Below are 56,508 nucleotides of genomic sequence, written 5' to 3' on the forward strand. Positions count from 1 at the left end.
GGATGGCCGGACGGACGTAGCGCTTCTGCCGGCGCCGCTCGTGCGGTTCGGGCGGGCGGGGTGGGGCGGCGTCCTCGGCGGTCAGGCCGGAGCCCTCCAGCTTCGCCCCGCTCAGCGTCGCCGAGCGCACGACCGCCCGCTTGAAGTCGGTGTCGCGCAGGTCGGCGCCCGAGAGGTCGGCGCCGTCGAGGTTCGCCGGCCACTCGCGCCCGCCGGCCAGCGGCAGGGGCTGTGCCAGCGCGCCGGTCAGCACCGCACCCTTCAGCACGGCGCGGCGCAGGGTGACGCCGCGCAGGTCGGCGCGCCGGAGGTCGGCGCCCTCCAGCTCGGCGTAGGACAGGTCGGCCATCTGCAGATCGGCCCCGGCGAGCCGGACCCCCGGCAGCCGGCAGCGCCGCAGCCGTGCTGCCGCCAGCACCCGGCCGCCCAGGTCGAGCCCCGGCGGCACCTCCACGAGGTCGAGGTCGAGGCGGGCTCCGCTGCGGCCCTGCTGCTCGACCCAGTCCTCGTGTGCGCCGAGCGCGGCGAGGAAGGCGTCCGTCGCCATCGGCGCGTAGCTCGGCTCGACGACGGCGTCGGGCGGCAGGACGAAGGGGATGTAGGTGCGGCTCAGCGTGGCGTGGTCGATCACCGTACCGCCGAAATTGGTGCCCTCCAGCGTGGCCCCCGTCAGGTCGGTGCCGAGCAGCACCGCCGAACTCAGCTCGGCTCCGCTCAGGTCGGCGTCGTTGAGGTCGGCGCCGGACAGGTCGCAGCCGGTGAAGTTGGCGCCGGTGAGGATGGAGCGGTCCATCCGCGCCTCGGTCAGCCTGGTGGTGCCGCCGGTGCGCGCCTCGGTCGCACGGGAGTCGGGGGCACGGTTGCCGTCGTCCACCAGCTCGCCGGCGCGGAAATCGGCGCCGCGCATCACCGCGTCGGTCAGCACCGCCCGGTGCAGGTTGGCGCCGCGCAGGTCGGCGCCCGACAGGTTGGCGCCGGTGAGGTCGGCGCGCTCCAGGTCGGCGCCGAACAGGTCGGCCTGGCTGAGGTCGGCGGTCGCCAGCTTCGCCCCGGAGAGGTTGGCGCCGGCCAGTTTCGCCCCGGTCAGCGTGACGCGGGTCAGATCGACGTCGGCGAGGTCGCGGAAACTCAGGTCGGCGCGCTTGCCGCCACGCCGCCGCAGCCAGTTCTGATGGGCGACCAGGATGGCTCTGATCTCGGCGATCTCGACGGCGGAGGGAGGCATGCGTGGCTGTGCGGTCTGTGGCGTGGGTGGCCGAGTATGCGCGCGCAACAATGCCGCGTCACCTGCGGCGGCGGCCGGTGCAGTGCTTTTTCCTTCCGAATCCTGCCCTTAGACGTATGCCCGTCCGGGGGTGGCCTCGGTCGTTGGTGAGGGGCGCCTGACCTTGACCGGGAGGGAGCGAGTCGCCACTGTTCCATCGCCGGTCGCGCCGCGGCAGCGGGAGAGTTTGAGGATGATGGACCTGGACGAACTGGAGCGCGACGCGCTGACCGAGTTGCTGAACATGGGGGTGAGCCGTGCGGCCACCTTCCTCAGCAAGATGGTTTCCGACCAGGTCGCGCTGTCGGTGCCGTTGGTGTCCATCGTCGAGCGCGAGACGGCGATCGAAGCCTTCTCGCGCGGCGGGCCGACGCAGTTCGTGGCGGTCGGGCAGAGCTTCCAGGGGCGTTTCTCCGGCCGGGCGCTGCTGATCTTTCCCGAAGTCAATTCGCTGGAGCTGGTGCGCGCCGCCGTCGGCGACGGCTACAGCCTGGAGGAGATCGTCGACCTGGAGCAGGAGGCGCTGACCGAGATGGGCAACGTCATCCTCAACGGCTGCCTGTCGATGATCGCCAACGCGCTGCGCGAGAGCCTCAGCATCTCGCTGCCCAGCCTGCTGCGCGGCGACGGACGCACGATCCTGTACAGCCATGGCGACGCCGAGGTGCCGAGCGACCATGTTCTGCTGCTCTACATCGACTTCTCGATTCGCAGCCGTGCCATCCGCGGCTATATCGCTCTCTTGATGGACCTGCCGTCGCTGACGGCACTGCGCGAGCTGATCCACAGATTCATCGCGGGCATGGTGCCGGAGGCCGGGCATGACAAATCGCCCCGCTGACGCTGTGCCGCCGGAGTTGTCGTCCGGCATCCTGGGCGCGCTCGACGTGGGCGTGATGGTGCTCGATTCGCGGCGGTGCGTGCGGCTGTGGAGCGCCTGGATGGCGCGCGCCACCGGCCGTCCGGTGGACGAGGCGGTGGGGCGCAACTTCCTGGACCTGTTCCCCGAGGCGCGCGATTCGCGCATCGACCTCGCCGTCGGCGACGCGCTGGCGACCGGCGCGCCGGCCGTGCTGTCGCACACGCTGAACCGCCACCTGCTGGGGCTGACCCGGCCGAACGGCCAACCCATGGTGCACAGCACCACCGTGCGCCGGCTGGACCCCGGCGCCCCGGAGGAGGGGCCGCTCTGCCTCGTGCAGGTCGTCGACGTGACCCCGGCGGCCGAGCGCGACCGCCAGCTGCGCGAGCGGCGCGAGGCGCGCTACCGGGCGGTGGTCGATACGGCGCGCGACGCCATCGTCACCACCGACGTCGCCGGCACCATCCAGTGGCTGAACCGCGCCGCCGAGCGCGGCTTCGGCTACACCACGGACGAGGCGGTCGGCCAACCGATATCGCTGATCCTCGGCGAGGACGCGGGGCGCTGGTTGACGCCGCCCGGCCCGGCGGATGAGGGATCCTGCGAGGTGACCGGCCGGCGCCGGAGCGGCGACGCGGTGGCGCTGGAGCTGTCGCTGGCGCGCTGGATGGTGGAGGGCAGCGGCTCGATCACCGGCATCCTGCGCGACATCACCGAGCGCCGCCGCGTGCAGCACGAGCTGCAGCGCGCGCTGGAGCAGAAGAGCCTGCTGCTGCGCGAGGTCAACCACCGCGTCAAGAACAGCCTGCACCTGGTGTCCAGCCTGCTGCAGCTGCAACTGCGCGGGCTGTCCGACCCCGAGCTGCGCCACCAGGTGCAGGATGCCATCGGCCGCATCCAGGCCATCGCCCAGGTGCACTCCCGCCTGTACCAGACCGAGCGGTTCGAAACGGTCGAACTGGCGACCTACCTGGAGGCGCTGTGCGACGATCTGGTCAGCGCGTCCGGCGATTCGGCGGCGTTCCGGCTGCGCGTCGAGGCGGATCCGGTCGAACTGCCGATCGACACCGCGGTGCCGCTCGGCCTCATCGCCAACGAGCTGATCACCAACGCCATCAAGCACGGCGGCGACCGCCCGCTGGAGGTGGTGCTGTCGCTGAAGCGCGACGCGGGCCGCCTGCTGTTCACGGTGTCCGACACCGGTCCCGGCCTGCCGCCGGACTTCACCCTGGAGGCGACGCGCAGCCTGGGCATGCGCATTGTCACCACGCTCAGCCGGCAGATCGGCGGCGCCCTGGAGGTGCTGCCGGCGGCCCGCGGCGCCAGCTTCCGCGTGGCGATCCCGCTGGCCGAGGCGGGCGTGCCGGAGCCGGCGGGGGCGTAGAGGGTGGGATCCTCGCCAGCGATCCGTATCCGCGGCAACATTCACACGGATTGCACGGATTTGGGCACGGATTACACGGACATTTTGATGCTTGCAGCGCGCGAGCTTATCCGTAAGCCGTTGCCAAGCAAGAAGAAAAGATCCGTGTAATCCGTGCCTCGATCCGTGCAATCCGTGTGAATGTTGCCCGCCGTCACGGTGCCCCGGCAGGAATCAGGTCGTTGTCCAACAAAAAAAGGCCGCCCCGAAGGACGGCCCTTTTCCCGATGAACGGCCCCGGTCAGCCCGGCTGCTGCGCCGTCTTCTGGCGCAGGGCCTGGATCAGGCCGTCGATCTTGCCGCCGTTCGACTGGATCACCGAGGCGAACTCCTGGCGCTGGGTCACGCCCATGCTCACGCCCTCGACCACCACGTCGATGATCTTGTAGCTGGCGTCGCGCTTGCGCACGCGCCAGTCCACCGCCACCGGCGGGCCGGCCGGGCGGATGATCTGCGTGGTGACCATGGTGTCGGACTCGCCCTCGGGGCGGGTGCCGGTGATCTTGAACGTCTCGCCGGAGTACTCGACGAAGCGGTCGGCATAGGTCTTGACGATCAGCTGCTCGAACAGCTTCTGGTATTCCTGCTGCTGCTGCGGGCTGGCCTGGTTCCAGTAGCGGCCGAGCACCCAGCGGCCGATGTACGGCACGTCGAAGCCCTCGCTCAGCAGCTGCCTGAACTTGGCGAGCGCCGCGGGCTTCGGCTGGCCCTTGTTGGCGAACGAATTGATCGCCTCGGTGCCGAGCTTCTGGATGAACGCGCCGGCGCCGGGATCGGCGGACTGCGCGAAGGCGGGGTTCAGGGAGGCCCAACCGCTGAACGCGAGCAGGGCCGCACCGGTGAGGAGATGGCGACGGGTCAGCATGGCAAAGTCAAAGTGGCGGTGCCCAGGCGATTGTCAACAGTGGCGGAAGACGCACTCGCTTCGGATCAGCGCAGCGGCGAGATGTTCGGCTTGGCGTCCTCCGGGAACTCCGGGAACTCCGGCGTGCCGGCGCTCGTGCTGTTGCTGATCGACGCGTTGCGCTGCTGGTGGTAGAGGCTGCGCGCGGCGGCGTAGAAGTCCACCGAGCTGCGGCGCATGTCATCCACCTCGCGCAGGAGGCGGGAGCGGGTGTCGATCGCGGCCGCGGCGGAGCGGCTGTAGAGGACGCCGTTGGCGTTGGCGGCCGACGTCGCGATCCGGAACGGGTCGGCCACCGTATCGACGCCGTAGCCCACCGCATCGCGTGCGTTCGAGCGGCCGATCAGCGGCAGCACCAGATACGGCCCTTCGCCCACGCCCCACACGCCCAGCGTCTGGCCGAAGTCCTCGGTGCGGTAGGCGGGGATGCCGGCCGTGGAGGCCACGTCGAAGACGCCGCCCAGGCCCAGGATGGCGTTGGTCATGAAGCGGCCGGTGGCGTCGCTGGCGTTCTGTCCGTCGCCCTGCAGCAGCGAGTTGCCGATGACCAGCGGCGCCAGCAGGGTCTCCAGGATGTTCTGCACCGCGTTGCGCACGGGATCCGGCACCGTGCCGGCATAGATCTCGGCCGCCGGACGGATCACCAGGATGTCGGCCGCATCGTTCATCGCGAACACGAAGCGATTCGGCACCTCCAGGGGGTCGTAGACCTCGTCCTGGCCCGTTCCGTTGCGGCCGGACGCGCACCCGGCCAGAGCCAGGGCGACGGTGGCGGCGAGCGCCGTGCGGAAAAGGCTGCGGATAGCGGTGGCCGGCATCATGGAGGCTTCGTTTCTTGTTGCGACGAGGGCGGAAACGGACGGGCGGCGGACGCCGCCAGCCTGACGCCGGACAACACCCGCCCATTCCGTCCACTAACACAGGCGTAGCCTTTTGACCAGTCTAGGACATTCGAGAGGCAAGGAACCGGGCGCGGGTGTGGTAAGCGCGTCCACATCCGTGCTGCGGACGCCCATTTGGTGGGCGAAAACCGGCGCCGCGCCGAATTCGGTTTACGCTGCATAAAGATATCTTTATATCTGTATCAGTGAGAGCGCATGGCGCTTCCGAATCGGGGGATGGACGGCTGGCGATGGACGATCTGCTGGCGACATTGAAGGCAGCGGCGGAGCCGACGCGGTTGCGGCTGCTGGCGCTGTGCGCCCACGGCGAGCTGACCGTGAGCGAGCTGACCCACATCCTGGGCCAGAGCCAGCCGCGAGTCTCGCGCCATCTGAAACTGCTGTGCGACGCCCGCCTGCTCGACCGCTTCCGCGAGGGCACCTTCGCCTTCTTCCGGCTGGCTGAGCGCGGCCCCTCGGCCGAACTGGCCCGCGTCCTGGTGGACGCCATCCCCGCCGACGATCCGACGCTGGCGCTCGACCTGGAGCGGCTGGAGGCGATCAAGCGCGGCCGGTCCGAGGCGGCGTCCGCGTATTTCCGCGACAACGCCCAGCGCTGGCACGAGATCCGCTCGCTGCACGTGCCCGAGCGCGAGGTGGAGGAGGCGCTGCTGCGCCTGCTGCCCGACTCCGGCCCCGGCGAGTTGCTGGACATCGGCACCGGCACCGGCCGCATGCTGGAGGTGCTGGGGCCGAAGAGCCCGCGCGCGGTCGGCGTCGACCAGTCGCGCGAGATGCTGGCGGTCGCCCGCTCCAATCTGGAGGCCGCCGGCCTGCGCCACTGCCACGTGCGGCAGGCCGACATGTACCAGCTGCCGTTCCCCTCGGCCTCCTTCGACACCGCGGTGGTGCACCAGGTGCTGCACTTCTCCGAGGACCCGGCCGACGTGCTGGGGGAGGCGGCGCGCGTGCTGCGCCCCGGTGGGCGGCTGCTGATCGTCGATTTCGCGCCGCACGGGCTGGAGGCTCTCCGCGCCGAGCACGCCCACCGCCGCCTCGGCTTCGCCGACGACGAGGTCGCGGCGTGGTGCCGTCAGGCCGGGCTGGAGTGCGGCCCGGTGGTGCACCTGCCGGGCGACCCGCTCACCGTTTCCATCTGGCCCGCCGTCCGGCTCGCCGGGCGCGCGGCCGTTTCGTCCACTCCCTCTCTCTCCATGACCGGAGCCCACTCATGACGTCCTCTGCCCCGGCGGTCAGCTTCGAGTTCTTCCCGCCCAAGACGGAGAAGATGGAACAGAGCCTGTGGCAGGCCATCCAGCGCCTCGCCCCGCTGGCGCCGGCCTTCGTGTCGGTGACCTATGGTGCCGGCGGCTCGACGCGCGAGCGCACGCACAACACGGTGACCCGGATTCAAAAGGAAACCGGCATCCCGGCGGCGGCGCACTTCACCTGCGTCGGCGCCACGCGCGAGGAGATCGACGCCATCGCCCGGACCTACTGGGACGCCGGGATCCGCCACCTCGTGGCGCTGCGCGGCGACCCGCCCGAGGCGGCGGGCGGCCTGGGCGGCCGGTACGAGCCGTACCCCGGCGGCTACGCCTACGCTGCCGATCTGGTGGCCGGCATGAGGACGGTCGCCGACTTCGAGATTTCGGTGGCGGCGTACCCGGAGACGCACCCGGAGGCGCCGAACGCCCAGTTCGACCTCGACAACCTGAAGCGCAAGGTGGACGCCGGGGCGACCCGCGCCATCACGCAGTTCTTCTTCGACAACGAGAAGTACTTCCGCTTCCGCGACCGCTGCGCGGCGGCCGGCATCCACGTGCCGATCGTGCCGGGCATCCTGCCGATCACCAACTACGCCCGCGCGGTGGAGTTTGCCGGCAAGTGCAACGCCACCATCCCCGCGCGGATGGCCGAGACCTTCGAGGGCCTGGACGACGACCCGGAGACCCGCCAGCTGGTCGCCGCCACCGTGGCGGCCGAGCAGTGCCAGGACCTCCAGGCGCAGGGGGTGGAGCACTTCCACTTCTACACCCTCAACCGCGCCGACCTGACCGTCGCCATCTGCCGGATGCTGGGCATCAAGGCGAAGGCGGCGGTTCCGGCGGCTGGGTAGGACGGCCGATGGCGCCCATGTTAGGGTGGCGGGGCATCGGATGAGCGGAGGCCGGCCATGAGCGGCAAGTTCGCCTACGACGAGGATTTCTACGCCTGGACCCAGGAGCAGGCCGACCTGCTGCGTCAGGTCGCGCGCGAGCGGATCAGCACGCCCATCGATTGGGAACTGGTGGCAGAGGAGATCGAAAGCGTGGGCCGTTCGGACGCCAGGGCACTGAACAGCGCCCTCATGCGGGTCATCGAGCACCTTCTGAAGCTCGAGTATTCGCCGGCTCGCGATCCCCGTCCCAACTGGCGGACCTCGGTGACCAATCATCGCATCGAAGCGGAAGAGGAAATCGAGACCAGCCCCAGCCTGCGCGGGCGGATCGACCTCGTCCGCATTCATCGCAATGCGCTCCGGCTGGCCGCCGATGGTTTGGCCCAGGACGGCGTTCCCGCAAGAGTGCTGCCCGTCGAGTGCCCGTACACCCTCGATCAGATCCTCGATCACGGCTGGTGGCCGGCGAACCGCCACGGCCTCGACTGACCCGAACCACACCGAAGCAAAGAAAACAGAGTCCCATGCCCCACATCCTCGACACCCTGCGTGACCGCGTTCTCCTGTGCGACGGCGGGTTCGGCAGCCGCATCCAGGCAATCGACCTCGACGTCGAGAAGGACTTCTGGGGGCACGAGAACTGCACCGACATCCTGCCGCTGTCGCGCCCGGACATCGTCCGCGAGATCCACCGCGGCTATTACGAGGCCGGCGCCGACATGGTGGAGACCGACACCTTCGGCGCTTCGCCGGTGACGCTGGGCGAGTTCGGGATCGCGGAAAAGGCGTTCGAGATCAACCAGCGCGCCGTCGAGTTGGCGCGCGAGGCGGCGGAGACCTTCAAGGACGGCCGCGCGCGCTTCGTCCTCGGCTCGATCGGGCCGGGCACCAAGCTGCCGAGCCTCGGGCACATGCCCTACGCGGATCTTGAGGAGAGCTTCTTCGTGCAGGCGGCCGGGCAGATCGCCGGCGGCTGCGACGCCATCCTCATCGAGACCTGCCAGGATCCCCTGCAGATCAAGGCGGCGGTAAACGGCGTCAAGCGCGCCCGCCGGGACGCCGGCACCGACACGCCGATCTTCGTGCAGGTGACGGTGGAGACCACCGGCACGCTGCTGGTCGGCACCGACATCGCGGCGGCGGCCACCATCATCGAGGCGCTCGACGTGCCGCTGATGGGCCTGAACTGCGCCACCGGCCCGCTGGAGATGGGCGAGCACGTGCGCTGGCTGTCGCAGAACTGGCCGGGCCTGATCTCCGTGCAGCCGAACGCCGGGCTGCCGGAGCTGGTGGACGGCAAGACGCACTACCCGCTGGCCGCCGCCGACTTCGGCCACTGGCTGGAGCGCTTCATCGCCGAGGACGGCGTCAACCTGGTGGGCGGCTGCTGCGGCACCAACGTGCCGCACATCGCCGCGGCCGACGCCGTGCTGCGCAAGCTGGCCCCCGCCGGCCAGCACCGCCCGGCGCCGAAGGGCCGCACCGTGCACTGGGTGCCGGCGGTGGCCTCGCTGTACGGTCAGGTGACGCTACGCCAGGAGAACGCCTTCTTCGCCATCGGCGAGCGCTGCAACGCCAACGGCTCCAAGAAGTGGCGCGAGCTGCAGGAGAAGGGCGACTGGGACGGCTGCGTCGAGATGGCGCGCGAGCAGGTGAAGGAGGGCAGCCACTCCCTCGACGTCTGCACCGCCTTCGTCGGCCGCAACGAAGTGGCCGAGATGAATGAGGTGGTGAAGCGCTTCGTCGGCTCGGTCACCGCCCCGCTGGTGATCGATTCCACCGAGCTGAATGTGCTGGACAGCGCGCTGCAGCTCTACGGCGGCAAGGCGATCATCAACTCCATCAACTTCGAGGATGGCGAGGACCCCGCCCGCAAGCGCCTGGAGCTGGCCAAGAAGTTCGGCGCCGCGGTGATCGCCCTGACCATCGACGAGGAGGGCATGGCGAAGACGCCCGAGCGCAAGCTCGCCGTCGCCAAGCGCCTCTATGATCTGGCGGTGGGGGAGTATGGGCTGAACCCGGCCGACCTGCTGTTCGACCCGCTGACCTTCACCATCGCCACCGGCAACGAGGACGACCGCAAGCTGGCGATCTGGACGCTGGACGGCATCGAGGCGATCAGCCGCGAGCTGCCGGGCTGCCAGATCATCCTCGGCCTGTCGAACGTGTCGTTCGGCCTGAACGCGGCGGCGCGGCACGTGCTGAACTCGGTGTTCCTGGATCACGCCGTCAAGCGCGGCATGACCGGCGCCATCGTGCACGTCTCCAAGATCATGCCGCTGCACCAGATCCCCGAACAGGAGGTGAAGACCGCCGAGGACCTGATCTTCGACCGCCGAGCGGACGGCTATGACCCGCTCCAGGCCTTCATCGCCCTGTTCGAGGGCCGCAAGGCGGCCGACGCCAAGAAGAAGGCGCGCCCCGAGACCATCGAGGAGTGCCTGAAGCAGCGCATCGTCGACGGCGACCGCACCGGGCTGGAGGACGACCTCAAGAAGGCGCTGGAGACGTACAGCCCGCTGGAGATCATCAACACCTTCCTGCTCGACGGCATGAAGGTGGTGGGCGAGCTGTTCGGCTCGGGCAAGATGCAGCTGCCGTTCGTGCTGCAGTCGGCCGAGACCATGAAGGCGGCGGTGGCCTACCTGGAACCCCTGATGGAGAAGGTCGAGGGCCAGCAGAAGGGCACCATGGTGCTCGCCACCGTGAAGGGCGACGTGCACGACATCGGCAAGAACCTCGTGGACATCATCCTCACCAACAACGGCTACAAGGTGGTGAACCTCGGCATCAAGCAGCCGGTCGGCGCCATCATCCAGGCGGCGAAGGAGCACGGGGCGGACGCCATCGGCATGTCCGGCCTGCTGGTGAAGTCCACCGTGGTGATGCGCGAGAACCTGGAGGAGATGACCCGTGAGGGGCTGGAGGTCCCGGTTCTGCTCGGCGGCGCGGCGCTCACCCGCGCCTACGTCGAGGAGGATTGCGTCCGCTCCTACGGCCCCGGCCGCGTGGCGTACGCGGGCGACGCCTTCGATGGCCTGACGCTGATGGATCAGGTGGTGACCGGCGGCTTCGACAACCTGCTCGCCGTCCAGCAGGCCAAGCGCGCCGGCAAGGCGACGAACCGCCGCCGCGTGCTGGGGCAGGCGACCAGCGCCGCCACCGGCCCGGTCGACACGGCGGCCGTGCAAGCCCGCCGCAACCGCCTGGCCGAGGGCGTCGCGGTGCCGCCCCCGCCGTTCTGGGGGGCCAAGGTCATCGAGTACGTGCCGCTGAAGACGCTGGTGACCTACCTGAACGAGCGCATGCTCTACCAGCTGCAGTGGGGCTACCGGAAGGACGGCAAGTCCTTCGAGGAGTTCATGGCGTGGTCGAAGAAGGAGCTGCGCCCGGTGCTCGACCGCATGCTGCAGCTCTGCGCCAAGGAGGAGATCCTCCAGCCGCAGGCGGCCTACGGCTACTGGAAGGCGGCGGCCGAGGGCAACGACGTCATCCTCTTCGATGAGGGCGGGAAGACCGAGGTCGCCCGCTTCACCCTGCCGCGCCAGGGCAAGGAGGACGGCGAGTGCATCGCCGACTTCTTCCGCGACGTGGACTCGCCCGAGCGCGACGTCATCGGCCTGCAGGTCGTCACCATGGGCCAGAAGGCCTCCGACGTGGCGCGGCAGTGGTTCGCCGAGAACCGCTACCAGGACTACCTGTACCTGCACGGCCTCTCGGTGGAGATGGCCGAGGCGATGGCCGAGTACGTGCACGCCCGCATCCGCGCGGAACTGGGCTTCGGCGCCGAAGACGCGCGCGACAAAGAGAAGCTGCTGCAGCAGGGCTACCACGGCTCCCGCTACAGCTTCGGCTACCCGGCCTGCCCGAACCTGGAGGACCAGAAGCACCTGATGGCGCTGCTGGGGGCGGAGCGCATCGGCGTCGAGCTGTCCGACGAGTTCCAACTGCATCCGGAGCAGAGCACCTCGGCCATCGTGGTGCACCACCCCAGGGCCAGGTACTTCAGCGTGTAGCCGGGAGGCCGTTCATCGGTCCCATCCCCGCCAGTGTTCTTCGAGGCGGGCGAGTTCAGTGGTTGCCGGGTCGCCTTCGACGCCCGGCAACCGCCCCATGGGCCAATCTCCGAGCGGTCTGATACCGTGGTCAGCCAGGAAGCGCACGAATTTCAGCCGATATTCAGCGGTACTGAAATCATTAAAGCATTCGGCCAGTTGCGTTCGCCAAATTTCACCCCCTTGGCACAGCCAGGATCCGGCTGCGATCTTCAATTTCTTCCTATCTTGTAATAAAATATAAGTTCCTTTGAGAATTAAGGAGAGCCAAATAATGGCAGCGATACCAAACATGACAAATGTCACAATGGTTGCATAATTTTCAATGGCGCTCCATACAAATTTAATGGCATAATACAAAAAACTCTCGGTTAATTTATTTTGTGTCATAAGTATGAATGACAATGCAATAATCTGAATTGCTATTTTTGACGTTATGCTCCATTGAAGCTTTGGAGCATTTTTAATAGCGCCAATTGTATAAAAGCATAGATCGCGTCGATTGACGGTTGACGCACTGCAAACAACGCTAAATACAAGGAGTGAAACCCAAATATTCCACCATCCCCATTCAATTATTTCGCTCATACCAATATCCCTCCAAATATAATAAAAAACCAATGCTGAAAAAGCATAACTAAAAAAGTAAATTTCATAAAATTCAACAATCTCAGTGCGAGATTTATTAAGAGATTGGCGATATTCCATCGCGTCAATTATATCATCCGTGCTTTTTTCATCGTATATATATTCGTTATAATCTTCATGTAAGTGAAATTCTTGCGTTAATTGATTTTTATCAGCTGTTATGACGGGGCCTAAATATTTTGAGAACAGATGATTTGCCACACTGTTTGCGGTGGCAAATAGTGCTGGTATAACATTGTAAAACGAAATGCCCATGGCTAACAAAAATGAAAAGCGAAATGCAAGCAGATATTTTATGTCGCGACCAAATTGGCGAAGTGATATGGAGGATTCTGCATCCTGGAGCATGCTCATGTATTCTTTTATCAATTCGGTGGTGGGCATGGACATGGCCTGCTCGGTAATCGCCATGCGCAGATTATCCCCTGCGGAGGTGACGTAGCGGCAGGACCGGAACGCAGTCTCGCGAATCCAGGAGTCGGATGTGTCCAACGCGGCAAGAAGTACTTGCCCCAGGTGTTCGCGCTCGGTGACGCCCGCCGCTTCGACGAGCAGCTTTTTCGTGAGTATGTCGAATGGCCCGGCTATCCCCCAGATAAGGAAGAGGTGAAATTGGCTGACTTCGGCATTGAATGCGTCTCTCCTCGTTCGGAAAGCTTCCGCGATAAATCGCAGGCAGTGAATCCCGCGGATCCTCCGTTGTGGGTCGGATGAGATGATCGTGTCTTTGACCGTGTCAAAGCAGAAGCGAGCAATGGCGCGCGCCTGGTTTTCTCTTGCAACTTCAGCATAGAGGATAAGAGAATCTCTAAGCTTTCCGTTTCTTGCGATTTCTTCGAGTTCAACGGTGTGATCGGTTTTGATGATTTTTTGGACAAAAAAGAATTCGTTAAACCTCCTATGGGAAAATGTGAAATGCGATGATCCGAATTCCCCGCCTTTTGCAACCAGGCTGTGTGTCAAAACATGAAGCAGGCCGTCAACATCATGCGTGCTTCCATATTTCCTCCGTATATCTCCGATGGAAATTTCCAACGCAGGCAAATTCTTGCTGAACATGATCCACGCAAGTTCCGTGCAGAAAGAGATTATTTCTTCCACGGTCAGTCGGTATTGCGTAAGCGTCTTCAGCGACGTCTCGATCGACGTTCGGACATAGTGTTCGTACAGCGCGGACTGCGAGGGAGGCAGTTTTCTCTCTGCCGATGCATAGGTTGCCAGCAGCATCAGGGTGAACGGATTGCGGACGACGCCACTCAGGTCGTCTCTCCTGGTGCGCAATTCGGAGAGAAGCTGATCGGAGCGGTTGCTGAAGCTGGTGAGCAGCTTTTTTATACGCTCGTCGGTAAAGGGCCGGACTTCGAGCTTGACGTAGGTTTGAGCGTGTATGCGCGGACGTCGAAAGTAGCGGGAGGCGATGATCGCCCGTGATGGCCCGACGTTGATGGCGAACCGGACGATCAGGCTGGCGAGTTCCTGCACGATCCAGGACGTTTCGTCCTGGTCAAGGATGGCGGGGATCTCATCGAACGAATCGAAAACGAACAGCAGGTGCCCGGTTTCCCTCATCCTGTCGAAGTAATCCTCGATGAAACGTGCCCCAGGGCCGCCAGTGCGGCTCCGGAGCCGTTGCGTGATGAAACTGTTCAGGTCGTCCTCGGTCGGGGGGGCCGATGCGCTCCACGTCTTGTCCGTCAGCCATTCGCGAAGATTGATGTAGATCGGGATGCGGCGGGTCTGCTCGACGTCATTCAGCATGACCCGGCACAGCTTTCGCAGGGCAACGCTCTTGCCGGCGCCCGGATCTCCAAGCACCAGAAACAGCGGCACGTCGCGGCTCTCCCGCAGCAAGGCGATGAGGTCGCCAAAGCGGCGCCGGCGGCGGTTGTCCGCGAACAGCTCGAACTCAGCCTCGAGTGGTATGAAGTTATGGTGGACCCAGTTCGTCCTGCCGTCGATGTCGTTGATGTCGAGTTCCAAGCTCTTGCAGAATCGATTCAGACGGTCGCGGAAGTCCGGTTCCGGGAATTCGCGCTCGAATGGCGTCGGATGCGGCCTGACCGCATGCCCGCCCGTTCGCAGGGAGAGGATGAGGTAGAAACCGCCGATGGTAATCAAAAGAATGACGATGTTCGTGATGCGGTCCGGCAGGGCGTCGCTGCCGGGCACGACGTGAGCCAGTTCCGGGTAATAGAGAGCCAGAAGCCGCTGTGCAGTGCCCAGGGCTACCGGCGTAAGAACATCCGATGCGCCCAGGACCACGAAGGCAATGCCGCCAATGCTGATCAATGCCACTCTGGTCAGGGACTGATCGCCGTAGTGCCGCGGCAGCCACGCCCAGCGTGTAATATAAAGAATGGCAAACCAAGTCATGCCGACCAAAAGCCGGGATGGCAGATCGAACGCCGGGATCGCCATGATTCCGACGACCAGCATTGAAAAGAGGAGCGCAGCGCAGAAGACTTTCTGGGCACCTGTCATGCCTGCGACATACCCCTGTATGTTCCTGGTGAGGTGCTGCATGTCCATCTCCGCACTGGCTGTTGTTCAGATTAAGCTGCGCTGGCGTGGAGGGAAATGGCTAAGTGGTGTTGTCCGGCCGGGTGGCGAATGCGGCGGCCGAGCCGGCTCCATAGCGTTCGGTCGCTTATGTTCACGTCGGTGCAATGCTATGCTCTCCCCATGACCATCCCCGCCCCCTTCGCCCTCCACGCCGAGACCGTCCGCCCGGAGTGGATCGACTACAACGGCCACATGAACGTGGCGTACTATCTGCTGGCGTTCGACCACGCGACCGACGCGGTGCTCGACCACTTCGGCATCGGCAAGGACTACGCCGAGTCCCAGGGGCGCTCGATGTTCGTGGTCGAGGCGCACCTGACCTACGCGCGCGAAGTGACGCAGGGCGACGGGCTGCGCTTCGCCTCCACCATCCTCGCCGCCGACGCCAAGCGGCTGCACCTGTTCCACGAGATGCGCCACGCCGGCGAGGGGTTCCTAGCGGCCACCGCGGAATTCCTGCTGCTGCACGTGGACCTCGCCGACCGCCGCGCCGCCCCCTTCACCGGGGAGATGCAGGCCCGTCTCGCCGCCGCCGCGCAGGCGCACGCGGATCTTCCGCGCCCGCCGCAGGCCGGGCGGGCGGTGGGGCAGCCCCGATAGGGTTTGGTTTTGCCGGCGCCCTCCCTTATCTCTTGCGGGATGAAACGGACAATTTTCGCCGCCTTTGCGCTGTTGCTGGCCGCCGCTCCCGCGGAGGCCGCCTGCACCGATCCCGCGCAGCCCAAGGTGATCTGGCGGCGCTGCTACTTCGATGGCGGCGAGCTGCACGGCGCCGACCTGACGGGGGCCGAGCTGCGCGACGCCACCTTCGCGCGCGCCACGCTCAAGGACGCGGCGCTGGTCGACGCCGACGCCTACCGCGCCAAGTTCGTCAGCGCCGTGATGATTGGTGCGAAGCTCGATCGCGCCCGGCTGATCGAGGCGGACTTCACCCGCGCGGAACTGGACGGCGCGTCCTTGCGCGAGGCCGACCTGCGCAACGCCAAGCTGGTGGGGGCGTCGCTGAAGCGCTCCGACTTCACCGGCGCCAAGCTCGGCGGCGCCGACTTCCGCAACGCCGACCTCACCGGCGCCACCTGGGTCGACGGCAAGAAAATATGCGCGGAGAACTCCGTCGGTCAGTGCAACTGATTTCGGCTGCCCAAGTCTGCCCCTGCTTTTGATCTTTACCATGAAAGACGCTTGCCGTGCAGGGAAATACCAATATACGGTGTGGATAGGTCTAGAGTTGGAGTGATCGGCGGGGGTGGCGGCTGTGGCGTATTCGGACGATTTCGAACGGGCGGGGGAGCTGGCGGCGCGCGCGATGAGCCGCATGTTAACCGATCGGCTGCCGCCCAATCCGGAAAACTTCACGCTCTGGTACGCCTATCACAGCGGCCAACTGCCCGACCTGACGCGTGCCGTCGACATGGCGCAGCGCGAGGGTGGTCCCCTGACCCAGTCGCACTGCGACGAGCTGTTCAAGCGCTTCTTCACCCTGGACTCCGAGGCGCAGGCGATCCGCGAGACCAGCGAGCGGGCGCGTTCGGCGCTCGGCAAGCTGCTGGACCTGCTGAACGCCGCGGGGGCGGAGACCAACCGCTATGGCCATGCGCTGGCCGGTTTCCAGGGCGATCTGGACGAGCCGATGTCGATGGAGGACCTGCGCGCCATGGTCGCCGCCATCGCCGCCGAGACCACCGCCATCGCGGACCAGCAGACCCGGCTGCAGTCGCAGCTCCTCGATTCCAGCCAGCAGCTGGCCGAGATGCGCGTCAACCTCGACACCGCCCGGCGCGAGGCGATGACCGATGGCCTGACCGGCATCGCCAACCGCAAGGCGTTCGACGTCACGCTGAACGAGGCGGCGCGCGAGGCGGAGCAGGAGGGCATCCCGCTCTCGCTGCTGATGGTCGATATCGACCATTTCAAGGTCTTCAACGACACGCACGGCCATCTGGTCGGCGACCACGTGCTGCGCCTCGTCGCCAAGGTGCTGACCGAGTGCATCAAGGGTCGCGACACCGCGGCGCGCTACGGCGGCGAGGAGTTCTCGATCATCCTGCCGCGCACCGCGCTCGACAATGCGCTGAAGGTAGCGGAGCAGGTCCGCGCCACCGTCGGGTCCCGGCAGATCGTCAACAAGTCGCGCGGCGCCTCCTACGGCACGGTGACGCTGTCCATCGGCGTGGCGCAATACCGGCCGGGCGAGCCGCTCGCCGACCTCGTCCGCCGCGCTGACGCCGCGCTCTACGCCGCCAAGCGCGCCGGGCGGAACCGGGTGGGCGGCGAGGCAGGCTGACTATCCTTAATGTTCAATACGTTGTTCCCTTTTAAGGGAAACCTCCCTGCCTCATTAATTAGTTGGCAATACTAATACATTTTGACAGCCATACCCACGTATGCTCAGGATGTCTTATGCCGTCGGAGCTACTCCGGACGGACGAGCAGCGATCGCCGTCGCGGAGCGTCGGCAGGGAAGGGGCTGGTGATGCTGGAAAACCAGAAGGTGGGAACGCGCGTCGCGCTGGGCTTCGGCGTGGTCGTGGTGATGCTGGCGGCGCTCGGCGGCGTGTCGTGGCACGAGGCCGCCGAATCCAGGGATGCCGTGGGAGAGCTCGCCGATCAGGCGATCGTTGCCGAACTGGTGTCGCGCGCCGACGGATCGGTGCTGCGGGCGCGGCTCGGCAGCGTGCGCTACATCTATGCGGGCGGCGAGGCGAACGCCAAGACTATCCCCGCCGAGTTGGCCACCGCGCGCGGCGAGCTGACCCAGGCGCGGGCGCTGATGAAGCAGGAGGCGAACCGCACGCGTGTCGACCAGATCCTGGCGATGCTCGACGACTATGAGCGCACCTCCGCGGAGATCGCGATTGCCCGCGAACAGCGCGAAGCCACCAACAAGGACGTGATCTACGAACTCGGCTCCAAGTTGCGCGGCCTGATGGTCGAGATGCGCGACGCCGAAGTGGCCGCCGGCCACCTCGCCGCCGCCACCGCGGTGACGCGGCTGGCCGAGGATGTCTGGACCGCGCGCATCCTGGTCTTCCGCATCCTGGACGGCGACACCGCCTTCGACTTCGCCGCGGTGCGCAAGCGGGTGGACGGCGCGGCGGCCACCTTCAAGGATCTCGCCGACCTGACGCTGGCCGAGGGCCAGACCGAGCGCATCGCCGCCGCCGGCGCGATGCTGCGCGACTTCTCCAACGGGCTGTCGGTGCTGGAGAAGGCCATCGCGACGGTCGATCAGATCCGCGACAAGCGCCTGGCCCCCATCGGCCGTGCGACCGCCGACAAGCTGAAGGAGGCGCGCGAGGCCGCCACGGCGCGGCAGGGCGAGATGCGCGCGGCGGCGATCGCCACCTCGGGGTTCGCCGAGACGGTGGCGAAGACGCTGACGCCGGTCGCGGTGCTGCTGGCCTGCCTGCTCGCCTGGGCCATCGGGCGCGGCGTGTCGCGCCCGGTGGTGGCGATGACCGGCGCCATGGAGCGGCTCGCCCAGGGCGACACCGCGGTCGAGGTGCCGGCGGCGGGCCGCCGCGACGAGATCGGCCAGATGGCGGTGGCGGTCCAGGTGTTCAAGGACAACCTGATCCGCAACCGTGCCATGGAGGAGGAGGTCAAGCGCGCCCAGCGGGCCGCCGAGGAGGAGAAGCGCGCCGCCATGCGCCGGCTCGCCGACAGCTTCGAGGCCAGCATCAAGGGGGTGGTCGCCCAGGTGTCGTCCGCCGCCAGCCAGATGCAGGCCAACTCCCGCCGCCTCACCGAGATGGCGGAGGACGGACGCGAGCGCGCCGGCACGGTGATGCAGGCGGCCGAACTGGCCTCGGCCAACGTGCAGACGGTCGCCGCCTCGGCCGAGGAGATGACCAGCTCGATCAGCGAGATCTCGCGTCAGGTCAACCAGTCCAGCGAGGTGGCGCGCCGCGCCTCGCAGCGCGCCGACGACACCACCCGCAGCGTCCAGGCGCTGGCCGAGCAGGCGCGCAGCATCGGTGACGTGGTCGAACTCATCAACTCCATCGCGGCGCAGACCAACCTGCTGGCCTTGAACGCCACCATCGAGGCGGCGCGCGCCGGCGAGGCGGGAAAGGGCTTCGCGGTGGTCGCCTCCGAGGTGAAGAGCCTCGCCACCCAGACCGCCAAGGCCACCGAGGAGATCGCCGGCCAGATCACCGGCATGCAGGACGCCACCCGCGGCGCCGTCGGCGCCATCGGCGAGATCGCCGCGGTGATCGCGCAGATCAACGAGATCGCCACCACCATCGCCGCGGCGGTGGAGGAGCAGGACGCCGCGACCCGCGAGATCGCCCGCAGCGTGCAGCAGGCCGCCCAGGGCACGGAGGAGATCTCGCGCAACATCGGCGGCGTCCAGCAGATCGCCGACGGCACCGGTTCCGCGGCGCATGAGGCGCTCGGCGCCGCGGACACGCTGTTCCGCGATTCCGAACGCCTGTCGCAGGACGTCGACCGCTTCATCGCCGAGGTGCGGGCGAGTTGACGGGAACATGGCCCTCCCCCAGCTCCGCTGGGGGAGGGTTGGGTGGGGGCTGCGGCGAAGGTGGCAGCCGCGGATTCTCGTGCGCGCCGCTGCCCCCTCCTAACCTCCCCCAGCGGGGCTGGGGGAGGGATTGCTTTTACGCTGTCCGCACCCACACGGCGTTGTCGTGGAACGCCGCACCACCGGCCGGCGGGATCGACTGCGGCGAGGTCAGGGCGTTGATGCCGACGCCCTCGACGAAGGCGCTGCCGGGCCAGATGCCCTCCACCGCCAGCACGCCGCGCCGGATGCCGTCGAACAGCCCGGCGTGCAGCGCCACCGACGCCTGGCGGTTGCCCAGCCGCACCAGATCGCCGTCGCTGATGCCCAGGCCCGCCGCGTCGTCCGGGTGGATCAGCACGGTCGGGCGCTTCTCGCGAGCGAGCGAGGTCTCCGTGTCGGTGAAGCTGGTGTTGAGGAACTGCCGGGCCGGCGGGGTGAACAGGCGGAAGGGGTGCTCAGCGTCGGTGCCGCGGCCGGGCGGCATGTGGTCGGGCAACTCCGGGCAGCCGCCGTAGGGCCCCAGCGCCGCCCAGTCCGGCGCAAAGCGGAAGCGGCCGTCCGGCCAGGCGAAGCCCTTCAGGAAGTGCGAGGTCTCGAAGTCCGGCTGGGCGTCGTGCCAGCGGTCGGCCGCCAGCGTCGCGGCGTCCGGCAGGTCGGACGCCGTGAGCATGGCGTCGATGATCTCCCACGCCGTCATGCCGAAGCCGGGGTGCTCGGCGCCGACGCGGCGGGCGATCTCGCCGTTCACCCAGTGGTTCTCGCGGGCCTCGCCCTGCGGCTCGACCACCTTGCGGCCGATCAGGATATGGCTCTGGCCGCCGCCGCGGTAGAGGTCGTCGTGCTCCAGGAACATGGTGGCCGGCAGCACGAGGTCGGCCAGCGCCGCGGTGTCGGTCATCACCTGCTCGTGCACGGCGACGAACAGGTCGTCGCGCTTCAGGCCGGCGATCACCCGGGTCAGGTCCGGGCAGACGGCGGCCGGGTTGGTGTTCTGCACCAGCATGGCGGTCACCGGCGGGCCGGACGTGATGTCCGCGCCGGTCAGCACCGCGCCGATGCGCGACTGGTCGAAGCCGCGCACCGCGGTGTCCAGCCGGTCCAGCCCCTCGGACAGCGTGCGGTCGATCCGGTAGATCCCCGACGAGCAGTACAACCCGCCGCCGCCGCGGTGCTGCCACGCCCCGGTGACCACCGGCAGGCAGGACGCCGCGTGCATCTGCGCCGCCCCGTTGTGCGCCCGCGTCAGACCGTAACCCATGCGCAGATAGCTGCGCTTGGTCTGGCCGTACAGGCGGGCGAAGCCGACGATCTCCTCCACGCTCAGCCCGGTGATCGCCGCCGCCCAGTCCGGCGTGCGGGCGGCCAGATGCTCCTCCAGCCGCTCGACGCCCGCGGCGTAGCGGGCGAGGTAGGCACGGTCGGCGAAGCCCTCCCGGAACAGCACGTGCATCACCGCGCAGGCCAGCGCGCCGTCGGTGCCCGGGCGGAGCATGAGGTGCAGGTCGGAGACCTCGGCGGTGCCGTTGCGGTACGGGTCGATGGTGACCAGCTTCGCCCCGCGCGCCTTGCGGGCGCGGGCGACGTGCGTCATCACGTTGACCTGGGTGGCCACCGGGTTGCCGCCCCAGTTGACGATCAGGTCGCTCTCGGCCATCTCGCGCGGGTCGCTGCCGCGGATGTCGCCGTAGCCGGCCATCCAGCCCATGTTGGCCGGCGTGTCGCAGATCGTGCTGATCTGCCGCGAATAGCCCTTGGCGTGGCGCAGCCGCTGGATCGAGCCGCGCTGCACGAGGCCCATGGTGCCGGCGTAGAAGTACGGCCACACCGCCTCCGGCCCGTGCGTCCGTTCGGCCTCCAGGAACTTCTCGGCGACGCGGTCCAGCGCCTCCTCCCAGCCGATCTCCCGCCACTGGCCGGCGCCCTTGGGGCCGGTGCGCAGCAGCGGCTTCAGGATGCGGTTCGGGTTGTGCACGCGCTCGGCGTAGCGGCTGACCTTGGCGCAGATGACGCCGGCCGTGTAGGTGTTCGCCGCGGCGCCCCGCACCTTGCCGATGCGATCCGGGGCAAGGCGCTCCACCTCGAGCGCGCAGGTGCTCGGGCAGTCGTGCGGGCAGGCGGAGGGGACGAATTCGGACACGGGATCTTCTGCCTCGGAATGTCAGACCGGGGCGCTAGGGTACGGCGGCGGGCCGGCCGTGACAATTGCCTCGTCGGTTAGCATTTCGACATCGCGATTCAACATTCCGGAGGTATGGTTGCCCGCGACGTGAGCGGTATGAGATAATTCGCACCGCAATATCTCGAATTGAACGCAATGGGGATGCGTATGGGTGCTTCTACGTTCGGGCGGATGTTCAAGGCGCTGGCGCTGGTGGGAGCGGTGACGGCGGGCATGGCCGGCGTGGCGCAGGCCGATCCGATCAAGGTCGGCTACGTCGAGTTCCCGCCCTACAGCTACACGGACAACGGCAAGCCGGCGGGGTCGCTGATCGAGACGCTGCAGAAGGTCGCCGCCGACCAAGGCATCGAGTTGGCCATCGAGTCCGTCCCGGCGCGCCGCCTGATGGCCGCGCTGCCGCTGGGCGAGCTCGACCTGTTCCTCGGCGTGAAGACGGCCAAGGAGTTCGAGGGCACGACGCTGGCCAGCGCCAACCCCATCGACACCGTCGAGATGAACGCCTACGCGCTGAACGAGGCGCCGGCGGTGAAGGTGAAGGAGGACCTGGCCGGCAAGGCGGTGATCGCGCTGAACGGCTTCTCGCTGGGCGGCTGGCGCGCCTGGATGGAGGATCCGGCCAACAAGGTGACGCTGGTCGATGCCCGCACCACCGAGCAGGCCCTGGCCCTGCTGGAGGCCGGCCGCGCCCCCGTGTTCATCCAGTGGTCGAAGCCGGTGCAGACCGCGCTCGCGGCCAAGCCGATGCCGGCGCTGAAGACCACCTCGATCTCCAGCACCCCGGTGTACTTCGTGGTGTCGAAGAAGGCCCCGGGCGCCGAGGCGCTGATGGCCAAGCTCGAGGCGGGCTTCCAGAAGCTCAAGGCCTCGGGCGCCCTGAAGTAGGAAAACGGGCGCCGGCCGCCGCGGAGCGGACCGGCGCCGCCGCATGCAAAGGGAAGAGACGATGTCGAACGGCGGGACGGGTGGTCTTCTCGGCGGGCTCAGCCTGCGGATGCGGGCGCTGGTGCTGATCGGCGGGGTGTTCCTCGCCTATCAGGCCGCCGCCATCGTGTTGAACGTGCACGGCGCCACCGGCGAGGCGCACGAGGGGCTGTCGTCGCGGGCGCGGATGATCGCGTCGCTGCAGGCGCGCGCCGCCAGCATCCCGCTCAATGATCTCGACTACGAGCAGGTCAAGCAGGTCGCCAAGGCGCCGTCGTCCGACCCGGACTACCGCGGCGCCATCGTGCGCGACGACAAGGGCAAGGTGCTGGCGGAGGACGGCGACGTCCGCCCCGGCAAGGGCTACACCGAGGTGACGGTGCCGATCGTCGCCGGGCAGAAGACGCTGGGCGAGTACGTGCTGCGCCTGCGCACCGACCGCGTCGAGGCCCGCATCGCCGAGGACGCGTGGCTGGCCGTGTTCGGCGGCACCGCGGCCTTTCTGGCGATCATGGGCGTGCTTTATCTGGTGGTGTCGACGATCACCCGGCCGCTGTCGCAGATCACCGGCATCGTCGGCCAGCTGGCCGAGGGCGACTACGGCATCACCGTGCCGGCGCTGGACCGCCGCGACGAGGTCGGCGCCATGGCGCGCGCCATCGACGTGCTGCGCGGCAACGCCGAGCACCGCCAGCAGCTGGAGGCCGAGAAGCGGGCCCGCCAGGAGGAGGACGTGAGGCGCGCCAACCGGCTGGCCGAGCTGGCCGGCACCTTCGACAGCCGCATGCAGTCGATGGTGCACGAGGCCTCGGCCTCGGCCTCGCAGATGCAGGGCAGCGCCGGCACCATGCTGGACAGCGCGCTGCGCGCCGACCACTGCAACGCCACCGTGGCCGGCGCCGCCGACGGCGCCGCGCGCAGCGTGCAGGCGGCCAGCGCCGCGGCCGAACAGCTGACCCGCTCGATCCGCGCCATCGCCGAGAGCGTCAACCAGTCCGTCGCCATCTCCGGCCAGGCCATCGAGCGCGCCCGCGCCAGCCGCGAGACGGTGGAGGCGCTGGCCACCTCGGCCGCCAAGATCGGCGAGATCACCAGCCTCATCCAGGACATCGCCGGGCAGACCAACCTGCTGGCGCTGAACGCCACCATCGAGGCGGCGCGGGCGGGGGAGGCCGGCAAGGGTTTCGCCGTGGTGGCGCAGGAGGTGAAGAACCTCGCCAACCAGACCGCCAAGGCCACCGAGGACATCTCCAGCCAGATCGGCGCCATCCAGGCGGTGACGCACGACGCGGTCAGCGCCATCGGCGCCATCACCGACACCATCGGCACGCTCAGCCAGCGCTCCTCCGACATCGCCGTGGCGGTGGAGGAGCAGCTCGGCGCCACCGGCGAGATCGCCAACCAGGTGCGCTCGGTGGCGCAGGAGGCGCAGACGGTGACGCAGAGCATCGGCGTCGCCTCCGACGCTTCGTCCGAGGTGGCGGGGGCCGCGCGCCAGTCGGTGGACGTGGCGAAGATGCTGCAGGAGCGCTTCGTGACGCTGCGCGACGAGGTTCAGCGCTTTCTGGTGTCGATCAAGGCGGCGTGACGGGCGCCGCGCCGAGCGGGGTGAACGGCTTCGCCTCGCGGTGGGCGTGCTCGATCATGCGGCGGGCCACCTCGCGCTCGCCCATGAACACCGCATCGACGCCGTGCTGCTCCAGGTGCGCCACCGCGTCGTCGCTGTGTGCCCGCGCGACGACGCGGATGCCGGGGTTGAGCTGACGGGCGCGCTCGACGATGGTGCCGGCCTCGAAGCCGTCGGGCACCGCGACCAACAGCAGGTCCGCCCGCGCGAGGCCGGCGCGTTCCAGCACGCCCGGCGCCGTGGCGTTGCCGTACACCGCGTCGATGCCGCGGCCGCGCAGCGCCTTCGCGCGCTCGCGCTGAAGCTCCACGACCACGCAGGGCAGGCCGCGCCGCGTCAGCTCCTCGGTGACCAGGGCGCCGACGCGGCCGTGGCCGACGATGACAGCGTGGTGTTCCAGGTCGTAGCTCGGCTCGGCGTCTTCGGCCGGCGCAACGGTGGGGGCGGTTTCGCGGCGCGCCTCGAGCCGGCCCAGCAGGGCGAAGAGGAACGGGTTCGCCGTGATCGACAGCAGCGCGCCGGCCAGGATCAGCGCCTGCCCTTCCTCCGGCAGTACGCCGAGCCCGACGCCGAGGCCGGCCAGGATGAAGGAGAACTCGCCGATCTGCGCCAGGCTGACCGCCACCGTCAGCGCCGTGTTCATCGGGTAGCGGAAGGCGAGCACCAGGGCGAAGGCGGCCAGCGACTTGCCGACCATGATGATTGCCACCACCGCCGCCACCGCGCCGGGCGAACGCACCAGCACGCCCGGGTCGAACAGCATGCCCACCGACACGAAGAACAGCACGGCGAAGGCGTCCTTGAGCGGCAGCAGTTCCTCCGCCGCGCGGTGGCTGAGGTCGGACTTGTTGAGGACCATGCCGGCGAAGAAGGCGCCCAGCGCGAAGGAGACGTGGAACAGCAGCGCTGAGCCGTAGGCGATGCCGAGCGCGATGGCCAGCACGCCCAGCGTGAACAGCTCACGCGAGCCGGTGCGGGCGATGCGCGCCAGCAGCCAGGGCACCACGCGGCTGCCGCCGATCAGCATCAGCGCGACGAACAGCGCCACCTTGCCCAGCGTGGCGGCCAGCGACAGCCACAGCTCCGCGCCGGCCGTGCCGCCCCCATCCAGCATCCGGGCGACCGAGGGCAGCAGCACCAGGACCAGCACCATCGCCAGATCCTCGACGATCAGCCAGCCGATGGCGATGCGCCCGCGCTCGGTCTTGAACAGGTCGAGCTGCTCCAGCGCGCGCAGCAGCACCACGGTGCTGGCCACCGACAGCGCCAGCCCGAGCACCAGCCCGGCCCCCAGGCTCCAGCCGAGCAGCCGCGCCAACCCCCAGCCGAGCACCGTCGCGATGCCGATCTGCACCACGGCGCCGGGCACCGCGATGCGCCGCACCTTGAGCAGGTCGTCCAGCGAGAAGTGCAGCCCGACGCCGAACATCAGCAGGATGACGCCGATCTCGGCGAGCTGCGGCGCCAGCTGAAGGTCGGCGACGTAGCCCGGCGTGAACGGCCCGATCACCACCCCGGCCAGCAGGTAGCCGACCAGCGGCGACAGCCGCAGCCGGTTGGCGAGCGCCCCCAGCGCGAAGGCCAGGACGAGCGCGGCCACCATGGTGGCGATCAAGGAGGTGTGATGCGGCATCGCACGGACGCTCCCTGCATGTGGTTGGGGCGGATGGACGGTGTGTGGCGGGCTCGCCCTTTTATTTTTGACCAAAAAGGCTATTTTCAACCCATATGGCCGACTTTTTCCGGAGATCGGGATGCAGCTCAGAAGCGGTTTGACGGCCGGTCAGTGCCGGGCCGCCCGCGGCTTCCTGGAGTGGACGCAGGAGGAACTTGCCGAGCGCGCGGCGGTGTCGCGCGGCACGGTCCGCGACTTCGAGAAGGGGCACCACGCCCTGCACCGCGGGACGGAACGCCTGCTGGTCGAGGCGTTCGAGGCGGCCGGCGTGGTCTTCGTGCCGGCGGAGGAGGGCGGTCCGGGGGTTCTGCTGCCCGTGGTGGACCGCTCCTAACGAAAAGGGCCCCGCCGATGGCGGGGCCCTTCGTCGTTCCAGGGGCAGGAGGGGCTACATCATCCCCAGCGCCCGGGGCAGCCACAGCGACAGCGCCGGCACGTAGGTGATCAGCACCAGGAAGCCCAGCATGGCCAGCAGCCACGGCCACACCGCGATGGTCAGCTCGGTGATGCCCATCTTGGTGATGCCGCTGGCGACGTAGAGGTTCAGGCCGACCGGCGGGTGGCACATGCCGACCTCCATGTTGACGACGATCAGGATGCCGAAGTGCACCGGGTCGATGCCCAGCTTCACCGCCACCGGGAACAGGATCGGCGCCATGATCAGCACGATCGACGACGGCTCCATGAAGTTGCCGGCCATCAGCAGCAGCAGGTTGGTCACCAGCAGGAAGGCGACCACCCCCAGCCCCTGGCCGACGATCCAGTCGGCGATGTGCTGCGGGATGTTCTCCGAGGTCAGCACGAACGAGAACAGCACCGCGTTGGTGATGATGTAGAGCAGCATCGCCGACATGTTGGCCGACGACAGCAGCACGTTCGGCACGCCCTTCAGCGGCATGTCCCGGTAGACGAACACCGCGATGACGAAGGCGTACACCGCGCTCATCGCCGCCGCCTCGGTCGGCGTGAAGACGCCGGTGTAGATGCCGCCAATGACGATGACGATCAGCAGCAGGCCCCAGATCGCCTCGCGGAAGGTGCGCCAGCGCTCGAGCGGGCTGGCCTTCGGCATGCGCGGGTAGCCGAACTTGCGCGCCCGGTACCACGTCACGCCGCCCAGCAGCGCCGCCAGCATCAGGCCCGGGATGACGCCGGCCATGAACAGCTGGCCGACCGAGGCCGAGTGCTGACTGCCGCTGGTCGCCACGGCGTACATCACCATGACGATGGACGGCGGGATCAGGATGCCCAGCGCGCCCGAGGTGGTGATGACGCCGGCGCCGAACTGCCGCGGGAAGCCCTGCGCCACCATCGCCGGCAGGATGATCGAGCCGATGGCGACCACGGTGGCCGGGCTGGAGCCCGACACCGCGGCGAACAGCGCGCAGCCCAGCACGCCGGCCAGCCCCAGGCCGCCGTGCCAGTGGCCGACCATGGCGGTGGCGAAGTTGATCATGCGGCGCGCCACGCCGCCGTGCGTGAGGAAGTTGCCGGCCAGGATGAAGAACGGGATCGCCATGATCTCGAACTTCTCGATGCCGGTGAACAGCTTTAGCGCCACCGCCTGGATCGGCACCTCGGTCATGGTGAACAGGAAGGTGAGCACGGTGAGGCCGAGCGAGATGGAGATCGGCATGCCGGTCAGCATCAGGCCGAGCAGCAGGCCGAAGATGATGGCGGCGTTCATCGGTTGCTCTCCTTCTCGCGCCGCTCGTCGCCCTCGTGGTGGGCGATGTCGTGCGGGTGCAGGTGGTCGTCCATCTGGAACCAGTTGACGTCCTGCGCCGCGCGCTGCGGGTCGCTGACGTCTTCCTCCAGGCCCTCGACGTGGCCGTGGTCGTGATGCGGCAGCTCGCCGGTGCGGAGGAACGCCACGGTCACCTGCAGGAAGCGGAAGCACATCAGGAAGGACCCGAGCGGGATCGCCAGATAGATGATCCACATCGGCCATTCCAGGTCGGCCGAGGTCTGGTCGGTCTGCGACATGTGCCAGACGAAGTTGGTGCCCAGCGAGCCGACGACGCCGGTGAACAGCGCGCCGGCCAGCAGGCCGAAGACGACGAACTTGGCGCGGTTCTTCGGCTCCAGCTTGTTGATCAGCACGTCGACGCCGACGTGGATGCCGGTGCGCACGCCGTAGGCGGCGCCGAACTTCGCCATCCACACGAACATGTAGATGCACAGCTCCTGCGCCCAGGCGAAGTTCCAGTGCAGGATGTAGTCCTGGATGACGGGCAGGCCCGAGGCGTAACGGTGGACCACCGCGACGAAGATGATCGAGGTCGCCAGTCCCATCAGGGTGGCGATCACGATCTCCTCGAGGTGGTCGAGGGCTTTCATGAACATGGCGGCTCCGCGCGAGAAAGGGGCGGCGGAAAGCCCCTCTCCCTCGACGGGAGAGGGGTTGGGGAGAGGGTGGCGCCGGCGACAGCCGGTCAAGTCACATTCCCCCTCTCCCCAAACCCCTCCCCCGCAAGGGGGGAGGGGCTTCAGGCGCTTACATCTTGAAGCCGGCGGCGGCGGCTTCCTTGTAGAGCGACTCCATCAGCTCCTTGCCGACGCGGCCCTCCATCTCCTTGTGGACCGGCAGCAGCGCCTTGCGCCACGCCTCGGCCTCCTCCTTGGTCGGGGTGTAGAACTCGGTCTTGCCCGAGGCCTTCATCGCCGCCAGCGCGTCGTCGTTCTCCTTCTGCGCGATGTCGTTGGCGAAGGTGGTGGCGTCCTTCATGGCGCCTTCCAGCTGGGTGCGGACGTCGGCCGGCAGGCCGTCCCAGAACTTCTTGTTCACGATCACCGCATAGCCGAGATAGCCGTGGTTGGTGAGCGTGGCGTGCTTCTGCACCTCGTGCATCTTCTGGGTGTACATGTTGGACGGCGGGTTCTCGGTGCCGTCCACCACGCCGGTCTGCAGCGCCTGGTAGACCTCCGAGAACGCCATCACCTGCGGCAGCGCGCCCAGGGCGCGCATCTGCGAATCCAGCACCTTGGACGACTGGATGCGCAGCTTCTGGGCCTTCATGTCGGTGGGCAGGTGGATCGGCTTGTTGGCCGACATGATCTTGAAGCCGTTGTCCCAGTAGGCGAGGCCGGTGATGCCCTTCGACTCCAGCTTCTGGAACAGCTGCTTGCCGACCGGGCCGTTGGTGACGCGGACCAGCACGTCCTTATTCGGGAAGATGTAGGGCAGGTCGAAGACCTCGAACTCCTTGGCGCCCAGCGGGCCGAACTTGGCCAGCGACGGGGCCAGCATCTGCACGGCGCCGAGCTGCAGCGCCTCCAGCTCCTCCTTGTCCTTGTAGAGCTGGCTGTTCGGATAGACCTCGATCTTCACCTTGCCGCCGGTGCGTGCCTCGGCCAGTTCCCTGAACTTCTCGGCGCCCTTGCCCTTGGGGGTGTCGGGGGCGACGACGTGGCTGAACTTGATGACGATCTGGTTCTGCGCGAACGCCGGCGAGGCGAGCAGGCAGCCGAATGCGGCCGCGCACAGCAGCTTGGAGAGCTTCATGTGACCGTATCCTCCCGGATTTATGGGGTTGTTCGTGTTCCCTGCATTGTTCGCCAACTCCGCAATCGCCGCTATTGTGGAAATCCGTATCTTTCTCGATAAGGGACCGATGATCCGCCTGCCCGCCCTGTTGAGCCGCCGCGGCACCGCCATGCCCATCGTCGCCATGGTGCTGGTGGTGGTGCTGCTGGGGGTGTTCCTGTGGCTGCTCGACCGTTCCGAGCGCGAGGAGGAGGAGCACGCGCTGATCCGCGACGCGCTGTGGGTGGAACAGAGCCTGCGCTTCCAGCTCGCCTCCGACGTCGACCGGCTGGAGCAGTTGGCGGACACGCTGGGGCGCGCGCCGGACGCCGACGTCGTCACCGCGATGCGTCAGCTCGTCACCACCAATCCGGCGGTGGAGCGGGTGCTGTGGCTGGACGCCGAGGGGCGCATCACAGCGTCGGTGCCGCCGGTGCCGGACGGCCGCGCGGTGGAGGAGGGGCCGGAGCCCAGCCCGCGCGGCGACGCGTTGCGCCTCGCCAGTTCGCTCGGCAAGCGGATCTACACCGCGCCCTATCCGCTGCCGCAGGCCGGCATCGGGTTCGACGTGGTGGTGCCGGTGTTCCAGGACCGCGGCTACGCCGGGGCGCTGGTCGGCGTGTTCGCCATCGACGACATCCTGACCCACCACGTGCCCTGGTGGATCGCCGAGCGCTACCAGATCGCCGTCGCCGATTCGAACGGCGCGGTGCTCGGCGCCAAGTCGCGCATCGACGAGCCGACGCCGCGGCGCAGCCACGCCATCCCCTTCGACCCGCCGGGCCGGGGCATGACGCTGGTCGCCACCGTGCACCGGACCGAGAGCAACTTCGGCCGCACCGTGCTGGTGGCCGCCATCTTCGGCCTGACCGGCTCGGCGCTGTGGAGCCTGTGGATGGTGCGCCGGCACATGCGCCGCCGCCTGCGGGCCGAGCAGCAGCTGCGCACCGAGCACGCCTTCCGCAAGGCGATGGAGGACTCGCTGACCGTCGGCATGCGGGCGCGCGACCTGGAGGGGCGGATCATCTACGTGAACCCGGCCTTCTGCCGCATGGTCGGCTGGAGCGAGGCGGAACTGCTCGGCCGCGGCCCGCCCATGCCCTACTGGCCGCCGGAGGACCTGGAGCGCTGCGCCCAGGTGTTCAGCACCGTGCTGGCCGGCGAGGCGCCGCCGGACGGCTTCGAGCTGCGGCTGATGCGCCGCGACGGCGGGCGCTTCGACGCGCTGATCTACGAGGCGCCGTTGATCGACGCCAACGGCCGGCACACCGGCTGGATGGGCTCCTTCGTCGACATCACCGAGCGCAAGCGCGCCGAGGATCTGGCCCGCCAGCAGCAGGAGCGCCTGCAGCACACCGCCCGCGTCATCACCATGGGCGAGATGGCCTCGACCCTGGCGCATGAGCTGAACCAGCCGCTGTCGGCCATCGCCAGCTATTCCGCCGGCTGCCTGAACAAGCTGCGCGCCGACACGGTGGCGCCGGCCGAGTTGATCCCGCCCCTGGACAAGCTGTCCAAGCAGGCGATGCGCGCCGGCCGCATCATCCGGCGGATCCACGAGTTCGTGCGCAAGCGCGACCCCAAGGTGGCGCCCTGCGAGGTGGCCGAGGTGGTGGAGGACAGCGTCTCGCTGATCCGCGCCGACGCCCGCAAGCACGGCGTGCGCATCGAGGTGGACCTCGCCCCCGGCGCGCCGCCGGTGCTGGCCGACCGCATCCTGGTGCAGCAGGTGCTGCTGAACCTGATGCGCAACGGCATGGAGGCGATGGCGCAGACGCCGCGCGACGCCCGCTTGCTGCGCGTGACGACGCGGGTCCAGAATGGCGCGGTGCTGACCCGCATCCGCGACCGCGGCTGCGGCGTGGCGCCGGAGGTGGCGGAGACGCTGTTCTCGCCCTTCTTCACCACCAAGAAGGAAGGCATGGGCATGGGCCTGAACATCTGCCGCTCGATCATCGAGAGCCACCACGGCCGGCTGTGGTTCGAGCCGGCGCAGGGCGGCGGCACCGCCTTCCTGTTCAGCCTGCCGGTGGCGTCGTGAGCGCTGCCCCCCCCTTCAACGCCAAGGTCCACATCGTCGACGACGACGAGGCGATCCGCGACGCGCTGTCCTGGCTGCTGCAGTCGCGCGACGTGCAGGCGCAGACCTGGGAGTCGGCCGAGGGTTTCCTGGCGGCGTGGACTCCGGACCTCGCGGGGTGCCTGCTGCTCGACATCCGCATGGAGGGGATGACCGGGCTGGAGCTGTTCGACCGCCTGCGCGAGCGGGGTTGCCGGTCGCCGGTGATCTTCCTGACCGGGCACGGTGACGTGCCGATCGCGGTGTCGGCGCTGAAGAAGGGGGCCCGTGACTTCGTCGAAAAGCCGTTCAACGACAACGATCTGGTGGACCGGGTGATCGAGGCGCTGGCCTTCGACGCCGAGCAACGGGCGCGCGAGGCCGGGCACGCGTCGGTGACGGCGCGTCTGGCGACGCTGACCCAGCGCGAGCGGCAGGTGATGGACCTTGTGGTCGCCGGCAAGCTGAACAAGGTGATCGCCGACGACCTCGGCATCAGCATGCGAACCGTGGAGGTGCACCGAGCGCACGTCTTCGAGAAGATGGGCGTGAAGACCGCGGTGGAACTGGCAAGGCTGCTGGCGACGGTGTGATTGAAGTCCCTCCCCCGCCTCGGGCGGGGGAGGGAAGGGTGGGGGCTATGGATTCCCGGGGCGGCCGCTGCCCCCACCTAACCTCCCCCAGCGGGGCTGGGGGAGGGACTGGGCATCCCTACGCCGCAGCCCGCGACAGCCTCTGCTCCACCTCGGCGATGGCCAGGATCATCTCCGCGACGGCTTGATCCGCCTGTGCGCGAGCGAAGGGCCAGGCGTCGTCGCTGGCCTGACGGGCGGACTCGATGCGGGCGAGAACGCGGTTGCACAGGCCGCGGGCGTGGTCGAGCGCGCGTTCCAGTTCCAGCCGGTTGCCGTCGCTGCGCTCCGCTTTGGTGCGGAGTTCCTCCAGGCGCGCCTCGACCTGCGCGAGACGATCGCGGCACAGCCCCTCGTGGGCCTGCCGGCGGCGGCGAGTCATCGTCGTGTTCCCCCTCTGGACGCTTCGGTGCGGCGTTCCGGCCGTCCCCTTCCCACATAAGTCCTGGCTCCGCGATCTTTGTGCGGTGCAAAGAAATCCATGTGCGGTGCGGAGGGAAAAAACGACCGAATGCACGCTGCCGGTATGGCAATCGTTGTCCGTGTCCCGAAGTCGTTGGCTGGCGTTGAGCGCTTCCTCTGTGGCCGCCGGCGTTGGCCGGTGGGCATTGCTGGTGTTCCCAGTCTTGTGGTGGCGCTTATCTGCCCGATTCACTCCGGCGGGTCAACCCGACCAAACGCATAGTACACGGGCACGTTGTCGCATCCGCGAGGCAAAAAAAAGCGTGCGGACGCCGGAGCGTACGCACGCTGTGTCGAGGGATGGAGGCGTTCTTATTCCGCAGCGACGCCGTATGCGAAATCGGCGTCGGTGTTGGCCGGTTCGTGATGATGAATCTCGTGGTTCCCGCACTGGCCGCAGTTGCCGCCGCAACCGCCACCGGTGCGCTTCGTCTCGCGGTGCTCTTCCACCATGCCGCGGACATAGGGCACGCACTTGCCACACTGCACCTTGTGGCCGAAGTGGCGAAACACCGCTGCGGTGGTCTGCGCGCCGTCCTGGAGGACCTGCTTGATCTGCTTGTCGGTGATCGGATGGCAGATGCACACGTACATGAGTGGCTGTGTCCTCTGGCGTCGCGCTGACCCCACAGGTAATGTGATTGCGAATCATTGTCAATTGCGATTGTGACGCCTCCGAAGAGGTGCGCGCATTTGTCACGGAGGCCCGCTATGGTGACGGCGGGATCGTCCGAAGGAAGAAACGGGGCGCAGGGGAGGGGCATGGCCGAGTGGTGGCGTGGCGCGGTGGTCTACCAGATCTACCCGCGCAGCTTCTTCGACACGAACGGGGATGGCGTCGGCGATCTCGCCGGGGTGACCGAGCACCTGTACCATGTCGCCGCGCTGGGCGCCGACGCGGTGTGGCTGTCGCCGTTCTTCCGCTCGCCGATGAAGGACTTCGGCTACGACGTCGAGGACTACCGGGCGGTGGACCCGCTGTTCGGCGCGCTGGCGGATGTCGATCGGCTGCTGGAACGGGCGCACGCGCTGGGGCTCCGGGTGCTGATCGACATGGTGCTGAGCCATACCTCCGACCGCCACGCCTGGTTCCGCGAGAGCCGGCAGGGGAGGGGCAATCCGAAATCCGACTGGTACGTCTGGGCCGATCCGAAGCCGGACGGCACGCCGCCCAACAACTGGCTCTCGGTGTTCGGTGGCCCGGCCTGGACCTGGGACAGCCGGCGCCGGCAGTACTACCTGCACAATTTCCTGCCCGGCCAGCCCGACCTCAACCTGCACAACCGCGCGGTCCAGGACGCCGTGCTGGCGGAGTGCGCCTTCTGGCTGGAGCGCGGGGTGGACGGCTTCCGGCTCGACGTAGCCAACTACTACCTGCACGACCGGCTGCTGCGCGACAACCCGGCCCGCGCCCCCGACGCGCCCTGGCCGGACGGCGTGCCGCCGGGCAGCGCCTACGGAATGCAGGTGCACCGGCACGACAAGTCGCAGCCGGAGACCGTCGCCGTGCTGCGCCGGCTGCGCGGGCTGCTCGACCGCTACCCCGACCGCATGGCGGTGGCCGAGGTGCACGACGACGACAGCGTCGCCCGCGCCGCCGAATACGTCGCCGCTCCCGACCGGCTGCACACCGCCTACAACTTCGCGCTGCTCGGGCCTTTCGGCGGGGCCGCCGCGGTGCGCCGCGCCGTCGAGGCGTTCGAGCGGCAGCCCGGCCGCGGCTGGCCATCCTGGGCCTTCTCCAACCACGACACCGAGCGGGTGGCGAGTCGCTGGGCCGGTCCCGAGGCGCCGCCGGCCGCCGCGCGGCTATTCCTGGCGCTGCTGACCAGCCTGCGCGGCACCGCCTTCCTCTACCAGGGCGAGGAACTGGGCCTGCCGCAGGCCGAGGTGCCGTACGACCGGCTGCGCGATCCCTTCGGCATCGCCATGTGGCCGGAAGCCGGCGGCCGCGACGGCTGCCGCACGCCGATGCCCTGGACCGCGGAGGGGGCGCACGCCGGCTTTTCCCCGGCCGAGCCGTGGCTGCCGATCCCCGACGCGCACCGCGCGCGGGCGGTGGACGTGCAGCGCACCGACCCGGACAGTGTGCTGTCCTTCGCCCGCGGCTGGCTGGCGTGGCGCAAGCGCCAGCCGGCGCTGCGGCTGGGCGACATCCGCTTCCGCGACCTGCCGGAGCCGCTGCTGGCCTTCGAGCGCCGCCATGAGGAGCAGCGGCTGCTGTGCGTCTTCAACCTCGGCCCGCGCGCCGTGGAGGCGCCGCTGGCGGATGCCGAGCGTTGGCAGGCGCTGGCCGGGCACGGGCTGCCGGGGGCGCTGTCCGACGGCGTGCTGCACCTGCCGGGGTGGGGCGGGGTGGTGGTGGCGTCGGAGGAGCAGGCGCGTTGACGGTCGCCGGCGATCGCGCGCTTGCGGAACGCGTCGCGACGCTGTTTTCTCTGCCTCCCAAAGCCGGATGAAGACAGCGCGATGACTCCCCTGAACCAGACGATCTACCTCGCCCCCGAGGGATTCGTGGACGACCTCGTGGCCGAGTTGGGCGATGTGGCGGCGGTGGAGGACCGGCTGGTCTTCGTGGACGGCCCGGCGCGGCCGGCGGCCTGGGCGCAGAACATCTGGGTCGATCCCGTGCGCATCGAGGTGGAATCCATCAAGGACGCCGCCAAGAAGCTGCGCGCCATCCAGCGGAACTGGGCGCTGTGGTCGCTGCGCCACCACCGCCGCGCCAACCTGATCCAGGAGAACCTGCCGCACGTCTCGGCCAAGCCGATCGCCTTCCCGTCGCCGATCCCCACGGCGCCGCTCGGTTCCTGGACGCTGCTGGACGAATTCACGGTGATCGCGGCGGCGCGCTGCTCCAGCCCGTGGCGGCACGGCGAGCTGCATTTCGTCGAGAACAAAACCGCCCCGCCCAACCGCGCCTACCTGAAGCTGTGGGAGGCGCTGACCCGCATGGGCCGCCACCCCGGGCCGGGCGACCGCTGCCTCGACCTCGGCTCCAGCCCCGGCGGCTGGACCTGGGTGCTGCACGAATTGGGCGCCGCGGTGGTCAGCGTCGACAAGGCGCCGCTGGCGCCGGAGATCGCCGCCCTGCCGCGCGTCGAATACCGGCAGGAGAGCGCCTTCGGCCTGAAGCCGCAGGACATCGGCCCGCTCGACTGGCTGGTCTGCGACGTCATCTGCTACCCGACGCGCCTGCTGCGGCTGGTGGACGAGTGGATGCGGAGCGGGCTGGTGAAGAACTTCGTCTGCACCCTGAAGTTCCAGGCGGAGACCGACCATGAGACGGCGCGCGCCTTCGCCGCCATCCCCGGCGGCCGGGTCGAGCACCTGTTCCACAACAAGCACGAGGTCACCTGGATGTGGCCCGCGGCCTGAGGTTGCGGCGCCCGACCTGCGACTCCACGCCGCACCTGCATTGCAATTGCATCGCGTTGACAGTTCTGCCACGGCGGTGAGAATGCTTCTCAGTTGAACCGACACCGTCGTGGGAATTGTCCGACATGCGCCCTTGGATCGCCGCCCTTGCCGTCGCCCCGCTGCTGCTGGCGGGCTCCGCCCTGGCGGCGGATAACGAGTTCACCATCGTTATCAAGGACCACAAGTTCCAGCCCGCGACGCTGGAGGTCCCGGCCGGGCAGAAGCTGGTGCTGATCGTCGACAACCAGGATGCGACGGCAGAGGAGTTCGAAAGCCGCGACTTCAAGGCGGAGAAGATCATCGGCGGCGGCAAGTCGGCCAAGGTCAACGTCGCCCCGCTGAAGCCCGGCACCTACAAGTTCTTCGGCGAGTTCAACATGGACACCGCCCAGGGCACGCTTGTTGCTAAGTAAGGGCGTCCAGTCACGCCGGAGGTCGCCATGCTCGCCAGTCTCATCATCGTCTTCCGCGAGGTCCTGGAAGCCGGCCTGATCATCGGCATCGTGCTGGCGGCGACGCGTGGCGTGCTCGGGCGCGGGCGCTGGGTGGCGGCCGGCGTCGGCGCCGGCGTCGCCGGGGCCTGCGGCGTGGCGGCCTTCGCCGACGTGATCTCCGACCAGCTCGACGGCAGCGGGCAGGAGCTGTTCAACGCCGCGGTGCTGCTGACCGCGGTGGTCATGCTGGCGTGGCACAACGCCTGGATGGCCCGGCACGGCCGCGAGCACGCGGCGGAGATGCGCGCGGTCGGCCGCGCCGTCGAGTCCGGCGACCGGCCGCCGCACGCGCTGGCCGTGGTGGTCGGCGCCGCGGTGCTGCGCGAAGGCGCCGAGGTGGTGCTGTTCCTCGCCGGCATCGTCTCGGCCGAAGGCGGCGGCGGCGCCTCGGTGGCGCTGGGCGCCCTGGGCGGCGTCGCGCTGGGCGCGGTGGCGGCGTTCCTGGTGTACCGCGGGCTGCTGACCATCGCCACGCGGCACCTGTTCAGCGTCACCAGCTGGATGATCACGCTGCTGGCCGCGGGCATGGCGGCCTCGGCCATGCACTACCTGTCGCAGGCCGGGCTGGTCAGCTTCGGCGAGGCGGAGCTGTGGGACACCAGCTTCCTGCTGAGCGACGGCAGCGCGCTGGGGCAGGTGCTGCACATCCTGGTCGGCTACACCGACCGCCCGACCGCGCTGCAGGCCGGCGCGTGGCTGGCGGTGGTGGCGGGCATCACCCTGCTGACCCGCCTGATGCGCCCGCAGGCCCCGGCGCGGCCGATCGCGGCGGAATAGGCCGGCAATCCTGCTCTTTCGTGTTCAGCCGCGCCGGGAAGCCGGCGCCAGCTTCGTCGTTGCTGCGGCGCCGGGTGCTCGGCGCGGCTGAACGCGAAAGGGCGGGGTGCCGGGCCTATGCCCGGCGCAGCGCCAGTTCGATCTGCGGCCGCATGATGCTCGCCGCGGCGTAACCGATCTCCACCACCTCCGCGGCACGGTCGAATTCCAGGATCCCGATGTGGCCGAGGCGCGGCGTCACCAGCACGTCCGGCGGCTCGCCGGCGAGGCGGGAGCGGGTGATGCGGTCCTGCATGATGTCGATGGAGCCGGCCAGGATTTCCAGCACGTTGGGCGCCGGCTCCTTCACCGCCTCCTCGATCTGCTCGGCGAAGAAGCGCGTGCGCAGGTTCGGCCGCTTGCCGATCCAGGCGCCGACCTGCTGGGTCAGCTGCTGGAAGGTGGAGGGCGCCACCCCGGCCTCCGCCATCACCGGGCGGGAGGGGGCGGACATCTCGCTGTTCAGGTTCACCGCGATCACAAGATCAGCGCCCAGCGCCCGGCACAGCGACACCGGCACCGGGTTGACCAGCGCGCCGTCCACCAGCCAGTGCTGGCCGTTGCGCACCGCCGGGAAGACGCCGGGCATCGCCGCCGAGGCGCACACCGCGTCCAGCATCGGCCCCTCGCGCAGCCAGATCTCCCGGCCGGTCGCCAGGTCGGTCGCCACGGCGGCGTAGGGCTTCGGCAGCTCCTCGATGCGCACGTCGGTGGCGGCGTTGCGGAAGCGCTCGAACACGCGTTCGGCGGCGACCAGGCCGCCGCGCCGGAACGTCACGTCGATGATCCCCAGCATGCCGAGCAGGCCCATGCTCTGCGCCCAGCTCTGCAGCTCGTCGAGCTGCCCGGTCAGGTAGGCCGCCCCCACCGCCGCGCCGATGGAGGTGCCGCAGACGATGTGCGGCTCGATCCCCAGCTCGTCCAGCGCGCGCAGCACGCCGATGTGCGCCCAGCCGCGCGCCGCCCCGCTGCCCAGCGCCAAGCCGATCTTCAGTCCTGTCACGGTATGCCTCGCTCTGCACCCCCTCCCAATTTGGAGCATCGCCGCGCGGATGAAAAGCCGCCGGACGGACGCCGTCCGCTCGGCCTACGTCCCGCCGCGGCCCCTATGCCGCGCGGCCGGGATCGCCCCTCCGGGTTAGCTGAGGGGCTGGTGTCTTTTGTCGAAAGTTTTCGGCGATCATCCATCGGATTTCTTTAAAGCCGGGCGGGCTGTGACGATTTTTGGATGGATGATTTTTTCTCTGCTGCCCGTTAACCAAGCAGAAACTTGCTGGGCGGTAGGGTGACAGCGATCAGTTCTCTTGCGTGGCGGAGGCAGCCATGTCGAACGACCTGAAAAGCTTCAAGAAGGATTGGCAGCGCTGGAGCCGCGTCGAGCGGCTGACCGCCGTCGCCCTGTTGATCGGCGCCACCGCCCTGCTGGGCGGCCCGCTCACCCTCGGTATTCTCTGAGCGCCTAAAGGGCCGCGGCCAGGGCGAGCAGCCCGAACCCGGCCAGCACCGCGCCCGACGCGCGGTTGATCCAGAGCATGGCGGCCGCCGTCACCCGCCGCCGGAACACGCCGACCCCGGCGCTCAGCACCAGCCACCACGCCGCCGACCCCAGGAACACCCCGAGCACCAGCATCGACGCCCCCAGCGCGGGCGCGCCGCCGGCCTCGGCCAGCCCCAGGGCGCCGAACACCGCGACGAAGCTGATGATCGTCGCCGGGTTGGCCAGCGTCAGCACCACCGTCGTCGCGTAGGCTCCGGCGAGGCCGTGCGCCGTCGGCGTCTCCGCCGCCTGCTCCGCCGGCCCTTTCGCTGGATGGGCGCGCATGGTGGCGAAGCCCAGCCACAGCAGCACCAGCCCGCCGACCAGCCGCAGCGCGGTCTGCCAGCCCAGCAGCAGGTCGGTGACGGCGGCCAAGCCGAATCCGGCCACCGCCCCGTACGCGGCGTCGGCGGTGGCGGCGCCCAGCCCGGTGGCGAACCCCACGGCCGCGCCGTCCGCCAGCGTGCGTCGGATGCACAGCAGGCCGATCGGACCGACCGGCGCGGCGATGGACAGCCCGATGACCGCGCCTTTGAGGAACAGGAACGTCGTGTCCATGGCGGCTATCCGACCGGCAGCGCGGCCGTCTCCTTCACCGACGACAGGGCGATGGCGGTGTGCGAGCGCACCACGCCGGGCAGCGCCTTCAGGTCCTCCGTCAGGAAGCGTTCCAGCGCCGCGGTGTCCGGCACCCGGACCTTGAGCAGATAGGACCATTCACCGGTCAGGTGGTGGCATTCCTGGACGGAGGCGTTGCCGGTCATGGCGGCGCGGAAGCCGGCGTCGTGCTCCGGCCGGTCCAGCAGCACATGCACGAAGGCCAGCACGTCCAGCCCGACCGGCTTCGGCGCGATGCGCGCGCCCCAGCCGGCGATCACCCCGGAGGCCTGGAGCTTCTTCAGCCGCTCGTTGACCGCGGACACCGACAGCCCGACAGCGGTGCCGATGTCAGCGTAAGAAGCGCGTCCGTCGTGCTGGATGTGCGCTATGATTTTGCGGTCGATGTCGTCCATGACCGCAGGATATGCGGAAATGGGGCGAAAAGCAATCCCTCCCCCATCCCCGATGGGGGCGTGGAGCCGTTGCCGAGGGCATTCGCGGTGAAGCCGCGAAAGGCGGAGCGCGGTCGCGAGACTTGCGAGCGGCCGTGGAAGGGGCCCATGAAATGGGAAGGGTGGGGGCTGCGGCTTGTCCGAAAGGCCGCTGCCCCCACCCTCCCGCGCCGAGCGCGGGTCCCTCCCTCCCCCTGCGGAGCAGGGGGAGGGCTATGCAAACACTCACTCGATCTCGCCGATCGCGCTTTGCAGGAAATTCTGCAGGCCGACGCTGGCGATCAGGCCGATCTGGGTCTCGATGTAATCGATGCGCTCCTCGGTCTCCTCCAGGATCTCCTCCAGGAGGTCGCGCGAGACGTAGTCGGCCTTCTGCTCGCAGAGCGCGATGGCGGCGACGATGCGGTCGCGGTACTCGCGCTCCATGGCGAGGTCGGCGTCGAGGATCTCCGGCACGTCCTCGCCGATCTTCAGCTTGCCGAGATCCTGGAGGTTCGGGATGGCTTCCAGGAACAGGATGCGCTCGACCAGTTCGTCGGCGCTCTTCATCACCTCGATGGAGGCCTTGTATTCCCACTTGCCCAGCGCCTTGAAGCCCCAGTTCTTCTCCATGCGCGCGTGCAGGAAGTACTGGTTGATTCCGGTGAGCTGGTCCTTGAGCACCAGCTGCAGCTGGGCGATGACGTCGGGGTTACCCTTCATGGCGGCGCTTCCTTATTCCGAAACCTTGCCCATGGCGGATTGCAGGTAGTTCTGCACGCCGATGCGGTCGATCAGGCCGATCTGCTGCTCCAGCCAGTGGGTGTGATCCTCCTCGGTGTCCTCCAGCAACTCGACCAGGATGCGGCGGGTGTCGTAGTCCTGCTCCTGCTCGACGTGGGCGATCGCCTCCTTCAGCTCGGCGACGACCTGGAGTTCATAGGCGAGGTCGTTGCGCAGCATCTCCGGCACGTCCTTGCCGATGTTCAGCGGCGCGCGGCTGGCGACGTCGGGCGTGCCTTCCAGGAACAGAATGCGCTTGATGAGCTTGTCGGCGTGCTCCAGCTCGTCGTGCCGCTCGTGCGCGATACGGTCATAGAGCGCCTTGAAGCCCCAGTTTTCCATCATCCGCGAGTGCGCGAGGTACTGGTCGGCGGCGCTCAGCTCGCCGGTCAGCAGCCGGTTCAGGCGGTCGATGACGCTCTGCTTTCCCTGCATGGCATGCCTCTTCTTCTTTTGTGGGCCTGCATGCCGTATCGCACGGAGATTGGAATTGGTCAAATCAAAATTCGAATATTCGGAGATCGCTAATGAATCTTGTCTCTTCCGATCCGCCTATGTCGTGAGCAAATGCTTTTCTGTTCTTTGCAAATGAGAATGATGTGCGGAAAAAGAAACGGGCCAAGCGCCGTTTCATTCGGCGTCCAACCCGCGTGGGAGCGCGGTCAGACCGCCTCGGCCTGGCTGGTCAGCCCCAGGCTTTCCGCGGTGTTGGCGACGGTGGCGAGGCAGGCGGCGGCGCGCTCGGCCGGGATGGAGACGGCGAAGCGGATGGTGTAGCGCCCACCCTCGCGGTCGGGCAGCGTCTGTGCGTCCAGGCGCACGATGTTGGCGCCGAACTGCCCGAACACCTCCGACAGCCGGGCGATGAGGCCCGGCTGGTCGCCGCCCGACACCGCGACGCGGTGGGTGATCAGGCCGAGCGGGCCGGGGTTCGGGTCGAAGTCGAACGGCGTCACCTTGATCTGCGCGCCGGCCAGTTCCGGCGTGGCGGCGAGGCTGGCGTGCAGGTCCTCGACCGAGACGCCGCCCGGCAGCTCGCACACGGCGGAGAACTCGGCGCCCGAGCCCATCACCGCGAAGGTGACGTCGCGCAGGTTGATGCCCTGGTCGAACAGGTGGCCGGTGATCCCGGAGACCAGCCCGACGCGGTCGGGGCAGAAGGTGGATACCAGTGCGAGTCCTGCCACGGTGGCCTCCCTTTGAAATGGTTTTGTCAGCATGGCTGCGCGTCGGCTACGGCCCCCCTAACCCTCCCCCGCTCTCGGCGGATCCGGAGGATCCGCCTGCCACGTCAGCGCAAGCTTCGCTTGCGCGAGAGCTGGGCGGGGGAGGGAACTCCGCCGCAATGCAGGTATGGCAGTGCATGCCCCCTCCCCCGCCCAGCGGGGGAGGGATGGGGTGGGGGCGGCGCGAAAGACTTACGCCGCGGTCCCGCCCACCGTCAGCCCGTCCAGCCGCAGCGTCGGCTGGCCCACGCCCACCGGCACGCCCTGGCCGTCCTTGCCGCAGGTGCCGACGCCCGGGTCGAGGCGGCTGTCGTTGCCGACCATCGCCACGCGCGTCAGGCTGTCCGGGCCGTTGCCGATCAGGGTGGCGCCCTTCACCGCCGGGCCCAGCTTGCCGTCCTCGATCAGGTAGGCTTCGCTGGCCGAGAACACGAACTTGCCGGACGTGATGTCCACCTGCCCGCCGCCGAAGTTCTTGGCGTACAGGCCCTTCTTCACCGAGGCGATGATCTCGTCGGGCGCGTGCGGGCCGTTGCGCATCACCGTGTTGGTCATGCGCGGCATCGGGTGGTAGGCGAAGCTCTGCCGGCGGCCGTTGCCGGTCGGGCGCACGCCCATCAGGCGGGCGTTCATGCGGTCCTGCATGTAGCCGACCAGGACGCCGTCCTCGATCAGCGTCGTGCACTGCCCCGGCGTGCCCTCGTCGTCCACGCTGATCGAGCCGCGGGCGTTCTCGATGGTGCCGTCGTCCACCACCGTGACGCCGGGAGCGGCGATGCGCTGCCCCATCAGGCCGGCGAAGGCCGAGGTCTTCTTGCGGTTGAAGTCGCCCTCCAGCCCGTGGCCGATCGCTTCGTGCAGCAGGATGCCGGGCCAGCCGGGGCCGAGCACCACGGTCATCTCGCCGGCCGGCGCGGCCACCGAATCCAGGTTGACCAGCGCCTGGCGCAGCGCCTCGTCGACGAAGAAGCGCCAGGTCTCCGGCTGCAGGTACTGCTCGTAGGTGACGCGGCCGCCGCCGCCGTAGCTGCCGGTCTCCATCTTGTCGCCGTCGCCGACCACCACCGAGACCGACAGCCGCACCAGCGGCCGCAGGTCGGCCACCCGCACGCCGTCGCCGCGCAGGATCTGCACCGCCTGCCACTCGCCGCTGATCGAGCAGCTGACCTGCCGCACGCGCGGGTCCTTGGCGCGGGCGTAGGCGTCGATGTCGGCCAGCAGCGTCACCTTGTCGGCGAAGGGCACCAGGGAGAGCGGGTTGTCGGGCATGTAGAGCGCCCGGTTGGTGCCCGGCGGCGGCTCCGCCACGGTGCCGGTGTGGCCGGCCTGCACGGCGCGCACCGTCTCGGCGGCGCGGCGGATGGCGTCCTCGGACAGGTTCGAGGCGTGCGCGAAGCCGGTCGCCTCGCCGGCGATGCCGCGCAGGCCGAAGCCCTGCGTGGTGTCGAAGCTGGCCGACTTCAGCTTGCCGTCGTCCCAGCCCAGGCTCTCGCTCTGGGCGTATTCCAGGTACAGCTCGCCGTCGTCGGCGCCGCGGAGCGCCTCCGACACGATCCCCTCGATGCGGGGGCGGTCGAGGCCGGCGCGGTTGAAGAACAGGTCGTCGGTGACGGCGAGCGCGCTCATGGAAGCTCCGGTGCTGGTACCATTTGATGAGCCGGGGACGCCTAGGCACCCGGCCCCGGGATGTGGTCTATAGTGTGGCGACACAAAGCCGGCCCGGCAAGCCTCGCCGTCCGGCCATGCACGGGAGGGGCAGGATGGACAAGGTGAATCTGGCCGAGGCGTTTCGGAGTTTCTCCGATCCCTGGAGCCCCCGGGTCGCCGGCGACATCAACGCGTTCCAGGTCAAGCTCGTCAAGCTCCGGGGGGCCTTCGACTGGCATCACCACGAGGTGGAGGACGAGCTGTTCCTGGTCGTCGCCGGGCGGATGCGGATGGGCTTCCGCGACCGGGCCGTCGACCTCGACCCTGGCGAGTTCATCATCGTCCCGCACGGCGTGGAGCACCGGCCCGAAGCCCTGACGGACGAGTGCCACGTGCTGCTGCTGGAGCCGAACACCACCCTCAACACCGGAACCGTCGAGACCGGGCGCACTGTGCGCGAGCTGCAACGGATCGTCCCGTGACCGAACTGAACGCCGGGACCGAGCGCCCGCTCGCCACCACCGCCCATCCGCTGCGCGAGCATGCGTTGCGCGTGCCGCTGACCAACGAGGTGCACGCCCGTCCGTCCGAGGCGATGCGCGCCCCGGTGCGCGCCACCGTGCTCGCCATGCTCTCCGGCGAGGCGGCGGGGGAGCGCGAGCGCAAGCACCTGGAGCAGCTGTGCGACTGGGCCGGCGTGGCGCGCCCGGCGTCGGGCGCCACCCACTACAGCGGCAATTTCGGCAGCTTCCGCCTGAAATGGGAGCGCCACACCGAGTTCTCGACCTGGACCGTCTACCGCGAGGGCGCCTTCGGCGAGCCCTTCGCCGACCCGGCGCTGAACGCGCTGCCGCGCGACTGGCTGGCCGGGCTGGCGGGGGAGCTGCTGGTCGGCGTGCACGTCGCCGTGCTCGGCCCCGACATGCCGGAACCGACGGGACCGCAGCTGGCGGGGGTCTTCGGTTCGGACGCCTATGTCGGCTCGCGGGTTGCCGGGCGGGCGGCGATGGCGTGGACCGACTTCCGCATCCACGGCGACGGCTTCTCGCGCGTGCTGATCGCCAACCACAGCATGTCGGCGTGGCAGACCGGGCGAATCGTCCTGCGCCTGCTGGAGATCGAGGTCTACCGCATGATGGCGCTGCTGGCGCTGCCGGCGGCGCGCGGCGTGCTGCCGCGCATCGGCGCCATCGAGCGCGAGCTGGCCGAGCTGACCGCCCGCACCACCGACCTCTCCGGCCTGGAGGACGAGCGCGGCGTGCTCGACAAGCTGACCCGGCTGTCGGCGCAGACCGAGCAGATCGCCGCCGAGACCGCCTATCGTTTCGGCGCCGCGCGCGCCTACTACGAGCTGGTCGAGCGCCGCATCGGCGAACTGCGCGAGATGCGCATGGAGGGGCTGCAGACCGTCGGCGAGTTCATGGACCGCCGCCTCACCCCCGCCATCCGCACCTGCGAGGCGGTGCAGGGCCGGCTCGACACGCTGTCGCAGCGTCTGGCGCGCGCCAGCCACCTGCTGCGCACCCGCGTCGAGATCGCGGTGGAGGGGCAGAACGCCGAGCTGCTGCGCTCCATGGACCGCCGCGCCGACCTCCAGCTGCGGTTGCAGGAGACGGTGGAGGGGCTGTCGGTGGTCGCCATCAGCTATTACCTGATCGGCATCGTCGGCTACGCCGCCAAGTCGTTGAAGGGCTTCGGCTGGAAGATCGACCCGGACATGATCGTCGGGCTGATGATCCCCGTCGTGCTGTTCCTGGTGTGGAAGGGCGTGCGGCGGATCCGCAAGGTGCTTGCCCATCACGGGTAGAGGGCTGCCCAGGCCTGCGCCATTTTGCCTCGTTTGCATGCATAATTGCATCCGTAAAATCTCACTAAATTGCACGGGATTGGCCGTGCCAACGGTGGGAAGGGTGTGCGATGACGATCCGGGCGAAGCTGCTGGCGCTGGTTGCCATACTCGGGGCCATGCTGGTCGCCGTGGCCGGGCAGCGGGCGCTGGATGCGCTGGAGGCCCGGCGGGCGGCGGAGCAGGTGCGCGCCGTCAACGGCATCTCCGACCAGTTGCTGGCCGCGGCCGGCGCCTGGGCGGTGGAGCGTGGCACCGCCAACGCCGTCCTGGCCGACCCGAAGGCGGCCTCCCCGGCGCAGCGCGACGCCATCGCCGGCAAGCGGCGCGAGGCCGACGCCGCCTTCGCCGACGCGGTCGCCCGCGCCCGCCTGCTGGGCGCCGCCCTCGACAAGCCGCTGGGTGACGCCGAGGCGGCGCTGCGCGCGGTGGAGGAGCTGCGCCGCGGCGTGGACGCGGCGCTGTCCGGCGGTCAGGCCTCGGCCGAGCTGAAGCGCGACTGGTTCCCGCGGGTGAGCGCGCTGATCCTCGCCAGCCAGGCGTTCCGCGGCGCCGTGGAGGATTCCGGCCCGGCGGCCGGCGGCGCCGTGCTGCGTGCCTTCGACCTGAAGAACACCCTGTGGGAGATGAGCGAGTTCGCCGGGCGCGAGCGCGGCATGGTGGCCGGCGCGGTGGCTGGGGCCAAGCCGTTCACCCCGGCGCAGCTGGAGGCGGTGTCGCGCGCCCGCGGCCGCGTGGACAGCGGCTGGACGTCGTTCCGGCGGCTGGTCGGCGGCTTCGGCCCCGGCATGGCCGCGGCGGCCGACGCCATCGCGCGCGTCTATTTCGGCGAGTTCGAGGCGACCCGCGCCGCGGTCTACGACGCCTCGGCCGCGGGGGCGGCGTACCCGGTGGACGGCGCGCGCTGGTTCGCCGCCGCCACGGCCGGCATCGAACGCATCCTGGAGGCGCAGGCGGCGGCCTCGGCCGAGGTGCGCGGGCTGCTCGACCGCGAGGCGGCGGCGGCCGACGGCACGCTGACGGTCAGCGTGGCGCTGCTGGCGGCGGTGCTGGCGCTGGCTGCGGTGGCGGCCTGGGTCATCACCGCGCAGGTCAACCGGCCGATCCGCGGCATGACCGACACCATGGGCGTGCTGGCCGAGGGCCGCTTCGACGTCGAGGTGCCGGGCACCGCGCGGCGCGACGAGATCGGCCTGATGGCCAGGGCGGTCGAGGTGTTCAAGCAGCACGGCCTGGACAACGAGCGCCTGCGCGCCGAGCAGGAACGCGCCCGCGCCGAATCCGAGGCGGCCAAGCGCGCCGCGCTCGCCGGCATGGCCGACACCGTGGAGCGCGAGATGCGCTCGGCCGTCGAGCGCGTGGCGGCGCGGACCAAGGAGATGGACGGCTCCGCCGGCTCCATGGCCACGTCGGCCGACCAGGTGTCGAGCAACGCGCAGGGCGTCGCCGCGGCGGCCGAGCAGGCGCTGTCCAACGCCCAGTGCGTCGCCACCGCGGTGGAGGAGCTGACCGCCTCGATCCGGGCGATCAACGACCAGCTCGGCCACGCCAGCGCGGTGACGCGGCGCGCGGTGGGGGCGGGGACACGGACGCAGGAGACCATCCAATCGCTGTCCGACACCGTCAGCCGCATCGGCGAGGTGGCGACGCTGATCCAGGGCATTGCCGGGCAGACCAACCTGCTGGCGCTGAACGCCACCATCGAGGCGGCGCGGGCGGGGGAGGCCGGCAAGGGCTTCGCCGTGGTGGCGACCGAGGTCAAGAACCTCGCCAACCAAACCGCCAAGGCGACCGAGGAGATCGCCCAGCAGATCGCCGCCGTGCAGGTCGGCACCGCCTCGGCGGTGGAGGCGGTGCGCGAGATCGGCGCGACCATCCAGGAGATCGACTCCATCGCCGGCTCGGTCGCCGTCGCCATGGAGCAGCAGGGGGCAGCGACGCACGAGATCTCGCGCAACGTGGTCGAGACCACCGGTGCCGCGCAGGAGGTGTCCTCGCGTATCGCCCAGGTGTCGGCGGAGGCGTCCGCCAACGGCGCGCGCGCCTCCGACGTGCGCGGCATCGCCACTGAGCTGGCCGGCAGCATCGACGCGTTGCGCGCCACGCTGGTGCGGGCGGTGCGCACCGCGACGCAGGAGGTGGATCGCCGGCAGCGCCCGCGCTGGCGCCTCGACCGCGGCTGCCGGGTGGTTGTGGCTGGCGCCGAGTCGGCGGCGCGGGTTGCCGACCTGTCGGAGCGCGGCGCCTGCCTGACCGGCGCGCCGGAGCTGGCGCCGGGTACGGCGGGCACGCTGCGGGTCGATGGCTGCGCGGTGGCGATCCCCTTCACCGCCATGGAGCGCCGTGACGACGACCTCCGCGTGCGATTCGAGCTGGCGGGCACGGACGCCGAGGCCTTCGCCCGCACCTTCCCGCAGCTGGTGGCCGGGGCGCCGCGGCTGGAAAGCGCCGCTTAAGCCCCTCTCCCCTTGCGGGAGAGGGGTTGGGGAGAGGGGGAAGGGCGCAGAGCGCCGACCGGGTTTTTCACCACGAAGGCACGAAGACACGAAGGTGGCGGGAACGCGCCTCCCACCTTCGTGTCTTCGTGCCTTCGTGGTGACTCGGTTTCGGGTCAGGTGGCGTTCCTTCCCCCTCTCCCGCAAGGGGAGAGGGGCTTTTTGCGGCCATTTGACCAACGCCAATCGTCAGTCCAGCTGACGGCCTGCGTCAACCTGTCGCACTTATCACTTGACGATCGCACTCAACCATTAGGAAAAGGCTGTGGCCACGCTGCGGACCATCGGCCTTCCGGAATGCGGCATAAAGCCACATTTTGTGTACGGAAGACCTTGTAACGCGGGCATGGCAGGAGCTACGTTCTAGGTGCGCGGATTTGTCGCACATGCAGTGGGGGTATCGCAGATCATCCCCAGGCGCATGGACGGCCCGCGGAGAAATCAACACCGGCGCCGCCGGAACCGTCCGCCCTCAGACCCGGAGAACCGGGCGGGGCGCGAGAGACAGGACGGGGTGGCAGCCGGGCCATAGGGGCATCCGTGGGCCGTGGTCGGCCGCACGGCAGAGAGAGGGTTGGGGATGACCAGGCACACCTTGCGCGCCGTCGGCGCGACAGCACTCACTTGCGTACTCGGATTGGCTCAAAGCGCGCTGGCCGCCGCGCCCCAGCCTTGGGAACTGGGCCTGCAGCCGGCGGCCTCGCCGGTCAAGCACGCGCTCGACGATTTCCACAACCTGCTGCTGGTGATCATCACCGCCATCACGCTGCTGGTGTTCGCGCTGCTGGTCGCGGTGGCCGTCCGCTTCAACGCCAAGCGCAACCCGACCCCGTCCAGCACCTCGCACAACACGCTCTTGGAGGTGGCGTGGACGGTGGTCCCGGTGATCATCCTGATCGTCATCGCCGTGCCGTCCTTCCGCGTCCTCTACATGATGGAGGTCACGCCGGAGGCCGAGATGACCATCAAGGTCACCGGTCGGCAGTGGTACTGGGACTACGAGTACCCGGACCAGGGCGGTTTCGCCTACTCCAGCTACATGATCCAGGAGGCCGACCTGAAGCCGGGCCAGAAGCGCCTGCTCGAGGTCGACAACCGCGTGGTCGTGCCGGTCAACACCGTGGTGCGCGTGCAGCTCACCGCCGGCGACGTCATCCACGCCTGGGCGCTGCCCGCGTTCGGCGTGAAGAAGGACGCGGTGCCCGGCCGCCTCAACGAGACCTGGTTCAAGGTCGAGAAGGAGGGCGTCTACTACGGCCAGTGCTCGGAGATCTGCGGCACCAACCACGGCTTCATGCCCATCGCCGTCGAGGCGATGTCGAAGGAGAAGTTCGCGGAGTGGGTCGCCAAGGCGAAGGTCGCCTACGGCACGCCGGACGGCTCGCGCGAGTTGGCGCAGATGCCGGCCGCCGCCGAGACGCGCTGACGCCCGTAATAAGAATCGCCTAAGCGAGGGATAGAGATGGCTAACTCCACGGGTGCGCACGGGCACGACGCCCACGACCACCACACGCCGGGCTTCGTGCAGCGCTGGCTTTGCTCCACCAACCACAAGGACATCGGGACGCTGTACCTGGTGTTCTCGGTGATCGCCGGCCTGATCGGCGGCCTGTTCTCGGTCATCATGCGCGCCGAGCTGCAGAGCCCCGGCATGGGCATCGTCGGCGACGGCCAGATGTGGAACGTGCTGATCACCGCGCACGGCCTGATCATGGTGTTCTTCGTGGTCATGCCCGCGGTGATCGGCGGCTTCGGCAACTGGTTCGTGCCGATGATGATCGGGTCGCCCGACATGGCGTTCCCGCGTCTCAACAACATCAGCTTCTGGCTGATCGTGCCGGCCTTCCTGCTGCTGCTGGGCTCCGCCTTCGTCGGCCAGGGCGCGGGGACGGGGTGGACCATCTACCCGCCGCTGTCCGGCGCCATGGGCCAGAGCGGCCCGTCGGTGGACATGGCGATCTTCGCGCTGCACCTCGCCGGCGCCTCGTCGGTGCTGGGCGCGCTGAACTTCATCACCACCATCTTCAACATGCGCGCGCCGGGCATGACGCTGCACAAGATGCCGCTGTTCGTCTGGGCGATGCTGGTGACCGCCTTCCTGCTGCTGCTCGCCGTGCCGGTGCTGGGCGGCGCCATCACCATGCTGCTGACCGACCGCAACTTCGGCACCTCCTTCTTCAACCCGGAGGGCGGCGGCGACCCGATCCTGTTCCAGCATCTCTTCTGGTTCTTCGGCCACCCCGAAGTCTACATCATGATCCTGCCGGGCTTCGGCATCATCAGCCACATCGTCTCTACCTTCTCGAAGAAGCCGGTGTTCGGCTATCTCGGCATGGCCTATGCGATGGTCGCCATCGGCGTCGTCGGCTTCGTCGTGTGGGCGCACCACATGTACACGGTGGGCCTCAGCGTCGATACCAAGGCCTACTTCACCGCGGCGACGATGATCATCGCGGTGCCGACGGGCATCAAGATCTTCAGCTGGATCGCCACCATGTGGGGCGGCTCCATCGAGTTCAAGACGCCGATGCTCTGGGCCATCGGCTTCATCTTCCTGTTCACCGTCGGCGGCGTGACCGGCGTGGTGCTGGCCAACGGCGGCATGGACGTGGTGCTGCACGACACCTATTACGTGGTCGCGCACTTCCACTACGTGCTGTCGCTGGGCGCGGTGTTCTCGATCTTCGCCGGCTGGTACTATTGGATCGGCAAGATGTCGGGCCGCCAGTATCCGGAGTTCTGGGGCAAGGTCCATTTCTGGACGACCTTCGTCGGCGTCAACCTGACCTTCTTCCCGCAGCACTTCCTGGGCCTGTCGGGGATGCCGCGCCGTATCCCGGACTATCCGGATGCGTTCGCTGGCTGGAACCTGATTTCCTCCATCGGCTCCTACATCTCTTTCGGCTCCACGCTGTTGTTCGTGTGGATCGCCATCACCACGCTGACCCGCGGGGCGCGCGTGGGGGCGAACTACTGGGGGCCAAGCGCCACGACGCTGGAATGGACGGTCAGCTCGCCGCCGCCGTTCCACGCCTTCGAGACGCTGCCCAGGATCAAGTGATTGGGCATCAAGTAAGCACGGTCAAGGGTTAGAGACGCGGGGGAGGGAACGCCTCCCCCGTCACCGGAGGAAAGAAGAATGACGGATCTCACCGTCCAGCGCGTCTCCGCCGACGCGCCGTCCGCCACGGTCGGCGACTTCATCGAGCTGCTGAAGCCCCGCGTCATGTCGCTGGTGGTGTTCACCGGCTTCGCCGGCATGGTGGTGGCGCCGGGGCACCTGCACCCGCTGCTGGCATCCGTGGCGGTGCTCTGCATCGCCGTCGGCGCCGGGGCGTCGGGCGCCATCAACATGTGGTACGACCGCGACATCGACGCGGTGATGACCCGCACGGCCAGGCGGCCGATCCCCACCGGCCGGGTGGCGCCGGACGAGGCGCTGGCCTTCGGCGTCTTCCTGGCAGTGGCCGCGGTGCTGGTGATGGGAGTGGCGGTGAACTGGGTGGCGGCCGGCATCCTGGCGCTGGCCACGCTGTTCTACGTCTTCGTCTACACCATGTGGCTGAAGCGGCGCACGCCGCAGAACATCGTGATCGGCGGTGCGGCCGGCGCCTTCCCGCCGATGATCGGCTGGGCGGCGGTGACCGGCGGGGTGGACGTGGCGTCCATCGCGCTGTTCGCGCTGATCTTCCTGTGGACGCCGCCGCACTTCTGGGCGCTGGCGCTGTTCCGCAGCGGCGACTACGCGCGGGCCGGCGTGCCGATGCTGCCCGTGGTCGAGGGGCCCGAGACCACCAAGCGGCAGATGCTGCTGTACACGCTGCTGCTGCTGCCGGCCGCCGTGGCGCCGTTCTTCCTGGGGATCGCCGGCTACGCCTACCTCGCCGGTGCGGTGGTGCTGGGCCTGCTGTTCGTGCTGTGCGCGGTCCGCGTGCTGAAGTCCACCGACGACAAGCCGGCCAAGCAGATGTTCGGCTTCTCGATCCTGTACCTGTTCCTGCTGTTCGCCCTGCTGGTGGGTGAACATGCCGTTCCCGGAGGCTTTTAAATGGCGATGACCGAACCGCAAGACGATCGTGCCAAGCGGCTGCGCGGCCGCAACCTCGCCACGCTGCTGGCGTTGCTGGGTCTGGTGGCGCTGTTCTACCTGATCACCATCGTCCGCATGGGCGGGCATTGAGCCAGGAGAATGGTGATGGACGAGCGGACCCGCCGCCGCAACCGCGGCTTCCTGATCGGCCTGCTGGGGCTGGCCTTCGGGATGGTCGGGCTGGCCTACGCGTCGGTGCCGCTCTACTCGCTGTTCTGCCAGGTGACCGGCTTCGGCGGCACCACCCAGCGTGCGGAGAAGGCGCCGGACACCGTGCTCGACCGCACGGTGACGGTGCGCTTCAACGCCGACGTCAACACCGGGCTGCCCTGGTCCTTCCGCCCCAACCAGCGGGAGGTGACGGTGAAGCTCGGCGAGACGGTGCTGGTCAGCTACCACGCGGAGAACCGCGGCAAGGAGCCGCTCACCGGCACCGCCGTGTTCAACGTGACGCCCGAGAAGACCGGCGCCTACTTCAACAAGATCGAGTGCTTCTGCTTCACCGAACAGGTGCTGAACCCCGGTGAGGCCGTCGATATGCCGGTGGCGTTCTTCGTCGATCCGGCGATCGTCAACGACCGCGACGCGGAGGACGTGAAGACCATCACGCTCTCCTACACCTTCTTCCGCGCCAAGACCGGCGCGGCATCGTCAACCAAGGAGCGTACGGCCGCCCGCCCGGGCGAGACCGGCGCCACGAATTGAGCACGGGGTTGGAGCATATGGCCGACATCACGCACGACACAGCGCCCGCACCGCACGGGGAGGGCATCCCGCACCCCTACCACCTGGTGAAGCCCAGCCCGTGGCCGCTGGCCGGCGCCTTCGCGGGCGGCCTGCTGGCCACCGGCGCCATCTTCTACATGCACTACAACACCGTGTGGCTGCTGGTCCTCGGCTTCCTGGCGGTGTCGGCGGTGATGTTCCTGTGGTGGCGCGACATCATCAGGGAAGCGGTGGTCGAGCACGCCCATACCCCCGTGGTGAAGATCGGTCTGCGCTACGGCATGGCGCTGTTCATCGCGTCGGAGGTGATGTTCTTCGTCGCGTTCTTCTGGGCGTACTTCGACGCCTCGCTGTTCCCGAAGATCTTCGCGCAGAACCCGCACGGCGTGTGGCCGCCGCCGGCCATCAAGCCGTTCGACCCGTTCCACCTGCCGTTCATGATGACGGTCATCCTGCTGCTGTCCGGCGTGACGGTCACCTGGGCGCACCACGAGCTGCAGCACGGCAACACCAGGAAGGCCGGGCAGGCGCTGGGCCTCACCGTGCTGCTCGGCGTGATGTTCACCTTCTTCCAGGGCTGGGAGTACAGCCACGCCTCCTTCGGCTTCACCGAGGGCATCTACCCGTCCACCTTCTTCATGGCGACGGGCTTCCACGGCTTCCACGTCTTCGTCGGCACCATCTTCCTGGCGGTCTGCTGGTACCGCACGGTGAAGGGCCACTTCACGCCGGACAGCCACTTCGGCTTCGAGGCGGCGGCCTGGTACTGGCACTTCGTGGACGTGGTCTGGCTGTTCCTGTTCGTCTCCATCTACTGGTGGGGGTCGCTGGGCGCGGCCGCCGGGCATTGACCACACACTACCCACGGGTAGCGCCGTTGAGCGCGGGCATGCGGTGCGTGTGCCCGCGCTGCGGCAGGGGGAGGCTCTACAAGGACTTCCTCACCGTGGCCGACGTCTGCGAGGTCTGCGGCCTCGACCTGGGCAAGCAGGACACCGGCGACGGCCCGGCGGTGTTCCTGATCTTCATCCTCGGCTTCCTGGTGGTGCCGGTCGCGCTGTGGGTGTCGATGAACGTGGAGTGGCCGTTGTGGCTGCACGCGCTGGTCTGGGGTGTGCTGATCCTCGGCCTTGCGCTCGGCATGCTGCGGCCGGCCAAGGCGTATATGATCGCCTTGCAGTACCGTTACCGCCGCCACGATTACGAGGGGCCCGCCGCGTGAGCGCCGCCCCATCTATGCAAAGGGCCATGTCCGGTCCCGCCCGCCGTTTCCGCCCCAGCCTGTGGGCGACGCTGTTCACCGTCCCGGCGGTGCTGGCGATGCTCGGCCTCGGCACGTGGCAGGTGGAGCGGCTGGGCTGGAAGGAGGACCTGATCCGCCGCGTGCACGCGCGCATGGGGGCCGCCCCCGTCCCGCTGCCGGCGACGGTCGCCGACCCCGACGACCTCGACCTGCGCCCGGTCACCGTCACCGGGCGCCTGCTGAACGACCGCGCGCTGCTGATGATCGCCCGGCCGCGCCAGGGGCAGATGGGCTACGAGGTGGTGACCCCGTTGCAGCGCGCCGACGGCGGCCCACCGGTGCTGGTCAACCGCGGCTGGATCCCGATGGACCGCAAGGACGCCCGCCGCGACGGCTCGCCGGGCGAGGTGACGCTGCGCGGCGTCGCCCGCCTGCCGGCGCCGGCCGGCTGGATGCAGCCCGGCAACACGCCCGGCGCCGAGGTGTGGGTTCGCCTCGACCCGCCCGCCATGGCCGCCGCGCTCGGCTTGGCCGCGGTGGCGCCGGTGGTGGTGGAGGCGCTGCCGGGTCAGTCACCGGGCGGCCCCTCCGGCATCGAGCCGCGCGTCGATCTGCCGAACAATCACCTGCAATACGCCATCACCTGGTATAGCCTCGCGGCGACCCTGCTGGTCATCTATGTCGTCTTCCACCTTCGCCGCAGATCGGACCCATGACCGCTTACCAGGACCTGGAACGCCGCTTCGCCCGCGTCGCCGCCATCGGCGGAGCTTTGGGTATCCTCGGCTGGGACACCCAGACCATGATGCCGGACGGCGCCGCCGACGGCCGCGCCGAGCAGACCGCCACCCTGTCCGTCCTGGCGCACGAGCTGATGACCGCACCGGACATGGCCGACCTCCTCGCGGCGGCCGGGGCGCAGGGCGGGCTCGACGCGTGGCAGGCGGCCAACCTGCGCGAGATGCAGCGCCTGCACGTCCAGGCCACCGCGCTGCCCGCCGATCTGGTCGAGGCGACCAGCAAGGCGATCTCCACCTGCGAGATGAGGTGGCGCACCGCACGGGCCGAAAGCGACTACGCCGCCCTGCTGCCGTCGCTGCGCGAGGTGCTGCGCCTCGTGTGCGAGGGCGCACGGGCGAAGGGCGAGGCGCTGGGCGTCTCCCCCTACGACGCACTGCTGGACGAGCACGACCCCGGCTCGCGCGCCGTGCGGATCGACGCGCTGTTCGACGATCTGGCGGCTTTCCTGCCCGGCCTGCTGGAACGTGTCCTGGAGAAACAGGCGGCCGAGCCGCCGGTGCTGCGCCCGGAGGGGCCGTTCCCGGTGGACCGCCAGAAGGCTCTGGGCGAGCGGATGATGCGCGCCGCCGGGTTCGACTTCACGCGCGGCCGGCTGGACGTGTCGCTGCACCCGTTCTGCGGCGGCGCCAACGACGACGTGCGCATCACCACCCGCTACGACGAGGCCGACTTCGCCAAGGCGCTGATGGGCGTGCTGCACGAGACCGGCCATGCGCTGTACGAGCAGGGCCGCCCGCGCGCCTGGATGCTGCAGCCGGTGGGCAACGCCCGCGGCATGGCGGCGCACGAATCGCAGTCGCTGATCGTCGAGATGCAGGCCAGCCGCTCGGCTGAGTTCATCGGCTGGCTGGCCGGTGAGGCGCGCGCCGCCTTCGACGGCCACGGCCCGGCCTGGGAGCCGGACACCCTGCGCCGCCTCTATACCCGCGTCGAGCGCGGCTTCATCCGCGTCGACGCCGACGAAGTGACCTACCCGGCGCACGTCATCCTGCGCTACCGGCTGGAGAAGGCGCTGATTGCCGGCGACCTCGACCTCGCCGACCTGCCGGGGGCGTGGAACGAGGGCATGCGGGCGCTGCTGGGCGTGACGCCGCCGGATGACCGGCTGGGCTGCCTGCAGGACATCCACTGGCCGGGCGGCGGCTGGGGCTATTTCCCCACCTACACGCTGGGCGCCATGACCGCCGCCCAGCTGTTCGAGGCCGCCTGCGCCGCCGAGCCCGACGTGAAGCCCGGCCTCGCGCGCGGCGACTTCGCCCCGCTGGTCGGATGGCTGCGCGAGCATGTGCACGGCAAGGGCAGCCGGCCGGCGAGCACGGACGAGTTGCTGACCGAGGCGACCGGCCGGCCGCTGGACGTCGCCGTGTTCAAGCGGCACCTGGAGCGGCGGTATCTGGGCGTCTAGAACGCCAGCGCCGCCCCCGCGACCGCCGCGTGCGCGCGGTAGTTCCGGCGTAGGTCCCCTTCATAGCGGACATACGCCCACCCACCCGCGACCCGCCCGGACAGCCCGAGCGCCGGCTGCACGCTCCACGCCGACTCATCCGCGGTGTCGACCGCGAACGATCCGGGCTGCCCGGTCAATCCCGCGCTCACCGTCCCCGACGCCGCCGACAGCCGCTGGCTCCACAGCAGCCGGCCGTCCAGCGTCCAGTCCGCGGCGACCGGGTAGGCGAGGGCGATGCCGGCGCGCGAGCGCAGGCTGTGCCCGTCCCGCCCGTCCACCGCGAGGTTCAGGCCGTCGGCACCGCTCTCGGTGAAGCCGCGCCCGTTCAGCCATGCGTGCTGCAGCCCGATGAAGGGTGTGACCCGCACACTCTCCAGCGTCACCTCGGTGCCGAGGTCGAGGCGGGAGGCGATGGACTCCGCCCGTGGCTTGCCGGTGGCGGTGCGGGCGATGGCGGTGGAAATTCCAGGCAGGGCGCCGCTGTCGGCGATGGCGATGCGGCGGCTGACCTCGCCCCAGCTGGTGCCGCCCGCCACCTGC

General features: G+C 68.9%; 51 protein-coding genes (1 of these 51 only partly in view). 32 read left to right on the top strand and 19 right to left on the bottom strand.

Annotation, left to right across the window (positions count from 1 at the left end; genetic code table 11):
• A partial coding sequence (locus TSO221_RS01835) for a pentapeptide repeat-containing protein (RefSeq protein WP_109116782.1) occupies positions 1-1,225 on the bottom strand: 1,225 nt, incomplete at its 3' end.
• A 232-nt stretch (positions 1,226-1,457) separates the two neighbouring features.
• Here TSO221_RS01835 and TSO221_RS01840 point away from each other — a divergent pair.
• Positions 1,458-2,105 carry a chemotaxis protein CheX gene (locus TSO221_RS01840; RefSeq protein WP_109116783.1) on the top strand — a complete coding sequence of 216 codons (648 nt, stop codon included), beginning with the start codon at positions 1,458-1,460 and terminating at the stop codon, positions 2,103-2,105.
• Complete coding sequence (locus TSO221_RS01845; protein ID WP_109116784.1) at positions 2,086-3,510, top strand: histidine kinase dimerization/phosphoacceptor domain -containing protein; 1,425 nt, start codon at positions 2,086-2,088, stop codon at positions 3,508-3,510. The genes TSO221_RS01840 and TSO221_RS01845 overlap by 20 nt, the downstream gene beginning before the upstream one ends.
• A gap of 280 nt (positions 3,511-3,790) precedes the next feature.
• Here the strand turns inward: TSO221_RS01845 and TSO221_RS01850 are convergent, their stop codons facing one another.
• Complete coding sequence (locus TSO221_RS01850; protein ID WP_109116785.1) at positions 3,791-4,414, bottom strand: ABC transporter substrate-binding protein; 624 nt, start codon at positions 4,412-4,414, stop codon at positions 3,791-3,793.
• Positions 4,415-4,479: 65 nt separating this feature from the next.
• The gene (locus TSO221_RS01855; protein ID WP_109116786.1) at positions 4,480-5,274 is read right to left on the bottom strand and encodes a VacJ family lipoprotein; all 795 of its coding nucleotides are present in this window, start codon (positions 5,272-5,274) and stop codon (positions 4,480-4,482) included.
• A gap of 311 nt (positions 5,275-5,585) precedes the next feature.
• Between TSO221_RS01855 and TSO221_RS01860 the strand changes: the two genes are divergently transcribed.
• From TSO221_RS01860 to metH, 4 genes are read left to right on the top strand one after another with little or no spacing between them, the layout of a single operon-like run.
• Positions 5,586-6,569: a metalloregulator ArsR/SmtB family transcription factor gene (locus tag TSO221_RS01860; RefSeq protein WP_109116787.1), complete on the top strand. Its 984-nt coding sequence runs from the start codon at positions 5,586-5,588 to the stop codon at positions 6,567-6,569.
• Entirely contained in the window at positions 6,566-7,453 is an 888-nt protein-coding gene (metF, locus tag TSO221_RS01865) for a methylenetetrahydrofolate reductase (protein ID WP_109116788.1), read from the top strand. The genes TSO221_RS01860 and metF overlap by 4 nt, the downstream gene beginning before the upstream one ends.
• A 57-nt stretch (positions 7,454-7,510) precedes the next feature.
• Positions 7,511-7,984: a DUF29 domain-containing protein gene (locus tag TSO221_RS01870; RefSeq protein WP_109116789.1), complete on the top strand. Its 474-nt coding sequence runs from the start codon at positions 7,511-7,513 to the stop codon at positions 7,982-7,984.
• Positions 7,985-8,019: 35 nt separating this feature from the next.
• A complete protein-coding gene (gene metH / locus TSO221_RS01875) occupies positions 8,020-11,511 on the top strand; it encodes a methionine synthase (protein WP_109116790.1) in 3,492 nt (1,163 codons plus the stop codon).
• Between the two features lie 12 nt (positions 11,512-11,523).
• Here metH and TSO221_RS01880 read toward each other — a convergent pair whose 3' ends face one another.
• On the bottom strand, positions 11,524-14,721 hold the full coding sequence (locus TSO221_RS01880) for an NACHT domain-containing protein (protein WP_158283967.1): 3,198 nt from the start codon (positions 14,719-14,721) through the stop codon (positions 11,524-11,526).
• A gap of 159 nt (positions 14,722-14,880) precedes the next feature.
• On the opposite strand from TSO221_RS01880, the gene TSO221_RS01885 reads away from it, so the two are divergent.
• From TSO221_RS01885 to TSO221_RS01900, 4 genes are all read left to right on the top strand, one after another.
• Positions 14,881-15,360 carry a thioesterase family protein gene (locus TSO221_RS01885; RefSeq protein WP_109116878.1) on the top strand — a complete coding sequence of 160 codons (480 nt, stop codon included), beginning with the start codon at positions 14,881-14,883 and terminating at the stop codon, positions 15,358-15,360.
• 39 nt (positions 15,361-15,399) lie between these two features.
• A complete protein-coding gene (locus TSO221_RS01890) occupies positions 15,400-15,891 on the top strand; it encodes a pentapeptide repeat-containing protein (RefSeq protein WP_109116792.1) in 492 nt (163 codons plus the stop codon).
• 175 nt (positions 15,892-16,066) lie between these two features.
• Positions 16,067-17,044 carry a GGDEF domain-containing protein gene (locus tag TSO221_RS01895; RefSeq protein WP_247877884.1) on the top strand — a complete coding sequence of 326 codons (978 nt, stop codon included), beginning with the start codon at positions 16,067-16,069 and terminating at the stop codon, positions 17,042-17,044.
• A gap of 189 nt (positions 17,045-17,233) precedes the next feature.
• A complete protein-coding gene (locus tag TSO221_RS01900; RefSeq protein WP_109116794.1) occupies positions 17,234-19,243 on the top strand; it encodes a methyl-accepting chemotaxis protein in 2,010 nt (669 codons plus the stop codon).
• A gap of 136 nt (positions 19,244-19,379) precedes the next feature.
• Here TSO221_RS01900 and TSO221_RS01905 read toward each other — a convergent pair whose 3' ends face one another.
• Positions 19,380-21,422, bottom strand: coding sequence for a molybdopterin oxidoreductase family protein (locus TSO221_RS01905; RefSeq protein WP_109116795.1), 2,043 nt, complete (start codon positions 21,420-21,422; stop codon positions 19,380-19,382).
• 189 nt (positions 21,423-21,611) lie between these two features.
• Between TSO221_RS01905 and TSO221_RS01910 the strand changes: the two genes are divergently transcribed.
• A complete protein-coding gene (locus TSO221_RS01910) occupies positions 21,612-22,346 on the top strand; it encodes a transporter substrate-binding domain-containing protein (RefSeq protein ID WP_158283968.1) in 735 nt (244 codons plus the stop codon).
• A 61-nt stretch (positions 22,347-22,407) separates the two neighbouring features.
• Positions 22,408-23,973, top strand: a complete 1,566-nt coding sequence (locus TSO221_RS01915; RefSeq protein ID WP_158283969.1) for a HAMP domain-containing methyl-accepting chemotaxis protein — start codon at positions 22,408-22,410, stop codon at positions 23,971-23,973.
• Here TSO221_RS01915 and ybaL read toward each other — a convergent pair.
• Positions 23,960-25,645 carry a YbaL family putative K(+) efflux transporter gene (gene ybaL, locus TSO221_RS01920; RefSeq protein ID WP_109116798.1) on the bottom strand — a complete coding sequence of 562 codons (1,686 nt, stop codon included), beginning with the start codon at positions 25,643-25,645 and terminating at the stop codon, positions 23,960-23,962. The two genes, TSO221_RS01915 and ybaL, sit on opposite strands and share 14 nt — an antisense overlap.
• 121 nt (positions 25,646-25,766) lie before the next feature.
• Between ybaL and TSO221_RS01925 the strand changes: the two genes are divergently transcribed.
• Complete coding sequence (locus TSO221_RS01925) at positions 25,767-26,021, top strand: helix-turn-helix transcriptional regulator (protein ID WP_109116799.1); 255 nt, start codon at positions 25,767-25,769, stop codon at positions 26,019-26,021.
• Positions 26,022-26,075: 54 nt separating this feature from the next.
• Here the strand turns inward: TSO221_RS01925 and TSO221_RS01930 are convergent, their stop codons facing one another.
• The 3 genes from TSO221_RS01930 to TSO221_RS01940 form a co-directional block, all read right to left on the bottom strand.
• On the bottom strand, positions 26,076-27,374 hold the full coding sequence (locus TSO221_RS01930) for a TRAP transporter large permease subunit (protein ID WP_109116800.1): 1,299 nt from the start codon (positions 27,372-27,374) through the stop codon (positions 26,076-26,078).
• Complete coding sequence (locus tag TSO221_RS01935) at positions 27,371-28,033, bottom strand: TRAP transporter small permease (RefSeq protein WP_109116801.1); 663 nt, start codon at positions 28,031-28,033, stop codon at positions 27,371-27,373. The genes TSO221_RS01930 and TSO221_RS01935 overlap by 4 nt, the downstream gene beginning before the upstream one ends.
• Positions 28,034-28,184: 151 nt before the next feature.
• A complete protein-coding gene (locus TSO221_RS01940) occupies positions 28,185-29,192 on the bottom strand; it encodes a TRAP transporter substrate-binding protein (RefSeq protein WP_109116802.1) in 1,008 nt (335 codons plus the stop codon).
• Positions 29,193-29,301: 109 nt separating this feature from the next.
• On the opposite strand from TSO221_RS01940, the gene TSO221_RS01945 reads away from it, so the two are divergent.
• On the top strand, positions 29,302-31,254 hold the full coding sequence (locus TSO221_RS01945; RefSeq protein WP_109116803.1) for a PAS domain-containing sensor histidine kinase: 1,953 nt from the start codon (positions 29,302-29,304) through the stop codon (positions 31,252-31,254).
• The gene (locus TSO221_RS01950; RefSeq protein ID WP_109116804.1) at positions 31,251-31,865 is read left to right on the top strand and encodes a response regulator; all 615 of its coding nucleotides are present in this window, start codon (positions 31,251-31,253) and stop codon (positions 31,863-31,865) included. The genes TSO221_RS01945 and TSO221_RS01950 overlap by 4 nt, the downstream gene beginning before the upstream one ends.
• 118 nt (positions 31,866-31,983) lie before the next feature.
• On the opposite strand, the gene TSO221_RS01955 is transcribed toward TSO221_RS01950, so the two are convergent.
• Complete coding sequence (locus TSO221_RS01955) at positions 31,984-32,286, bottom strand: hypothetical protein (protein ID WP_109116805.1); 303 nt, start codon at positions 32,284-32,286, stop codon at positions 31,984-31,986.
• 392 nt (positions 32,287-32,678) lie between these two features.
• Positions 32,679-32,960, bottom strand: coding sequence for a (2Fe-2S)-binding protein (locus tag TSO221_RS01960; protein WP_109116806.1), 282 nt, complete (start codon positions 32,958-32,960; stop codon positions 32,679-32,681).
• A gap of 168 nt (positions 32,961-33,128) precedes the next feature.
• On the opposite strand from TSO221_RS01960, the gene TSO221_RS01965 reads away from it, so the two are divergent.
• The 4 genes from TSO221_RS01965 to TSO221_RS01985 all read left to right on the top strand — a co-directional run bounded on the left by TSO221_RS01965 (position 33,129) and on the right by TSO221_RS01985 (position 37,057).
• Complete coding sequence (locus TSO221_RS01965; RefSeq protein WP_109116807.1) at positions 33,129-34,754, top strand: alpha-glucosidase family protein; 1,626 nt, start codon at positions 33,129-33,131, stop codon at positions 34,752-34,754.
• An 81-nt stretch (positions 34,755-34,835) separates the two neighbouring features.
• Entirely contained in the window at positions 34,836-35,744 is a 909-nt protein-coding gene (locus TSO221_RS01975) for an SAM-dependent methyltransferase (protein ID WP_109116808.1), read from the top strand.
• A 125-nt stretch (positions 35,745-35,869) separates the two neighbouring features.
• Positions 35,870-36,199, top strand: coding sequence for a cupredoxin domain-containing protein (locus TSO221_RS01980; protein WP_109116809.1), 330 nt, complete (start codon positions 35,870-35,872; stop codon positions 36,197-36,199).
• Between the two features lie 27 nt (positions 36,200-36,226).
• Positions 36,227-37,057: an FTR1 family protein gene (locus TSO221_RS01985; RefSeq protein ID WP_109116810.1), complete on the top strand. Its 831-nt coding sequence runs from the start codon at positions 36,227-36,229 to the stop codon at positions 37,055-37,057.
• Positions 37,058-37,172: 115 nt separating this feature from the next.
• Here TSO221_RS01985 and rssA read toward each other — a convergent pair whose 3' ends face one another.
• Positions 37,173-38,099: a patatin-like phospholipase RssA gene (gene rssA, locus TSO221_RS01990; protein WP_282187695.1), complete on the bottom strand. Its 927-nt coding sequence runs from the start codon at positions 38,097-38,099 to the stop codon at positions 37,173-37,175.
• A 320-nt stretch (positions 38,100-38,419) separates the two neighbouring features.
• Between rssA and TSO221_RS36745 the strand changes: the two genes are divergently transcribed.
• The gene (locus TSO221_RS36745; RefSeq protein WP_282187696.1) at positions 38,420-38,551 is read left to right on the top strand and encodes a hypothetical protein; all 132 of its coding nucleotides are present in this window, start codon (positions 38,420-38,422) and stop codon (positions 38,549-38,551) included.
• A 4-nt stretch (positions 38,552-38,555) separates the two neighbouring features.
• Here the strand turns inward: TSO221_RS36745 and TSO221_RS01995 are convergent, their stop codons facing one another.
• From TSO221_RS01995 to tldD, 6 genes are all read right to left on the bottom strand, one after another.
• Positions 38,556-39,191, bottom strand: a complete 636-nt coding sequence (locus TSO221_RS01995) for a LysE family transporter (RefSeq protein ID WP_109116812.1) — start codon at positions 39,189-39,191, stop codon at positions 38,556-38,558.
• Positions 39,192-39,196: 5 nt separating this feature from the next.
• Complete coding sequence (locus tag TSO221_RS02000) at positions 39,197-39,646, bottom strand: Lrp/AsnC family transcriptional regulator (protein ID WP_109116813.1); 450 nt, start codon at positions 39,644-39,646, stop codon at positions 39,197-39,199.
• Positions 39,647-39,910: 264 nt separating this feature from the next.
• Positions 39,911-40,387, bottom strand: coding sequence for a bacterioferritin (gene bfr / locus TSO221_RS02005; protein ID WP_109116814.1), 477 nt, complete (start codon positions 40,385-40,387; stop codon positions 39,911-39,913).
• A 12-nt stretch (positions 40,388-40,399) separates the two neighbouring features.
• A complete protein-coding gene (bfr, locus tag TSO221_RS02010; RefSeq protein WP_109116815.1) occupies positions 40,400-40,882 on the bottom strand; it encodes a bacterioferritin in 483 nt (160 codons plus the stop codon).
• 227 nt (positions 40,883-41,109) lie between these two features.
• Complete coding sequence (locus tag TSO221_RS02015; RefSeq protein WP_247877885.1) at positions 41,110-41,634, bottom strand: amino acid-binding protein; 525 nt, start codon at positions 41,632-41,634, stop codon at positions 41,110-41,112.
• A 231-nt stretch (positions 41,635-41,865) separates the two neighbouring features.
• The gene (gene tldD, locus TSO221_RS02020) at positions 41,866-43,299 is read right to left on the bottom strand and encodes a metalloprotease TldD (RefSeq protein WP_109116817.1); all 1,434 of its coding nucleotides are present in this window, start codon (positions 43,297-43,299) and stop codon (positions 41,866-41,868) included.
• A gap of 134 nt (positions 43,300-43,433) precedes the next feature.
• Between tldD and TSO221_RS02025 the strand changes: the two genes are divergently transcribed.
• The 12 genes from TSO221_RS02025 to TSO221_RS02075 all read left to right on the top strand — a co-directional run bounded on the left by TSO221_RS02025 (position 43,434) and on the right by TSO221_RS02075 (position 55,926).
• Positions 43,434-43,802 (top strand): cupin domain-containing protein, encoded by a 369-nt coding sequence (locus TSO221_RS02025; RefSeq protein WP_109116818.1) that lies wholly within the window; start codon positions 43,434-43,436, stop codon positions 43,800-43,802.
• Positions 43,799-45,127 (top strand): DUF3422 domain-containing protein, encoded by a 1,329-nt coding sequence (locus TSO221_RS02030; RefSeq protein ID WP_109116819.1) that lies wholly within the window; start codon positions 43,799-43,801, stop codon positions 45,125-45,127. Before TSO221_RS02025 ends, TSO221_RS02030 begins: the two co-directional genes overlap by 4 nt.
• A 110-nt stretch (positions 45,128-45,237) precedes the next feature.
• Positions 45,238-47,622: a methyl-accepting chemotaxis protein gene (locus tag TSO221_RS02035; protein ID WP_109116820.1), complete on the top strand. Its 2,385-nt coding sequence runs from the start codon at positions 45,238-45,240 to the stop codon at positions 47,620-47,622.
• Positions 47,623-48,241: 619 nt separating this feature from the next.
• Positions 48,242-49,087 (top strand): cytochrome c oxidase subunit II, encoded by an 846-nt coding sequence (gene coxB / locus TSO221_RS02040; protein ID WP_109116821.1) that lies wholly within the window; start codon positions 48,242-48,244, stop codon positions 49,085-49,087.
• Positions 49,088-49,123: 36 nt separating this feature from the next.
• Positions 49,124-50,722 carry a cytochrome c oxidase subunit I gene (gene ctaD / locus TSO221_RS02045; RefSeq protein WP_109116822.1) on the top strand — a complete coding sequence of 533 codons (1,599 nt, stop codon included), beginning with the start codon at positions 49,124-49,126 and terminating at the stop codon, positions 50,720-50,722.
• A gap of 78 nt (positions 50,723-50,800) precedes the next feature.
• A complete protein-coding gene (cyoE, locus tag TSO221_RS02050) occupies positions 50,801-51,709 on the top strand; it encodes a heme o synthase (RefSeq protein WP_109116823.1) in 909 nt (302 codons plus the stop codon).
• Positions 51,710-51,841 carry a hypothetical protein gene (locus tag TSO221_RS36750; RefSeq protein WP_282187697.1) on the top strand — a complete coding sequence of 44 codons (132 nt, stop codon included), beginning with the start codon at positions 51,710-51,712 and terminating at the stop codon, positions 51,839-51,841.
• 15 nt (positions 51,842-51,856) lie between these two features.
• Positions 51,857-52,456 (top strand): cytochrome c oxidase assembly protein, encoded by a 600-nt coding sequence (locus TSO221_RS02055; RefSeq protein WP_247877886.1) that lies wholly within the window; start codon positions 51,857-51,859, stop codon positions 52,454-52,456.
• A gap of 17 nt (positions 52,457-52,473) precedes the next feature.
• Positions 52,474-53,328 carry a cytochrome c oxidase subunit 3 gene (locus TSO221_RS02060; protein WP_109116825.1) on the top strand — a complete coding sequence of 285 codons (855 nt, stop codon included), beginning with the start codon at positions 52,474-52,476 and terminating at the stop codon, positions 53,326-53,328.
• Between the two features lie 38 nt (positions 53,329-53,366).
• Positions 53,367-53,699, top strand: coding sequence for a DUF983 domain-containing protein (locus tag TSO221_RS02065; RefSeq protein ID WP_109116826.1), 333 nt, complete (start codon positions 53,367-53,369; stop codon positions 53,697-53,699).
• A gap of 26 nt (positions 53,700-53,725) precedes the next feature.
• Complete coding sequence (locus TSO221_RS02070; RefSeq protein ID WP_109116827.1) at positions 53,726-54,436, top strand: SURF1 family cytochrome oxidase biogenesis protein; 711 nt, start codon at positions 53,726-53,728, stop codon at positions 54,434-54,436.
• Entirely contained in the window at positions 54,433-55,926 is a 1,494-nt protein-coding gene (locus TSO221_RS02075) for a carboxypeptidase M32 (protein WP_109116828.1), read from the top strand. The genes TSO221_RS02070 and TSO221_RS02075 overlap by 4 nt, the downstream gene beginning before the upstream one ends.
• Here TSO221_RS02075 and TSO221_RS02080 read toward each other — a convergent pair.
• Positions 55,923-56,508, bottom strand: the end of a protein-coding gene (locus tag TSO221_RS02080; protein ID WP_109116829.1) for an autotransporter outer membrane beta-barrel domain-containing protein. 1,142 nt of this gene lie beyond the right edge of the window; the window shows 586 of its 1,728 coding nt (coding positions 1,143-1,728); its start codon lies beyond the right edge, outside the window; its stop codon occupies positions 55,923-55,925. The two genes, TSO221_RS02075 and TSO221_RS02080, sit on opposite strands and share 4 nt — an antisense overlap.

This window comes from Azospirillum sp. TSO22-1 (assembly GCF_003116015.1).
Classification (GTDB): Bacteria; Pseudomonadota; Alphaproteobacteria; order Azospirillales; family Azospirillaceae; genus Azospirillum.

Bases quoted from the DNA above. Each gene is read 5' to 3' on its own strand.
- TSO221_RS02065 (WP_109116826.1), top strand. From the start codon at position 53,367: ATGCGGTGCGTGTGCCCGCGCTGCGGCAGGGGGAGGCTCTACAAGGAC.
- bfr (WP_109116815.1), bottom strand. From the start codon at position 40,882: ATGCAGGGAAAGCAGAGCGTCATCGACCGCCTGAACCGGCTGCTGACC.
- TSO221_RS01995 (WP_109116812.1), bottom strand. From the start codon at position 39,191: ATGGACACGACGTTCCTGTTCCTCAAAGGCGCGGTCATCGGGCTGTCC.
- TSO221_RS01860 (WP_109116787.1), top strand. From the start codon at position 5,586: ATGGACGATCTGCTGGCGACATTGAAGGCAGCGGCGGAGCCGACGCGG.
- TSO221_RS02025 (WP_109116818.1), top strand. From the start codon at position 43,434: ATGGACAAGGTGAATCTGGCCGAGGCGTTTCGGAGTTTCTCCGATCCC.
- TSO221_RS01890 (WP_109116792.1), top strand. From the start codon at position 15,400: ATGAAACGGACAATTTTCGCCGCCTTTGCGCTGTTGCTGGCCGCCGCT.
- TSO221_RS01955 (WP_109116805.1), bottom strand. From the start codon at position 32,286: ATGACTCGCCGCCGCCGGCAGGCCCACGAGGGGCTGTGCCGCGATCGT.
- TSO221_RS01870 (WP_109116789.1), top strand. From the start codon at position 7,511: ATGAGCGGCAAGTTCGCCTACGACGAGGATTTCTACGCCTGGACCCAG.
- TSO221_RS01965 (WP_109116807.1), top strand. From the start codon at position 33,129: ATGGCCGAGTGGTGGCGTGGCGCGGTGGTCTACCAGATCTACCCGCGC.
- TSO221_RS01880 (WP_158283967.1), bottom strand. From the start codon at position 14,721: ATGCAGCACCTCACCAGGAACATACAGGGGTATGTCGCAGGCATGACA.
- TSO221_RS01845 (WP_109116784.1), top strand. From the start codon at position 2,086: ATGACAAATCGCCCCGCTGACGCTGTGCCGCCGGAGTTGTCGTCCGGC.
- TSO221_RS02055 (WP_247877886.1), top strand. From the start codon at position 51,857: ATGGACGAGCGGACCCGCCGCCGCAACCGCGGCTTCCTGATCGGCCTG.
- tldD (WP_109116817.1), bottom strand. From the start codon at position 43,299: ATGAGCGCGCTCGCCGTCACCGACGACCTGTTCTTCAACCGCGCCGGC.
- TSO221_RS01855 (WP_109116786.1), bottom strand. From the start codon at position 5,274: ATGATGCCGGCCACCGCTATCCGCAGCCTTTTCCGCACGGCGCTCGCC.
- TSO221_RS01840 (WP_109116783.1), top strand. From the start codon at position 1,458: ATGATGGACCTGGACGAACTGGAGCGCGACGCGCTGACCGAGTTGCTG.
- TSO221_RS01940 (WP_109116802.1), bottom strand. From the start codon at position 29,192: ATGAAGCTCTCCAAGCTGCTGTGCGCGGCCGCATTCGGCTGCCTGCTC.
- metF (WP_109116788.1), top strand. From the start codon at position 6,566: ATGACGTCCTCTGCCCCGGCGGTCAGCTTCGAGTTCTTCCCGCCCAAG.
- TSO221_RS02070 (WP_109116827.1), top strand. From the start codon at position 53,726: ATGTCCGGTCCCGCCCGCCGTTTCCGCCCCAGCCTGTGGGCGACGCTG.
- TSO221_RS01900 (WP_109116794.1), top strand. From the start codon at position 17,234: ATGCTGGAAAACCAGAAGGTGGGAACGCGCGTCGCGCTGGGCTTCGGC.
- TSO221_RS01960 (WP_109116806.1), bottom strand. From the start codon at position 32,960: ATGTACGTGTGCATCTGCCATCCGATCACCGACAAGCAGATCAAGCAG.
- TSO221_RS01980 (WP_109116809.1), top strand. From the start codon at position 35,870: ATGCGCCCTTGGATCGCCGCCCTTGCCGTCGCCCCGCTGCTGCTGGCG.
- TSO221_RS01985 (WP_109116810.1), top strand. From the start codon at position 36,227: ATGCTCGCCAGTCTCATCATCGTCTTCCGCGAGGTCCTGGAAGCCGGC.
- TSO221_RS01930 (WP_109116800.1), bottom strand. From the start codon at position 27,374: ATGAACGCCGCCATCATCTTCGGCCTGCTGCTCGGCCTGATGCTGACC.
- TSO221_RS01850 (WP_109116785.1), bottom strand. From the start codon at position 4,414: ATGCTGACCCGTCGCCATCTCCTCACCGGTGCGGCCCTGCTCGCGTTC.
- TSO221_RS02035 (WP_109116820.1), top strand. From the start codon at position 45,238: ATGACGATCCGGGCGAAGCTGCTGGCGCTGGTTGCCATACTCGGGGCC.
- TSO221_RS01910 (WP_158283968.1), top strand. From the start codon at position 21,612: ATGGGTGCTTCTACGTTCGGGCGGATGTTCAAGGCGCTGGCGCTGGTG.
- TSO221_RS01925 (WP_109116799.1), top strand. From the start codon at position 25,767: ATGCAGCTCAGAAGCGGTTTGACGGCCGGTCAGTGCCGGGCCGCCCGC.
- TSO221_RS02075 (WP_109116828.1), top strand. From the start codon at position 54,433: ATGACCGCTTACCAGGACCTGGAACGCCGCTTCGCCCGCGTCGCCGCC.
- ybaL (WP_109116798.1), bottom strand. From the start codon at position 25,645: ATGCCGCATCACACCTCCTTGATCGCCACCATGGTGGCCGCGCTCGTC.
- TSO221_RS36745 (WP_282187696.1), top strand. From the start codon at position 38,420: ATGTCGAACGACCTGAAAAGCTTCAAGAAGGATTGGCAGCGCTGGAGC.
- TSO221_RS01945 (WP_109116803.1), top strand. From the start codon at position 29,302: ATGATCCGCCTGCCCGCCCTGTTGAGCCGCCGCGGCACCGCCATGCCC.
- TSO221_RS01915 (WP_158283969.1), top strand. From the start codon at position 22,408: ATGTCGAACGGCGGGACGGGTGGTCTTCTCGGCGGGCTCAGCCTGCGG.
- TSO221_RS01895 (WP_247877884.1), top strand. From the start codon at position 16,067: ATGAGCCGCATGTTAACCGATCGGCTGCCGCCCAATCCGGAAAACTTC.
- TSO221_RS02000 (WP_109116813.1), bottom strand. From the start codon at position 39,646: ATGGACGACATCGACCGCAAAATCATAGCGCACATCCAGCACGACGGA.
- TSO221_RS01885 (WP_109116878.1), top strand. From the start codon at position 14,881: ATGACCATCCCCGCCCCCTTCGCCCTCCACGCCGAGACCGTCCGCCCG.
- ctaD (WP_109116822.1), top strand. From the start codon at position 49,124: ATGGCTAACTCCACGGGTGCGCACGGGCACGACGCCCACGACCACCAC.
- TSO221_RS36750 (WP_282187697.1), top strand. From the start codon at position 51,710: ATGGCGATGACCGAACCGCAAGACGATCGTGCCAAGCGGCTGCGCGGC.
- metH (WP_109116790.1), top strand. From the start codon at position 8,020: ATGCCCCACATCCTCGACACCCTGCGTGACCGCGTTCTCCTGTGCGAC.
- TSO221_RS01975 (WP_109116808.1), top strand. From the start codon at position 34,836: ATGACTCCCCTGAACCAGACGATCTACCTCGCCCCCGAGGGATTCGTG.
- cyoE (WP_109116823.1), top strand. From the start codon at position 50,801: ATGACGGATCTCACCGTCCAGCGCGTCTCCGCCGACGCGCCGTCCGCC.
- coxB (WP_109116821.1), top strand. From the start codon at position 48,242: ATGACCAGGCACACCTTGCGCGCCGTCGGCGCGACAGCACTCACTTGC.
- TSO221_RS01935 (WP_109116801.1), bottom strand. From the start codon at position 28,033: ATGTTCATGAAAGCCCTCGACCACCTCGAGGAGATCGTGATCGCCACC.
- TSO221_RS02060 (WP_109116825.1), top strand. From the start codon at position 52,474: ATGGCCGACATCACGCACGACACAGCGCCCGCACCGCACGGGGAGGGC.
- bfr (WP_109116814.1), bottom strand. From the start codon at position 40,387: ATGAAGGGTAACCCCGACGTCATCGCCCAGCTGCAGCTGGTGCTCAAG.